Annotated in this window: 45 protein-coding genes and 3 tRNA genes (1 of these 48 running past the window's edge); 15 read left to right on the plus strand and 33 right to left on the minus strand. The window is 60.3% G+C overall.

Features of this window, described 5'->3' with window-relative positions; genetic code table 11:
* Nucleotides 1-2 precede the first annotated feature (2 nt).
* The 4 genes from NOM06_RS06415 to plsY form a co-directional block, all read right to left on the minus strand.
* A tRNA-Phe gene (locus tag NOM06_RS06415) sits at nucleotides 3-75 on the minus strand.
* Nucleotides 76-78: 3 nt separating this feature from the next.
* Nucleotides 79-154: transfer RNA gene (locus tag NOM06_RS06420), tRNA-Thr, on the minus strand.
* A 52-nt stretch (nucleotides 155-206) separates the two neighbouring features.
* Nucleotides 207-282: transfer RNA gene (locus NOM06_RS06425), tRNA-Phe, on the minus strand.
* 47 nt (nucleotides 283-329) lie between these two features.
* Nucleotides 330-992, minus strand: coding sequence for a glycerol-3-phosphate 1-O-acyltransferase PlsY (gene plsY, locus NOM06_RS06430; protein WP_042053596.1), 663 nt, complete (start codon nucleotides 990-992; stop codon nucleotides 330-332).
* A gap of 157 nt (nucleotides 993-1,149) precedes the next feature.
* On the opposite strand from plsY, the gene folB reads away from it, so the two are divergent.
* The 3 genes from folB (at nucleotide 1,150) to NOM06_RS06445 (ending at nucleotide 2,645) form a co-directional block, all read left to right on the plus strand.
* Complete coding sequence (gene folB, locus NOM06_RS06435; RefSeq protein WP_005356584.1) at nucleotides 1,150-1,521, plus strand: dihydroneopterin aldolase; 372 nt, start codon at nucleotides 1,150-1,152, stop codon at nucleotides 1,519-1,521.
* Nucleotides 1,521-2,030, plus strand: a complete 510-nt coding sequence (gene folK / locus NOM06_RS06440) for a 2-amino-4-hydroxy-6-hydroxymethyldihydropteridine diphosphokinase (protein WP_139463600.1) — start codon at nucleotides 1,521-1,523, stop codon at nucleotides 2,028-2,030. Before folB ends, folK begins: the two co-directional genes overlap by 1 nt.
* Nucleotides 2,031-2,156: 126 nt before the next feature.
* On the plus strand, nucleotides 2,157-2,645 hold the full coding sequence (locus tag NOM06_RS06445; protein ID WP_255910544.1) for a YbaK/EbsC family protein: 489 nt from the start codon (nucleotides 2,157-2,159) through the stop codon (nucleotides 2,643-2,645).
* On the opposite strand, the gene mdtD is transcribed toward NOM06_RS06445, so the two are convergent.
* The gene (gene mdtD, locus NOM06_RS06450; RefSeq protein ID WP_255910545.1) at nucleotides 2,617-4,032 is read right to left on the minus strand and encodes a multidrug transporter subunit MdtD; all 1,416 of its coding nucleotides are present in this window, start codon (nucleotides 4,030-4,032) and stop codon (nucleotides 2,617-2,619) included. The genes NOM06_RS06445 and mdtD overlap by 29 nt on opposite strands.
* A gap of 11 nt (nucleotides 4,033-4,043) precedes the next feature.
* The gene (locus NOM06_RS06455) at nucleotides 4,044-4,652 is read right to left on the minus strand and encodes a TetR/AcrR family transcriptional regulator (protein ID WP_005336110.1); all 609 of its coding nucleotides are present in this window, start codon (nucleotides 4,650-4,652) and stop codon (nucleotides 4,044-4,046) included.
* 90 nt (nucleotides 4,653-4,742) lie between these two features.
* Here NOM06_RS06455 and NOM06_RS06460 point away from each other — a divergent pair, with 90 nt between their 5' ends.
* Nucleotides 4,743-5,843 carry an efflux RND transporter periplasmic adaptor subunit gene (locus tag NOM06_RS06460; RefSeq protein WP_255910546.1) on the plus strand — a complete coding sequence of 367 codons (1,101 nt, stop codon included), beginning with the start codon at nucleotides 4,743-4,745 and terminating at the stop codon, nucleotides 5,841-5,843.
* Nucleotides 5,840-8,947 (plus strand): efflux RND transporter permease subunit, encoded by a 3,108-nt coding sequence (locus NOM06_RS06465; RefSeq protein WP_255910547.1) that lies wholly within the window; start codon nucleotides 5,840-5,842, stop codon nucleotides 8,945-8,947. The genes NOM06_RS06460 and NOM06_RS06465 overlap by 4 nt, the downstream gene beginning before the upstream one ends.
* Here the strand turns inward: NOM06_RS06465 and NOM06_RS06470 are convergent.
* From NOM06_RS06470 to NOM06_RS06490, 5 genes are all read right to left on the minus strand, one after another.
* Nucleotides 8,932-10,059, minus strand: coding sequence for a GTP-binding protein (locus NOM06_RS06470; protein ID WP_255910550.1), 1,128 nt, complete (start codon nucleotides 10,057-10,059; stop codon nucleotides 8,932-8,934). The genes NOM06_RS06465 and NOM06_RS06470 overlap by 16 nt on opposite strands.
* 9 nt (nucleotides 10,060-10,068) lie before the next feature.
* Nucleotides 10,069-11,463 (minus strand): D-arabinono-1,4-lactone oxidase, encoded by a 1,395-nt coding sequence (locus NOM06_RS06475; protein ID WP_255910553.1) that lies wholly within the window; start codon nucleotides 11,461-11,463, stop codon nucleotides 10,069-10,071.
* Between the two features lie 162 nt (nucleotides 11,464-11,625).
* Nucleotides 11,626-13,212: an EAL domain-containing protein gene (locus NOM06_RS06480; protein WP_088868335.1), complete on the minus strand. Its 1,587-nt coding sequence runs from the start codon at nucleotides 13,210-13,212 to the stop codon at nucleotides 11,626-11,628.
* Nucleotides 13,213-13,492: 280 nt separating this feature from the next.
* On the minus strand, nucleotides 13,493-16,090 hold the full coding sequence (gene acnB / locus NOM06_RS06485) for a bifunctional aconitate hydratase 2/2-methylisocitrate dehydratase (RefSeq protein WP_255910555.1): 2,598 nt from the start codon (nucleotides 16,088-16,090) through the stop codon (nucleotides 13,493-13,495).
* Nucleotides 16,091-16,319: 229 nt separating this feature from the next.
* Entirely contained in the window at nucleotides 16,320-18,581 is a 2,262-nt protein-coding gene (locus NOM06_RS06490; protein ID WP_255910792.1) for a patatin-like phospholipase family protein, read from the minus strand.
* 234 nt (nucleotides 18,582-18,815) lie between these two features.
* Here NOM06_RS06490 and NOM06_RS06495 point away from each other — a divergent pair, with 234 nt between their 5' ends.
* Complete coding sequence (locus NOM06_RS06495) at nucleotides 18,816-20,726, plus strand: methyl-accepting chemotaxis protein (protein WP_064335319.1); 1,911 nt, start codon at nucleotides 18,816-18,818, stop codon at nucleotides 20,724-20,726.
* 96 nt (nucleotides 20,727-20,822) lie between these two features.
* On the opposite strand, the gene NOM06_RS06500 is transcribed toward NOM06_RS06495, so the two are convergent.
* The 6 genes from NOM06_RS06500 to ampD all read right to left on the minus strand — a co-directional run bounded on the left by NOM06_RS06500 (nucleotide 20,823) and on the right by ampD (nucleotide 29,853).
* Nucleotides 20,823-21,785 carry a sensor domain-containing diguanylate cyclase gene (locus NOM06_RS06500; RefSeq protein ID WP_255910557.1) on the minus strand — a complete coding sequence of 321 codons (963 nt, stop codon included), beginning with the start codon at nucleotides 21,783-21,785 and terminating at the stop codon, nucleotides 20,823-20,825.
* Nucleotides 21,786-21,909: 124 nt separating this feature from the next.
* On the minus strand, nucleotides 21,910-23,337 hold the full coding sequence (gene lpdA / locus NOM06_RS06505; RefSeq protein ID WP_005336123.1) for a dihydrolipoyl dehydrogenase: 1,428 nt from the start codon (nucleotides 23,335-23,337) through the stop codon (nucleotides 21,910-21,912).
* Between the two features lie 148 nt (nucleotides 23,338-23,485).
* A complete protein-coding gene (gene aceF / locus NOM06_RS06510; RefSeq protein ID WP_255910561.1) occupies nucleotides 23,486-25,375 on the minus strand; it encodes a pyruvate dehydrogenase complex dihydrolipoyllysine-residue acetyltransferase in 1,890 nt (629 codons plus the stop codon).
* Between the two features lie 119 nt (nucleotides 25,376-25,494).
* On the minus strand, nucleotides 25,495-28,155 hold the full coding sequence (aceE, locus tag NOM06_RS06515; protein WP_005355086.1) for a pyruvate dehydrogenase (acetyl-transferring), homodimeric type: 2,661 nt from the start codon (nucleotides 28,153-28,155) through the stop codon (nucleotides 25,495-25,497).
* Between the two features lie 79 nt (nucleotides 28,156-28,234).
* Entirely contained in the window at nucleotides 28,235-28,999 is a 765-nt protein-coding gene (gene pdhR / locus NOM06_RS06520) for a pyruvate dehydrogenase complex transcriptional repressor PdhR (protein WP_255910563.1), read from the minus strand.
* 278 nt (nucleotides 29,000-29,277) lie between these two features.
* Nucleotides 29,278-29,853: a 1,6-anhydro-N-acetylmuramyl-L-alanine amidase AmpD gene (gene ampD, locus NOM06_RS06525; RefSeq protein WP_255910565.1), complete on the minus strand. Its 576-nt coding sequence runs from the start codon at nucleotides 29,851-29,853 to the stop codon at nucleotides 29,278-29,280.
* Between the two features lie 130 nt (nucleotides 29,854-29,983).
* Between ampD and NOM06_RS06530 the strand changes: the two genes are divergently transcribed.
* The 9 genes from NOM06_RS06530 to yacG all read left to right on the plus strand — a co-directional run bounded on the left by NOM06_RS06530 (nucleotide 29,984) and on the right by yacG (nucleotide 37,800).
* A complete protein-coding gene (locus NOM06_RS06530; protein ID WP_201905148.1) occupies nucleotides 29,984-30,454 on the plus strand; it encodes a TIGR02281 family clan AA aspartic protease in 471 nt (156 codons plus the stop codon).
* 3 nt (nucleotides 30,455-30,457) lie between these two features.
* Nucleotides 30,458-31,321 (plus strand): carboxylating nicotinate-nucleotide diphosphorylase, encoded by an 864-nt coding sequence (gene nadC, locus NOM06_RS06535; RefSeq protein ID WP_255910567.1) that lies wholly within the window; start codon nucleotides 30,458-30,460, stop codon nucleotides 31,319-31,321.
* A gap of 315 nt (nucleotides 31,322-31,636) precedes the next feature.
* Complete coding sequence (locus tag NOM06_RS06540; protein ID WP_305120747.1) at nucleotides 31,637-32,083, plus strand: prepilin-type N-terminal cleavage/methylation domain-containing protein; 447 nt, start codon at nucleotides 31,637-31,639, stop codon at nucleotides 32,081-32,083.
* A gap of 2 nt (nucleotides 32,084-32,085) precedes the next feature.
* Complete coding sequence (gene tapB, locus NOM06_RS06545) at nucleotides 32,086-33,792, plus strand: PilB family type IVa pilus assembly ATPase TapB (protein WP_005336134.1); 1,707 nt, start codon at nucleotides 32,086-32,088, stop codon at nucleotides 33,790-33,792.
* Between the two features lie 240 nt (nucleotides 33,793-34,032).
* Nucleotides 34,033-35,274, plus strand: coding sequence for a type II secretion system F family protein (locus NOM06_RS06550; RefSeq protein WP_005336136.1), 1,242 nt, complete (start codon nucleotides 34,033-34,035; stop codon nucleotides 35,272-35,274).
* Nucleotides 35,275-35,335: 61 nt separating this feature from the next.
* A complete protein-coding gene (locus tag NOM06_RS06555) occupies nucleotides 35,336-36,208 on the plus strand; it encodes an A24 family peptidase (protein WP_201943689.1) in 873 nt (290 codons plus the stop codon).
* Nucleotides 36,209-36,221: 13 nt separating this feature from the next.
* A complete protein-coding gene (gene coaE, locus NOM06_RS06560; protein WP_069554212.1) occupies nucleotides 36,222-36,836 on the plus strand; it encodes a dephospho-CoA kinase in 615 nt (204 codons plus the stop codon).
* A 37-nt stretch (nucleotides 36,837-36,873) separates the two neighbouring features.
* Nucleotides 36,874-37,596 (plus strand): cell division protein ZapD, encoded by a 723-nt coding sequence (gene zapD, locus NOM06_RS06565; RefSeq protein ID WP_005336141.1) that lies wholly within the window; start codon nucleotides 36,874-36,876, stop codon nucleotides 37,594-37,596.
* A 9-nt stretch (nucleotides 37,597-37,605) separates the two neighbouring features.
* The gene (gene yacG, locus NOM06_RS06570; RefSeq protein WP_255910570.1) at nucleotides 37,606-37,800 is read left to right on the plus strand and encodes a DNA gyrase inhibitor YacG; all 195 of its coding nucleotides are present in this window, start codon (nucleotides 37,606-37,608) and stop codon (nucleotides 37,798-37,800) included.
* A 76-nt stretch (nucleotides 37,801-37,876) separates the two neighbouring features.
* On the opposite strand, the gene mutT is transcribed toward yacG, so the two are convergent.
* The 16 genes from mutT to NOM06_RS06650 form a co-directional block, all read right to left on the minus strand.
* Nucleotides 37,877-38,281: an 8-oxo-dGTP diphosphatase MutT gene (gene mutT / locus NOM06_RS06575; RefSeq protein ID WP_042053534.1), complete on the minus strand. Its 405-nt coding sequence runs from the start codon at nucleotides 38,279-38,281 to the stop codon at nucleotides 37,877-37,879.
* Nucleotides 38,282-38,289: 8 nt separating this feature from the next.
* On the minus strand, nucleotides 38,290-39,474 hold the full coding sequence (locus NOM06_RS06580) for a tetratricopeptide repeat protein (RefSeq protein ID WP_255910572.1): 1,185 nt from the start codon (nucleotides 39,472-39,474) through the stop codon (nucleotides 38,290-38,292).
* Nucleotides 39,475-39,540: 66 nt separating this feature from the next.
* Nucleotides 39,541-42,261, minus strand: coding sequence for a preprotein translocase subunit SecA (gene secA, locus NOM06_RS06585; RefSeq protein ID WP_005356626.1), 2,721 nt, complete (start codon nucleotides 42,259-42,261; stop codon nucleotides 39,541-39,543).
* 59 nt (nucleotides 42,262-42,320) lie between these two features.
* Nucleotides 42,321-43,226 carry a M23 family metallopeptidase gene (locus NOM06_RS06590; protein WP_255910588.1) on the minus strand — a complete coding sequence of 302 codons (906 nt, stop codon included), beginning with the start codon at nucleotides 43,224-43,226 and terminating at the stop codon, nucleotides 42,321-42,323.
* Nucleotides 43,227-43,366: 140 nt separating this feature from the next.
* Nucleotides 43,367-44,290: a UDP-3-O-acyl-N-acetylglucosamine deacetylase gene (gene lpxC, locus NOM06_RS06595; protein WP_005336146.1), complete on the minus strand. Its 924-nt coding sequence runs from the start codon at nucleotides 44,288-44,290 to the stop codon at nucleotides 43,367-43,369.
* Nucleotides 44,291-44,389: 99 nt separating this feature from the next.
* Nucleotides 44,390-45,541, minus strand: coding sequence for a cell division protein FtsZ (ftsZ, locus tag NOM06_RS06600; protein WP_005336147.1), 1,152 nt, complete (start codon nucleotides 45,539-45,541; stop codon nucleotides 44,390-44,392).
* Nucleotides 45,542-45,580: 39 nt separating this feature from the next.
* Nucleotides 45,581-46,840 (minus strand): cell division protein FtsA, encoded by a 1,260-nt coding sequence (ftsA, locus tag NOM06_RS06605; RefSeq protein ID WP_005336148.1) that lies wholly within the window; start codon nucleotides 46,838-46,840, stop codon nucleotides 45,581-45,583.
* Nucleotides 46,821-47,573, minus strand: a complete 753-nt coding sequence (locus NOM06_RS06610) for a cell division protein FtsQ/DivIB (RefSeq protein WP_040068917.1) — start codon at nucleotides 47,571-47,573, stop codon at nucleotides 46,821-46,823. The genes ftsA and NOM06_RS06610 overlap by 20 nt, the downstream gene beginning before the upstream one ends.
* 97 nt (nucleotides 47,574-47,670) lie before the next feature.
* Nucleotides 47,671-49,125: a UDP-N-acetylmuramate--L-alanine ligase gene (gene murC / locus NOM06_RS06615; protein WP_005336150.1), complete on the minus strand. Its 1,455-nt coding sequence runs from the start codon at nucleotides 49,123-49,125 to the stop codon at nucleotides 47,671-47,673.
* Nucleotides 49,126-49,236: 111 nt separating this feature from the next.
* The gene (murG, locus tag NOM06_RS06620; protein WP_181497036.1) at nucleotides 49,237-50,319 is read right to left on the minus strand and encodes an undecaprenyldiphospho-muramoylpentapeptide beta-N-acetylglucosaminyltransferase; all 1,083 of its coding nucleotides are present in this window, start codon (nucleotides 50,317-50,319) and stop codon (nucleotides 49,237-49,239) included.
* A complete protein-coding gene (ftsW, locus tag NOM06_RS06625; RefSeq protein ID WP_005336154.1) occupies nucleotides 50,319-51,500 on the minus strand; it encodes a cell division protein FtsW in 1,182 nt (393 codons plus the stop codon). The genes murG and ftsW overlap by 1 nt, the downstream gene beginning before the upstream one ends.
* Entirely contained in the window at nucleotides 51,497-52,780 is a 1,284-nt protein-coding gene (murD, locus tag NOM06_RS06630) for a UDP-N-acetylmuramoyl-L-alanine--D-glutamate ligase (protein ID WP_255910592.1), read from the minus strand. Before murD ends, ftsW begins: the two co-directional genes overlap by 4 nt.
* A gap of 4 nt (nucleotides 52,781-52,784) precedes the next feature.
* On the minus strand, nucleotides 52,785-53,867 hold the full coding sequence (mraY, locus tag NOM06_RS06635) for a phospho-N-acetylmuramoyl-pentapeptide-transferase (RefSeq protein ID WP_005355120.1): 1,083 nt from the start codon (nucleotides 53,865-53,867) through the stop codon (nucleotides 52,785-52,787).
* Nucleotides 53,861-55,216: a UDP-N-acetylmuramoyl-tripeptide--D-alanyl-D-alanine ligase gene (gene murF, locus NOM06_RS06640; RefSeq protein ID WP_219264554.1), complete on the minus strand. Its 1,356-nt coding sequence runs from the start codon at nucleotides 55,214-55,216 to the stop codon at nucleotides 53,861-53,863. Before murF ends, mraY begins: the two co-directional genes overlap by 7 nt.
* Nucleotides 55,213-56,745, minus strand: coding sequence for a UDP-N-acetylmuramoyl-L-alanyl-D-glutamate--2,6-diaminopimelate ligase (gene murE, locus NOM06_RS06645; protein WP_201990591.1), 1,533 nt, complete (start codon nucleotides 56,743-56,745; stop codon nucleotides 55,213-55,215). Before murE ends, murF begins: the two co-directional genes overlap by 4 nt.
* Nucleotides 56,678-57,671: the 3' portion of a peptidoglycan glycosyltransferase FtsI gene (locus NOM06_RS06650; protein WP_005336163.1), read on the minus strand. Its footprint extends 761 nt past the window's final position; the window shows 994 of its 1,755 coding nt (coding positions 762-1,755); the start codon falls outside the window, past its right edge; it ends in the stop codon at nucleotides 56,678-56,680. The genes murE and NOM06_RS06650 overlap by 68 nt, the downstream gene beginning before the upstream one ends.

The raw sequence follows: 57,671 nt of genomic DNA on the forward strand, positions 1-57,671 counted from the left end.
GGTGCCCAGAGACGGAATCGAACCGCCGACACGGGGATTTTCAATCCCCTGCTCTACCGACTGAGCTATCTGGGCAAATGGTGCCGGCTACCGGAATCGAACTGGTGACCTACTGATTACAAGTCAGTTGCTCTACCTACTGAGCTAAGCCGGCACACTTTAAACCATTGTGCATGAACAAATTTTTTATTTCATGGCACCAAAATTGGTGCCCAGAGACGGAATCGAACCGCCGACACGGGGATTTTCAATCCCCTGCTCTACCGACTGAGCTATCTGGGCGTGGGCGCTATTAAACGGATTTTAAGGCGGATGGTCAACGGGAAATTTCACTTTTTGTCTCGTTCGTCTCTTTTTTGCGCAACATCGTCCATTTCTGCCACTTCTTCGGCACAGGCCGCGCCTTTTCGCCCCCAGACTCTGGGTTCCTCCCCCTTGAGCAGGCGGGAGATATTTTCGTGATGGCGGATCAGGATGAGGCAGGAGAGCAGCGAGACAGGGAGGGTATATTCGGGTTTGAGCAGGTAGGTAAAGAGCGGTGTCAGCAGCACGGTAATGATGGAGGCCAGCGAGGAGTAGCCGCTCACCAGCAGCACCAGCAGCCAGGTGCCAATCACGGCGCCCCCCATGGTAAAGCCGATGGGCATCATGGTCCCCAGCGCCGTCGCCACCCCTTTGCCACCACGAAAATGAAAGAAGATGGGGTACATATGGCCGAGGCAGGCAGCGACCCCGATAAAGCCGAGGTAGACGGGTTTGATCTGCAGATACCAGGCGAGATAGACGGGCACAGTGCCCTTGAGCACATCGAGCAACAGCACCACCAGCGCCGCCATCCGGCCACCGAGGCGCAGCACATTGGTTGCCCCCGGATTGTGGGAGCCATGATCCCGCGGGTCGGGCAGACCTGTGCAGCGGGAGACCAGCACAGCACTGGATAGTGAACCACCCAGGTAGGCCAGAATAATCATCAAAATCGTCAGGGCCGTCATCTTGGTCGTTTTTACCACGATATGAATGGGGTATGATGCGGGCCACATACGCTGGCATGGGCCCATGCCCACCCAGAGCGCCTCGGCAAGCCTGTTGCCCGGCCAGCATCCCTGCGCTGTCATCACAGCCCATCAAGAGTAAAGAAGAAGTACAGTCATGGACAAGGTGTTTATTCGCGGACTCGAAGTTTTGACCACCATCGGTGTATATGAGTGGGAGAAGGGCATTCGCCAAAAGCTCCGTTTTGACCTCGAGATGGGGTTCGACAACCGCCCCGCGGCAGCAACCGACGACATCAATCTGGCACTGGATTATGCCGACCTCTCCAACAAGATTTGCGAGCATGTCACCGGCAAAGTCGTCGAACTGGTCGAGACCATGGCCGAGCAGGTTGCCATGCTGGTGCTCGCCGACGAGCGGGTGCAGTGGGTCAAGGTGACCCTCACCAAGCCAGGCGCCGTGCCCAATGCCGCCGGGGTCGGCGTCGAGATCCTGCGCCATCGCACCCCGGCCGCGAGCAGCAACTGATGACCACCATCTATATCAGCTTGGGCTCCAACATCGAGCGGGATCGCCATATCCGTGCCGGGCTCGATGCCCTGCACGCCGAATTTGGCGAGCTGCGGGTCTCCCGGGTATTCGAGAGCGAAGCGGTCGGCTTCAACGGCCGCCCCTTCTACAATTTGGTGGCGGCTGCCGAGACCGATCTGCCGCTGGCCACCGTCTGCCAGCGACTGCGGGCCATGGAGTTCGCCCACGGCCGCGAGCCGGATGCCAAGAAGTTCGCCCCGCGCACCCTGGATCTCGACCTGCTGCTCTATGGCGATCTGGTCTGCAACACCCCGCTGGTGCTGCCGCGCGGTGAAGTGCTCACCAACGCCTTCGTGCTCTGGCCGCTGGCCGAGCTGGCCCCCAAACTGCGCCACCCCGTCGATGGCCGCACCATGGGCGAGCTGTGGCAAGCCTATGACAAGGCCTCCCAGCAGTTGTGCCCCATTCCCTTTCACTGGGAAGCGTGCGAATTGCAGCATCACTGATCCGCAAGGGCGCCTCACGGCGCCCTTGTTGTTTCCACGGACAGGGTTGCTTATCACGGATAAGAAAGTGTCATTGGGCCTGACCCTGCGAGGCTGGCAGGATAGCGCCCACTACAGGAGAACCCCATGCCACTCGATACCATTCACCATTTCAACTGCCAACTGCTGGCAGAACTGCCCCACCAGCGCTATGAGCACGAGCCCATCCTCGACTACGCCACCGATGAAAAGGTCAAGGCCCGCCTCGGCTGGCAGGCTGAGTTCAGCAAGACCCTGTTTCTCAAGTTCAAGGATGGCCGCTTCGCCCTGCTGCTGACCCACAGGGACGGACGGCTCGACAACAAGGCGGTCAAGGCCGCACTCGGTGCCAAGCCCTCCATCTGCACCGCCGAAGAGATGCAGGCGGAGATTGGCTGCCTGCCGGGAGCGGTCTGCCCCTTCCTGCCCCGTGCCGATATTCCACTACTGGTGGACCCGCAACTGCTCCACCACACCGCCTTCACCTGGACCCCGGGCCACCCGGAGCAGACCTTTCTGCTGGCGACCGAGCATCTGGCCGAAGTGCTGGCGCAGCTCCCCTGCGAGGTCAGCTATCTGCCCTCGCCGACGGCGTAGCCCCATCGCGCGCCAGCTGGGCGAAGATCAGCGCCGCCAGCATGGAGAGCAGCCCGACACAGAGGTAGGTAAGGTGGAACCCGGCCAGCCACTGACCCTCGGCCACTAAGGTGCCCGCTGAGGTACCCGCCGAGAAGAGCCCGAGCAGGCTGGCGGCAATCGCCACCCCCAAACTCATGGAGAGTTGCATCACTACCGAAAGCAGACCGTTGCCACTGCTGGCCAGGGTCGGGCTGAGATCTTGCAGCGTGAGAGTGTTCATGGCGGAGAACTGCAGCGAGTTGATGGCGCCGAAGATCGCCAGCCAGCCCAGCAAGACCCCGTAGGGGAGCTGGTTGTCGATAAAGTAGAAGCTGGCGATCATCGCCCCCAGTAGCAGGGTGTTGCCGATCAGGATGCGGCGATAGCCCACCTTCGGAATAAGCTTGTTCACCAGCGTCTTGGTCAGCATGGCGCCAATCACGGTGGGGATCATGGTCATCCCCGCCTTGCTCGGGGAGAAACCGAGCCCCAGCTGCAAAAACAGCGGGGTGAGGAAAGGCATGGCGCCGCTGCCGAGGCGGGCAAACAGGTTGCCCCAGATGCCGATGGCAAAGGTGGCGGTCTTGAACAGGTTCAGGCTAAAGAGCGGCTGCTGTGCATTGGCGGCATAGAGCCAGTAGCTCGCCATCGCCGCCAAGCCGAAGATCAGTGCAAACAGCGCCCAACCGGTGGAGATGCTGTGCTCCCCCAGCCCCTGCAAGCCGACCGACACCAGCACCATGCCGACGCTGAACATCACGAATCCCTGCCAGTCGAACCGAGCGGTCTGCTGCCGCAGCTCCGGCATAAAGTGCCAGCTGGCGATAAAGCCGAGCAGCCCCACCGGCAGGTTGATGAGAAATACCCAGTGCCAGCTCGCCACTTCCACCAGCCAGCCACCGAGTGCCGGCCCCATCAACGGGCCGAGCAGTCCAGGGATGGTGACAAACGACATCACCCGCAGCAGCTCATGCTTGTCATAGACCCGCAGCACCGCCAACCGTCCCACCGGCATCAGCAGCGCACCGCCAATCCCCTGAAGCACCCGGGCGGCCACCAGCATGGAGAGGGAATTGGAGGCGGCGCAGGCGAGCGAGCCGAGGGTAAAGAGCGAGATGGCAGCCAGATAGATGCGGCGGGTGCCGAATCTGTCAGCCAGCCAGCCGGAAGCCGGGATCAGCAACGCCACCGTCAACATGTAGGCAATGATCACCGACTGCATCTGCAGCGGGCTCTCTCCCAAAGTCTCGGCCATGCTGGGCAGGGCGGTGTTGAGAATGGTGCCATCCAGCGCCTGCATAAAGAAACCGACCGCCGCCAGCAGGGGCAGCCACTTGCGCTGGGCATCTGTCACTGTGTGGCTCATAGCCACCTCCATTATTTTTGCGGGGGAGCGGCGGCGGTCAGGAAGAGATCGACACAACTCAGGGTCCAGGCATCCTGCTCGGCAGCGCTCTGGGTCAACGGCAGACCCAGCTCACGGAGCATGCGCTCCTTGCCCTGCCACATCAGCAACAGCTGCAAGGCGGCCTGTTCGCTGTCTTGATGGCACAGCAGGCCTTGCTGCTTCTGCTGCTCCAGCCAGTTGGACAGCATCTTGGTCACATAGAGCGGGCCCGCCTCGAAAAAAAGGGTGGCCAGCTGGGCATCGTTGCAGCTGATGCAGGTGCGAAAGATATTGATGGCATCATCGCTCAGGATCAACTTGCGAAAGCTGCGACCAAAGGCAATCAGGCTCTCCCGTACGTTGTTGCCACGCAGCAACACCTCCGGCATCAGCTCACTGCTGACACACTTGCTGCCCACCGCTTCGGCAAACAGCGACTCCTTGTTGGCAAAATGGCTGTAGACCGTCTGCTTGGAGACGCCCGCTTCACTGGCCACCATGTCCATGCTGACCAGATGCAGACCGTGCTGACAGAAGAGCCGCCCGGCAGCATCAAGGATCGCAGCCCGCTTCTGCTGACTACGGGGTGAAATGTTCATTTTTCCTCCACAATCAAACTGGACAGTCTAGTTTCGAAAAACTAGACTCACCGGTGTGATTTGATGTTATGTCAACCAGAGGATGATGTCATGACACTTTGCTTAATCCTGCTGGCGCTGTTACTGAGTGGCTGCAGCCCGGTCACAGAGTCAGAAGAAACACCCGCCCTGACCCGGGTGATCGCCCAGCCGCTGCAAGCCAGCGATCACTACCCGGTGCTGCACCGCTTCAATGGCCGGGTGATCGCCCCCGAGCACAGCCAGATAGGCTTCGAGCTGGCAGGGCGGATCGCCACCCTGCACAAGGGACGCGGAGAGCCGGTCGCGGCTGGCGAACTGCTGGCCACACTGGACACCCGGCTGCTGACAGTGGAAGCCAAAGAGCTGGCTGCCCGAGCCGCCCAGAACGAGGCCGAGCTGACCCTTGCCCGGCAGACGCTCGACCGACTCACCGCCCTGCGCCAGCAGCAGTTCAGCTCCCGTCAGGCACTGGATGAACAGCAAAGCAAAGTCCGCATGCTGGAGGCAAGCGCCAACCAGCTGGCCGCCGCCCTCGAAGCCAACCGGGTCAAACAGGAGAAATCACAGCTGCGCGCCCCCTTCAACGGGATTGTGGTCAGCCGCGAGCAGGCATTGGGGGCCGTGGTGGCCGCAGGCCAGCCTCTCTTCTCCCTGACCCGCAGCGGCCAGTGGGAGGCCGATATCGGCGTGCCGGTGAAACAGGCCGAGACCCTGATCGTCGGCCAACACTACCCCCTGCAAAGCGGTGCGCAATCACTGGAGGGGCGCCTGCTTAATCTGGGGGTACAAGTGGACGGGCAGACCCACACCCGCACCGCCCGCTTCCAGCTGACCCGGGGCGGCGAACAACTGGCAGAGGGGCAACTGATCACCCTGTTGCATCAGACCCGCGAGCCCACCCGCGCTTACGAGGTGCCGCTCACCGCACTGACCCAGGGATTGCGCGGCAGCTGGACCCTCTATCTGCTCAATGACGAAACGCCACCCCGGGTGGTCAGTCGGGACGTCACCCTGCTGCAGCAAGATGGCGAGCGGGCCTGGATCAGTGGTGCCCTGAACGGACAGGAACAGCTGGTGACCGATGGCCTGCATAAACTGGTGCCGGGCCAGCAGGTCATCCTGACAACCAGCGTGGATCATCAGGCGGCGCATCCGGAGCCACAGTCATGATCCGCCCGTTTATCGAGAATGGCCGCCTGCTGCTGTTGACGGTCGCGCTGCTGCTGACGGCCGCCCTTGCGGCATTGCAGACTCTGCCCAGAACCGAAGATCCCCAGCTCACCAGCCGTTTTGCCAGCGTGGTTACCCACTTCCCCGGGGCCAGCGCCGAGCGGGTGGAGGCGCTGGTGAGCGAGCCCATCGAGAACCGGCTGCGGGCCCAGAGCGAGATCAAGCTGATCGAGTCGAGCTCTCGCCCCGGTCTCTCCATCATCAATCTGGAGCTCAAGGATGAAGTCAGCGATGTCGAGCCCGTCTGGTCCAGAGTCCGTGACCGGCTGGCAGATCTTGCCGCCGGACTGCCAGCCGGCGCCAGTGCCCCCAAGCTGGATGACGAGAAGGGCTACCCCTTCACCCGGCTGGTCAATGTGGTCTGGCGCGGGCCGGGCCAGCCGCAGCTGGATCGCCTCGCCCGTTACAGCGCCGAGCTGGAGCGCCGGGCTCGCCAGCTGCCGGGCACCGAATACGTCGAGCGGGTCGGGGCACCGCAGGAGGAGATCGAGGTACGGTTCGATCCCCTCGCCCTCAGTGCCAGCGGCATGAGTGGCGAACAGCTTGCCCAGGCGCTGAGCGGTGCCGATGCCAAAGTGGCCGCCGGGGAGTTGCAGGGCAGCCACAATCGCTTTCAGGTGGAGATCCGCGGCGCCTTCGATACTCTGGAGCGGATCCGCCAGATCCCGCTGCGTACCGGCGAGCAGGGCCAGACCCTGCGCCTTGGCGATCTGGCCGAGGTAAGACGTACCCTGCACCAGCCGGAGAGCCAGCTGGCCTTTGCCAATGGTGAGCGGGCCGTGGTGGTCGGTCTGCGCATGGCACAGGATCACCGCATCGACCTCTGGTCGGCACGGGTCGACTCCATGCTGACCCAGCTGCAACAGGACTTGCCGGATAATATCGGCCTCGTCACCAGCTTCGATCAGCAGCGTTATACCGATCAGCGGCTCGACACCCTGCTCATCAACATTGTGCAGGGCTTCCTCATCATAGTGGCCGTGCTGCTGGTGACCTTGGGAGTCAAGGCCGCCATTATCGTGGCCCTGTCGCTGCCGCTTACCGTGGCGTTCTCTTTCGCCTGCATGAACCTGATCAATCTGCCCATTCACCAGATGTCGGTCACCGGTCTGGTGGTGGCGCTCGGGATCATGGTGGACAACGCCATCGTCATGGCGGATCGGGTGCAGTATCAGCGTCGTCACGGCATGGCCATGAGTGCCGCCGCACTGGAAGCCATCGGCCACCTCTGGCTGCCACTGCTGGGCTCCACCCTCACCACCATGCTCGCCTTTATGCCGATCATTCTGATGCCGGGCCCGGCGGGCGAGTTTGTCGGCGGCATCGCCTGGGCGGTGATCTGCTCGCTGCTGGGATCCTACCTCATCGCCCACACCCTGGTGGCTGGCCTCGCAGCCCGCTGGATCGGCAGTGACCAGGGGGGGCTCTGGTATCAGGATGGCTTGCACCTGCCCCGGGTGAGCGCCCGTTTCCAGCAGAGCATCGCCATGGCGCTTGTTCACCCCTGGCGGACCCTGCTGTTGGTCAGTCTGCTGCCCCTGCTCGGTTTCTGGGTGGCGGGCCGCCTCACCGAACAGTTCTTTCCCCCTGCCGACCGGGACATGATCCACATCGAGGCCAGCCTCTCCCCACAGGCGAGCCTGGCGCGCACCCGCGAACTGGCACTGGGGATCTCCGCCGAGCTGGCCAGTCTACCCGAACTGGTTCGTCAGGATTGGGTGGTGGGCGACAACGCCCCCAGCTTCTACTACAACCTGGTGCCCAGAAAACAGGGGCGGGCCGATTACGCCCAGGGGATGATCACCCTGCAGGATGCCGATGCCGCCGAGCGGCTCATTCCACAACTGCAGCAGCGGCTCGATGCAAGATTTCCCGAAGCGCAGATCCTGGTGCGCAAGCTGGAACAGGGGCCGCCTTTCAATGCCCCGGTCGAGCTGCGGCTGTTTGGCCCCGACCTTGAACAACTACACCGTCTGGGAGAGGAGCTGCGCAGTCTGCTCGCCAATACCCCGGCCGTGGTGCAGACCCGCGCCACCTTGCAGGCAGGGGCCCCCAAACTCTGGTTGGAGGTCGATGAGGAGGCCGCACGACTGGCAGGCATGAGCCTGACCGATGTTGCCTCCCGGCTGGCGGGCGCACTGGATGGCAGGTTGGGCGGCACTGTGCTGGAAGGCACCGAGTCAATTTCGGTTCGGGTGCGGCTGGCCGAGCCCTTGCGTCAGGATCCGGATGCGCTGCTCAATGTGCCGCTGTCGCTCACCGGCACCGGCCAGCAAGGGGTAGCCAATCTCACCTTGCGGGCACTGGCCACTCCCGAGCTGCTGCCAAGCTGGGGGGAGATCAGCCGTCGGGATGGTGAGCGGGTCAATGTGCTGGAGGCCTATCTGGCGGTCGGCGTACTGCCGCAAACCGTGCTTGAGCAGGTCAAAGAGAGGCTGGCCGCCAAGGCGCTGGCATTGCCGCCGGGCTATCGACTGGAGTTTGGCGGGGAAGCCGCCAAGCGGGATGAATCGGTGGGCAATCTGATGGCCCATGTCAGCCTGGTCGCCGTGCTGCTGGTGGCCGTGCTGGTGCTCAGCTTCAACTCGTTCCGGCTGGCAGGCATCGTCACCCTGGTGGCGATCCAGTCGGCGGGGCTCGGGCTGCTGTGGGTCTGGCTGCTGGGGTACCCCTTCGGGTTTACGGTGATCATCGCCCTGCTGGGACTGATGGGGCTGGCCATCAACGCCGCCATCGTCATTCTGGCCGAGCTGAAGGCAGACCCGCTGGCACAACAGGGCAATCTGCCGCAGATCCGCGATCTGGTGGCCGGTTGCAGCCGCCACATCGTCTCGACCACCATCACCACTGTGGGCGGCTTCATCCCGCTATTGCTGGGGGGCGGCGGCTTCTGGCCCCCCTTTGCCATCGCCATCGCCGGTGGCACAGCGCTGGCGACCCTGCTCTCGTTCTACTTTGTGCCGGTGGCGTTCGTGTTGTTCAACCGCCGCCGTCCTGACCCGGTACAGGAGAGCTGCAACGCGCCAAATCAGTTGTCGGGCTGACCCAGCATGGCTTTGAGCCGCTCTTCGAGAGTGGGCTCGGGGGCCTTGAGGGTCGCCATAAAGAGCTGCTCGATACCGGCCTTGTCCTGACTTTTCACGATAAACACCAGTCGGGACTGGGCCTTGCCCTCCGGCCAGTCGCCCAGCGCCTGCAGCGGATAGAGCTGGCCGTGGACGCCGTGGATCACCACCGGCTGGCTCTCCCCTTCCAGCTGCAAGATCCCCTTGAGGCGCAGCAGGGCATCGCCATACTGCGCCTGCACCGCATCGATGGCGGCCAGCAGACGAGAGGGCTTGAGCGGCTCGCCGATACGCAGGGAGAAACTCTCGATGTTGCCGTGCTCGAAGTGGGTGGGCGCAGCTGTGCCCACCTTGGCGGCGAACGGTTGCATCTTCGGCTGCATCGGTGACGCCAGCCCCTGCTTGGGGGATTCGGTGCGCAGCCAGGCCAGCAGCTGGCGCACATCGCGCCCCGCCGCTTCGTTGTAGGCGCCGAGCTTCTCCAGCACTGCTGGCGACAGTTCGCCATTGGTCACCCGCTGGATGGGGGCCGCCGGATTGAGTGCCGCCAGCTGGGCTTCGACCCGCGCCAGCTGTTCGCCGTCCACCAGATCCCCCTTGCTCACCACCAGCAGATCCGCCAGCGCTACCTGTTTCACCGCTTCATACTGGACCGCCAACTGCTGCTCGATATGGCCGGCATCTACCACGGTGACGGTGCCATCGAAGCGGTAGCGCTGGGCGATAAAGCCCTCTTCGCGCAGGGTAAAGAGCACGGGTGCCGGATCAGCCAGACCGGTGGTCTCGATAATCAGCCGCTTGAACGGTTTGATCTTGCGCTGGATGGCCTTCATAAAGAGCCCCTGCAGCGCCTCCACCAGAGAGCCCTGCACCGAGCAGCAGATGCAGCCGGAGTCGAGCAGCATCACCTGCTCATCCACCTGTTGCACCAGATGGTGATCCAGCCCCACCGAGCCGAACTCGTTGATCAGCACGGCGCACTCGCCAAGCTCCGGCTGCTTGACCCAGTGGTTGAGCAGCGTTGTCTTGCCGCTACCGAGAAAGCCGGTCAGCAGGGTCACTGGGATACGGGTATCTTGCATATCGGTCATGTCAGATCCTTACCGGTTGGCAAACAGGTCGCTGAGCCAGCGGTTTTCAAAGCGGCCGTGGGGGTCGAGCTCGGCTTTCAACGCCACGAAGTCGTTCCAGCGCGGCAGCAGGGCCGGGAAGTCATAGAGATCCATCGCCAGATGCTTGCCGAAGTGGGGAATGCCGCCAAGGGGCGCCAGCAGTTGTTGCAGCTCGCGCATCTGCTCCATGGAGCCGTTGACGAAGGTGCCGTCCGCCGCCAGATAGACCAGAAACCCGATCCAGCAGACCGACTGGCCATAAGCGGCACTTAGCCAGGCCTCGGAAGGGCCGGTACAGCGCAGGATAAAGGGGTAGTGCAGCACGCCAGGGTTGGCCTGCTGCCAGTCCTGCAGGGTCTCCAGCGCCTCGTTCATCCGATGAAGCGGCACCGCCACCTCACAGTTGATCTGAGGTGCCGGGATCCCCTTGCAGAGAATTTGGTAGACGTTGCCCACCAGATCGGAGGCATCCTTGAAGCGGCGTACCGTCTCGAAGTGCTCACCAGCCAACGCCTCATCCTTGGTGTCTTTGGCCATCTTCTGCAAAGTGGCATCAATGGTGGCATTCATGCGGGCGTCGATATCGCCATCCAGCAGCAGCGGCTCGCTGCCACCGGCACGATAGCGGGCCACCTCCTCATCAGAGGCGGGATCCACCAGCCAGATGTGGCTCTCACCGGTCCAGGCAAACCACCAGCTCTTCACGAAGCCGTGCTCGCGGTTGAGCCGCTCGTTGTGCTCCAAGAGGAAGGGGTAATCGGTGGTGAACTTGGTGCAGCGCATAATGCGGTTGGGCACGGTGCGCAGGGTGACGTCGAGCAGGATGCCGAGCATCCCCATCCCCATCACGAAGGCGCCGAAGCGCGGATCGGTGCGATCCACCCGGATGATGTCGCCACTGGCCAGCATCACCGTCATCGCCTCCACCGCATCGCAGAGGGCAGACTGGTGCAGCCCCTGACCGTGGGTGCCGGTGCTGAGGGCTCCGCCCAGAGTCTGGATGCCGATGACACCGGGGGATGCGGGAAGCATCCGCTCCATGGCGATGAGATCGGCGTAGACGGTATCGAGCGGCGTCCCCGCCTGATAGGTCACGGTATCGGCCGTTTTCGCCAACTGGCCGCGCAGGTGGTGCAAGTCCACCAGCAGCGCCTGGCTACCCTCGGCATAGACGCTGTGGATGGGTTCGAAGGAGAGGCCGGAGCCGATAAGGCGCAGCTTGCGCTCGGGGTGTTCCCGCAGCAGCGCTTGCAGCTCGTCGCGGCTTTTCGGGCGCCACACCTGATCCAGCGCACCGAGGGGATTGGTTCTCGACCAGTTGAACAGCACCTCCCGATTACCTATCGCCTTGATGCTGTGAAATGCCTGGAACTGAACCGTCATACCGCGCCTCATCTTTTACTGACGTCAAAATGAGCGCTGATTCTACCGAAAAGCGAGCCGCAAGGCATGAAAAACAAGCCCCTGCACTCGAGGGGGGATAGGGAGAGAGCACTCCCCTACCCTGCCAGACGGGAGCTTGTCCGCCCGTCTGTCACCGATAAATCAGGTCGCATTCGGGATGCCTCGCACCCCATCTGGCTGGCGGGTTTGTGCCTCTTCCGGCAGCAGCTCCTCGCAGAACTGGCGCAGCGGCATGGGGCGGGCAAACAGGTACCCCTGCAGATAATCGACCCCTTTGGCCCTGAGGTAGTCAGCCTGACGCTCACTCTCCACCCCTTCCGCCACCAGCGCCAGACCGAGCCGGGTCGCCAGATCGATCACGTTATCCACGATATGCTCCGAGAGCGACTCGGTACCGATGCGGGCAATAAAGGATTTGTCGATCTTGAGGTAATCCACATGAAACTGCTGCAGGTAAGCCAGGCTGGAGTGGCCGGTGCCAAAGTCGTCGATGGCGAGTTTGACCCCCATCTCGTCCAGCTGGCGGAACAGGGAGAGGGTCTGGGGATCTGACATCAGCAGCTCCCGCTCGGTCAGTTCCAGCACCAGTACCACCTTGCCGGGAACAAAGTGACCGAGGAAGGCGCGACACTCGGCCAGCAGGGCAAAATCGTGGCAATGGGCGGCGCTGATGTTGAAGCTGATATGAAACCCATCGGGCAACTGCTCCTGAGAGCGGTTCAACCGTGTCGCCACCTGCTTCATGATATGGGTGGTCATGGGGACGATCAGTCCCGACTCCTCCGCTTGCGGAATAAAGAGATCGGGCCGGATCACCCCTTCATTGACATGCTCCCAGCGCATCAGCACCTCGGCGCCCATCATCTTGCCGTCGTGGCTGGCAATCAGCGGCTGCAGATAGGGAACAAACTCCCTGGCCCGCAGGGCTCGTCGCAACTCATCTGTTGGCGAGCCGGGCCGCCCCAGCACCCACCACACCAGCCAGGCTAGCAAAAGCGAGGAAACCGCCAGCCACGACAGCGCCACATGCCGCGCGGCCCACAGCGACTTCCAGTAGACCGGCATGGCATAACCGGCATGGATGGTGAAAGGATAATGGGATGAGGTAAGGGCCTGGCTGATCCCGCGATGGAGGGTGGGCGCCTCGCTTAGATAGCGGCCAGACTCATTGAGCCAGGCCGACCCCACCTGAAGATAGAGCGCACTGGATTTTCCGCTCATGGAGAGCATGAAGCTGAGCTGGGTACTGTCGATGGCACTCAAGGCGGCATCCTTGCCCTGCTCGGTGCGCACCACCAGCAGCGGGTGATTTTGCCGCACCCGGTTGCCACTCATCAGCAGCAGCTTGCGGCCGGTGTAGATGGAGCCGTCATCGGCATCATTGGCCTCACCAAACAGCGAGGTGCAATTGATGATGCCGTTTCGTACCAGATTGACCGAACGCAGGAAAGGCTCGATGGCGACCTTCTTGCGCAGCACCAGCAGGTTGTCGCGACAGGGAGCATTCACCAGAGGCAGCACAGAGCGATTGGCCTGCTCCGCATGATCCAGCATCGACTCCATCAGGGTTCTGGCCTTGTGGGCCGAGGCGCTGGATTCCGCTTTCAGCTCCTGCACATAATTGCTGTGGATGAGCCAAGCTCCCACCAGCAGCGGCAGGGTAAAGACCAGCAAGGCACCGCCGAAGCGTAACCCGGTTCGGGAAAGATCGATCCTGAACAGAAACATAAAGAACCACGCCGCAATTCGTCAGGCCTGCCAACGCAAGCGCCCAGTGAACAGATATCCACTTTCCCTCGATAACGATGCCTCATCATTACCGCACATAACCGAACAACATAACCCAAAGCGTTTATAAAACGAACCACCAAACAGGTGGTTGGATCTCTCTAGCAAGGATCGTGCAAACAATCTTCAAAAAAGACGGTGAATAACACACAAATAAATAATGCCACGTAAATACGCGGCATTATTGGCTTCTTATCGCGCAAATCGCGCAAGAACTCCGTTAAACGGCTTGCTGCAGGATCACCGCATCGGCCTTCTTGGTGTAGGAGGCGATCTCGTTGAAGTTGAGGTAGCGGTAAGTATCTGCCGCAGTGGCATCGAGCGCCTTGGCGTACTGCATGTACTCCGCCACGGTCGGGATCTTGCCGAGGATGGCGGCAACGGCGGCCAGCTCTGCTGAGGCCAGATAGACGTTGGCACCCTTGCCCAGACGGTTCGGGAAGTTACGGGTGGAGGTGGAAACCACGGAGGCCCCTTCCGCTACTCGCGCCTGGTTGCCCATGCAGAGGGAACAACCCGGGATCTCGATGCGGGCACCGACGCGACCAAAGATGCCGTAGTAGCCCTCTTCGGTCAGCTGATCCTTGTCCATCTTGGTGGGCGGCGCAATCCACATACGGGTCGGCAGCTCGCCCTGATACTTCTCGAGCAGTTTGCCGGCGGCACGGAAGTGACCGATGTTGGTCATGCAGGAACCGATGAACACTTCGTCGATCTTGTCGCCAGCCACGTCGCTCAGCAGACGGGCATCGTCCGGATCGTTCGGCGCACACAGGATCGGCTCCTTGATGGTGGCCAGATCGATCTCGATGATTTCGGCGTACTCGGCATCCTTGTCCGCTTCCATCAGGGTCGGGTTGGCCAGCCACTCTTCCATCCCCTTGATGCGACGGGTGATGGTGCGTACGTCGCCGTAGCCTTCGGAGAGCATCCATTTCAGCATCACGATGTTGGACTTCAGATACTCGATGATCGGCTCTTTATCCAGCTTGATGGTGCAACCGGCTGCGGAACGCTCGGCGCTGGCATCAGCCAGTTCGAACGCCTGCTCCACCTTCAGGGTCGGCAGACCTTCGATCTCGAGGATACGGCCGGAGAAGATGTTCTTCTTGCCCGCTTTTTCGACGGTCAGCAGCCCTTTCTGGATGGCGGCGTAGGGGATGGCATGAACCAGATCACGCAAGGTGATGCCAGGTTGCAGCTCGCCCTTGAAGCGCACCAGCACGGATTCCGGCATATCCAGCGGCATCACGCCGGTAGCGGCGGCGAAGGCCACCAGACCAGAGCCCGCCGGGAAGGAGATACCGATGGGGAAACGGGTGTGGGAGTCACCACCGGTACCCACGGTATCCGGCAGCAGCATGCGGTTCAGCCAGGAGTGGATGACGCCGTCACCCGGACGCAAGCTCACACCGCCGCGGTTCATGATGAAGTCCGGCAGGGTATGGTGGGTCTGCACGTCGATGGGCTTGGGATAGGCCGCGGTGTGGCAGAAGGACTGCATGGTCAGGTCGGCGGAGAAACCGAGGCAGGCCAGATCTTTGAGCTCGTCGCGGGTCATCGGGCCCGTGGTGTCCTGGGAGCCGACCGTGGTCATCTTGGGCTCGCAGTAAGTCCCCGGGCGAATGCCCTTCACACCACACGCCTTGCCCACCATCTTCTGGGCCAGGGTGAAGCCTTTACCGGTATCGGCCACCGGCTGCGGGCGACGGAATACGGTGGAGAACGGCAAACCCAGTGCTTCGCGGGCCTTGTCAGTGAGGCCGCGACCGATGATCAGCGGGATACGGCCACCGGCGCGCACTTCGTCGATCAGCACGTCGGTTTTCAGTTCAAACTGCGCCAGCACCTGTTCGGTGCCGTGTTTGCAGATCTTGCCGGCATAGGGGTAGATGTCGATCACATCGCCCATTTCCAGCTTGGAGACATCCACTTCGATAGGCAGTGCGCCGGCATCTTCCATGGTGTTGAAGAAGATCGGGGCAATCTTGCCACCCAGACAGACACCGCCAGCGCGCTTGTTCGGCACGAACGGAATGTCGTCACCCATAAACCAGAGCACCGAGTTGGTGGCGGATTTACGGGAAGAGCCGGTACCGACCACGTCACCCACGTAAGCCAGCGGGAAACCTTTCTCTTTCAGGGCATCGATGGTCTTGATGGGGCCGACGGCGCCATCCTTGTCCGGGGTAATGCCGGGACGGGCGTTTTTCAGCATCGCCAGCGCGTGCAGCGGAATGTCCGGGCGGGACCAGGCGTCCGGCGCCGGAGAAAGGTCGTCGGTGTTGGTTTCGCCGGTCACCTTGAACACGGTGACGGTGATCTTCTCGGCCAGCTCCGGGCGGGAGAGGAACCACTCGGCATCAGCCCAGGACTGCAGCACCTGTTTGGCGTGGACATTGCCCGCCTTGGCCTTCTCTTCTACGTCGTGGAAAGAGTCAAACATCAGCAGGGTGTGGGAAAGCCCCTTGGCGGCAAGCGGCGCCAGGGTGGCGTGATCCAGCAGGTCGATCAGCGGTTGAATGTTGTAACCACCCTGCATGGTGCCCAGCAGTTCAACGGCTTCGGCGGCAGTCAGGATGGGAGAGTGGGCTTCGCCCTTGGCGACGGCGGTGAGGAAACCGGCTTTGACATAGGCCGCTTCATCAACACCGGGGGGAATACGGGAGGACAACAGCTCTTTCAGAAAGTCTTCTTCGCCAGCGGGCGGATTCTTGAGCAGCTCAACCAGGGCGGCGACCTGCTCTGCATCCAGAGGTTTGGCAACCACGCCCTCGGCGGCACGTTCTGCGACGTGTTTACGGTATGTTTCAAGCACGACTAATTCCTCTTTGGTCTTTTTTTGGGGTTCGCCCACGCTCGCGGCGATCGTCCTTGCGGGACACCCCGTAGGGTGCTCCCCACTATATAAGTTTTAACGACTAATTAAAATCCAAACCCTGTTTACTTATTCGCCATAAAATCGTAACCAATTAAACAGGCTGGTATTTTTTGAAAATTAATTGAACGCCCTCAACCAGAGTTAACAAATTGGCATCATTTCAGCATTATTCGAACGTACTGCCCAATTGCAGATAGAATACGTCATTGCCCCCCTCCGCCATGCCGTAGCCGAGGAACACAGGGCCGAGGAAGCTCTCCACCCCGACATAAACCGACCCGGCGGTAAACGAGCTCTCCAGACTGATATCCTCACCCTTGTTCCAGACCCCGCCCTGCTCCAGAGATCCACCCAGATAGAGCGGCATCTTGAGGGCACCGAAGTCGTTGTCCGCCACCCGATAGATGTAGCGCAGGCCACCAAACAGGCTGTAGCGACCGCTCAGCTGGTAGCGCTGGAAACCGGAGAGGCGGAACAGCCCGCCCAGATCCTGAATATGCAGCGGCACCACCTCTTCACTGCCCGAACCACCCCCTTCGAGGATCAGGTTGAGGCTGTGCCTGTCCCATGACCAGGGCTTGATCATCGAGAGCTGATAATTCCAGCCTTCACTGCGGCCATCTGCTGACTCGAGTCCATCCACACTGACATGGGAGTGGCCCAGTTTCATGTCCCATTTCACCCCCTGATAGGGGAAATAGCGGCTATCCAGATTGTCGTGTTCAAAGCGGACATAGGGGCCCCACGCCGTGGCATCCATCTCCAGCCCCTTGAAGTTCTTCACATCAATCGTGCCCAGTTGTCCCTCCAGCCCCATCGACAACCGGCTCCAGGGCTGGCGGTTCCAGCCCACCGCCAGATCACCGCTGAAGAAGGAGTAATCGGAGTCGAGATAGCTTATCGAAACCGCCTCGGGATCCGGATTGGGGAAAAACAGACGGCGCAGGGTCTGGTCATAGGCCAGACTCGCCTCACCATAGAAGGTCTGGGAGGGTTCGAGCGGGGTATAGAAGTCGGTCTTGATATGTTTGGCCGTGCCCAGCGACGCCTCGGTTAGCCACTCCGCCCCCCAGTCATTGACGTTGGTGAGGGTATAGGACATGCCAACGTTGTAATTGGAGGTGTTCTCGAAGTCATCGGTGAAACCGAACTGGAAGTTGAGGTAGCCCGGCCCCCAGTTCTTCTCGCTGGCATCCACCAGCAGCACGTTCTCCCCGTCACGCTCCTCCACCTCGTAGGTGATGCGGTCAAACGACTCAAGGGCATAGAGGCGGCGAATGCCCGCTTCCAGACTCTCGTTGGTCTGGATCTTGTCAGGCCGCACTTTGAGCATGGCGCGCACCGTCTCGTCGGAGAGGCGAGACTTGTTGATGATCTCCACCTTGTCGATGAAGTAGGCGGGCTGACCGCTACGCTCGGCACGGCGGCTCAGCTTCTGGTTGCGATAGGCGTTGTACTGCGCCTTGGTGAGCGACAGCTTATCGAGTTGCAGCGACACCTTGTCAGCCGCCGTCTCACCAATCTTGATCCCCTCCGGCATCCGGGCAAAGTCGGCGATCCCCATATCGCCAAACTCGGGGGCGATCAGAATATCCTTCGGTCCCATCAGCGCCTTCTGCTTGTCGGTGCCCACTTGGGTCATGTAGGTGGTGAGCTGGTCGATCATCGCCAACCCTGACTTGAGGGATTCACGGGTACGCAGCTTGGCACCGATATCCACCGCGATCACCACGTCGGCCCCCATCGCCTTGGCGACATCCACCGGCATGTTGTTGACGCTGCCGCCGTCCGCCAGGATGTGCCCCTCCCACTCCACCGGCTTGAGGGCACCGGGAATGGACATGGAGGCCTGCATCGCCTTGGCCAGGCTGCCGTGATCCAGCACAAAGGGGGTGACCGTCTCCATGTCGGTCGCCATGGCGCGGTAGGGAATGGGGAGATCATCGAAGCTCGCCTGCACCGGCAGGTTGGAGGTTGCCCCCCGCAGCAGGCTGGCCATGGATTGGCCCTGGAAGAAACCGTCCGGCAGCTGGGTGGTGTCGCCATTCACCCCTATGTCGGTGCGCAGCTGATACTGCTCGTTCTGCTGCTTTTTGCGCAGCGACAGCTCGTCGCGGCCCACCTTGTCCTGATACCCCTTGTTCCAGTCGATGGCCAAAGTGGTGCGCTCCACCTCCTCGGCACTGAGCCCCATGGCATACATCCCCGCCACATAAGAGCCCATGCTGGTACCGACTATGATATCGACCGGAATCCGTTTCTGCTCCAGTACCTTGAGGATGCCGATATGGGCAGAACCCTTGGCGCCGCCGCCGCTGAGCACCACCGCAATTTTCGGGCGCTCCCCCTGTGCCGCCACAGCCAGCAGCGGGCAGGCCGCCAGCATGACCAAAAGCAGACGGGTCCATCCCGCACCTAAGCTGCGCATCATATTTTCCATATTATTCAGAGGGTCAGTCACCAAGGATGGCCTCTACTATAAGGGGCCCGGCAGTTAGCGCAACCGTCAATCCGCATCCCGCCTGTGCAGCATGCCGACGGGGCGAGCCGCCGCCCCTGTGAGCGCAAACGTAATCCGCAAATAAAGGGCTGCAAGCCTCATGGGTAGCGCCGCGCTGCCGCTAATATGAGCGTCGTCAATCTCAACCTTTTGAGCACCTTTATGCTGGCAACCCTCACTCTTAAACAGAAAATACTGGCCACGGTTACCCTGGCCGTGGTCGTCTCCTGCCTGCTGGTAGGCTACTTCAGCCAACGCTCGGCCCAGCAACTGATCGAAAACCGGATGTTCGAGCAGGAGCTCCCCAACCTGACCCAGCGGATCAGCAAGGAGATTGAACAGGATCTCCACGGCATCGCCCAGGCCGCCCGTCAATTGGCCACCGACCGCTTTATCCTCGACTGGGTGGATCGGGGCATGCCCAAAGAGCAGGAGCCGATCCTCATCAACCAGCTCAAGGATGTGGCCAACCAGTATGGTCTGGTGACGGCCTCCTTCGCCGATCGCCAGAGTGCCGCCTACTACAACCAGGATGGCTTTCTGCGCAACCTGACACCCACGCAAGACGCCTGGTTCTATGACTACACCAAGAGCCAGAAGGAGATGACCCTCAGCATCTTCCGCGAGAGCAACGGCGAGGTGAAGCTGTTCGTCAACTTCCAGCAGCTCAACGGGCGCGGGCTGGCCGGCTTTGCCAAATCCCTCGACACCATGGTGACCATGGTCTCCAACTTCCGGCTGGAAGAGAGCGGCATCGTCTTTATGGTCGATGGCAGCGGCAAGGTGAAGCTCCACCCCGAGGCCAACCGCATCGAGCGTGACACCCTTGGCAACATTGCCAGCGGTGATACCGGCAGCCTGCTGGCCAAACGCCCCTTTGCCGTTATCAACGCCGAAGTCAATGGCGAGCCCATGGTACTGGCCAGCAGCTATATCCCGCTGCTCGACTGGTATCTGGTGGCCCAGGTGCCAGAAGCCGAGATCTATGCCGAGCTGGATCAGACCCGCAACGAGATCCTGATGATCTCGCTGGTGATTGCGCTGGCCATGGGGCTGATGGGGATGCTGTTGGCAGGCTCGGTCAGCCGCCCGCTCAACGAGCTGGCCCGCCTGTTCAAGGAGCTGGGCAGCGGCGATGGGGATCTCACCCAGCGCCTGAAAGTGGAGGGGCGTGACGAACTGAGTCAGGTCGCCACCGGCTTCAACAACTTCGTCGCCAAGATCCACGGCTCCATCGAGCAGGTGGCGGAGAACTCCCGCCAGCTCGCGGCCACCGCCAACGAGGTGGCCAACAAGGCGCAGCTGACCCAGCACAACTGTACTGCTCAGCGTGACCGCACCGTGCAGGTGGCCACCGCCATCCACGAAATGGGGGCCACGGTGAGCGAGATCGCCGGTAACGCTTCGCTGGCAGCCGAAGTAGCCAGACAGGCCAACGATCAGGCCGATGCGGGTGCGGTAGTGGTGGCGCAGGCGCGCCACGGCATCGTCGACCTCTCAGGCGAGATCGAACAGGTGGCAGGGGTTATCGAGTCGCTGGCCAGCCAGACCGACTCCATCGGCAGCATCCTCGAAACCATCCGCAGCATCTCGGAGCAGACCAACCTGCTGGCACTGAACGCCGCCATAGAGGCCGCTCGCGCCGGTGAACAGGGTCGCGGTTTCGCCGTGGTGGCAGATGAGGTGCGCAATCTGGCCAACCGCTCCGCCGCCTCGACCGCCGAGATCCAGGGGATGATCAACCGCTTGCAGGAGCAGAGTGCCCGCGCGGTCAGCGCCATGGCGCAGGGGCGCAACCAGAGTCTGGAGGTGGTGAGCCAGGCCGATGAGGCCAACGCAGCCCTCGGCCAGATCACCGCCCACATCACCCAGATCAACGACATGAATATTCAGGTCGCCACCGCCACCGAGGAGCAGTCCAGCGTGGTCGGCGAGATCAACCGCAACGTGGAAGATATCAACCAGCTCACCATGGAGACCGCCGATATCGCCCACCAGCTGACCGAGTCGAGCCGCAGCCTGCAACAGCTCTCCGGTCAGCTGGACAAGCTGGTTGGCAACTTCCGGCTCTGACCCCGACCTTGGCCTTGACCTTGACCGAAGCCATCAACAACAGAGAGCGCCGTGGCGCTCTCTGTTGTTTTGGTGGCGGCTAATCCGGCATAGCAGTCAGCCCTTGCCATCCCGTTTACGCTGATACATCAGCTCATCCGCGCGAGTGAGCAGCTCGGCCAGAGAGACACATCCGCGCCCATCGTAGCAGACAATCCCGGTGCTGCAGGTCAGCGCATAACCGCAACCACTGTGCTGATTGTGCTCGGCCAAGATGGCATTGAAACGCTCATAGGCTAGTTGTGCCTGCGCCTCTACCACATTGGGCAACAGGACGGCGAACTCATCGCCGCCCATGCGGGCAAACACGTCGGCGCCACGAAAAGCCTGCTTGAGCAGAGTGGCAAAGGCGATCAGGGCCCGATCCCCTTCCGCATGTCCCCACCGATCGTTGATCCCCTTGAAGCCATTGAGATCCAGATAGAGCAGTGCCAGTGGCATCTGCAAGCGACTGGCCAGCGAGAGGCTCTTCTCTGCCAGCATCACGAACCCGCGCCGATTGGAGATCAGGGTCAACTCATCAATGGTGGCCAGCTGCACCGCTTCGAGCTCCCGCACCACCATCGCCGCCAGATCCTTGAGCAGCCCCACATCCTCATCGCTCAATTCCCGTGGCACCGTATCTATGATGCAGAGCGTCCCCAGTTTGCAGCCGTTGGCGATCCTCAGTGGCTGTCCGGCATAGAAGCGGATACCGGGCCCGCCCACCACCAGCGGATTGTCGGCAAAGCGGGGATCCTGCGAAGCATCCGGCACGATGAAGGTCTCATTGCCCATGATGGCGTGGCCACAGAACGAAATGTCACGTGCGGTCTCACTGACCTCCAGTCCGATACAGGATTTGAACCACTGGCGATCTTCATCCACCAGACTCACCAGCGCGATGGGGACATTGAACACCCGTCTGGCCATGCGGGTCAGCCGGTCAAACCGCTCCTCAGCCTCGGAATCGAGCAAAGAGAGCCGCCGCAGGGTCTCCAGCCGCAATGCCTCATCGGGTGGAATGGGTGCTTCTAGCATCGTGCCTCTCTCGTCAGTGCCAAAACCTATCTTTAGCATATTGGGCTTTGTCGAAGTAGGGGCTGCAAGGAGAAAACAAAAAGCCGCTCATTCGAGCGGCTTTTTAGACAAGCGGGGAAGAAAATCACTTTTTCTTCTTGGCCTTGGCGTTCGGCAGGTCGGTGATGGAGCCTTCGAACACTTCGGCAGCCAGACCCACGGACTCGTGCAGAGTCGGGTGAGCGTGGATGGTCAGCGCGATATCTTCGGCGTCCGCACCCATCTCGATGGCCAGACCGATTTCACCCAGCAGTTCACCACCGTTGGTACCCACGATGGCACCACCGATGACGCGGCCGCTCTCCTTGTCGAAGATCAGCTTGGTCATACCGTCGGAGCAGTCGGACGCAATGGCGCGGCCGGAAGCAGCCCACGGGAAGGTGGCGACTTCGAAGTTCAGGCCCTGTTGCTTGGCTTCCTTCTCGGTCAGACCCACCCATGCCATCTCTGGCTCGGTGTAAGCGATGGACGGGATCACTTTCGGGTCGAAGTAGTGCTTCTTGCCGGCGATAACTTCGGCAGCAACGTGACCTTCGTGAACACCTTTGTGGGCCAGCATCGGCTGACCCACGATGTCACCGATGGCGTGGATGTGCGCCACGTTGGTACGCAGCTGCTTGTCCACCTCGATGAAACCACGCTCGGTCACGGCAACGCCAGCTTTCTCGGCATCCAGCATCTTGCCGTTCGGCACACGACCTACGGCAACCAGCACGTTGTCATAACGAACCGGCTCGGCAGGAGCGTGCTTGCCTTCATAGGAGACGTACAGGCCGTCTTCGCGCGCTTCAACTGCGGTGACCTTGGTCTCCAGCATGATGTTGAATTTCTTGGCGACGCGCTTGGTGTAGATCTTGACGATGTCTTTGTCGGCAGCCGGAACCAGCTGGTCGGCAAATTCCACCACGTCGATCTCGGAACCCAGAGAGGAGTAAACGGTACCCATCTCCAGACCGATGATGCCGCCACCGATAACCAGCAGTTTGCCGGGAACGGTTTTAAGCTCCAGCGCATCGGTAGAGTCCCATACGCGCGGGTCATCGTGGGGGATGAACGGCAGTTTCACCGGACGGGAACCGGCCGCGATGATGGCGTTGTCGAAGGTCACGGTCGTCTTGCCGTCTGCACCTTCCACTTCAAGGGTGTTCGGGCCGGTAAATTTACCCAAGCCGTTAACAACCTGAACTTTACGCATCTTGGCCATGCCAGCCAGACCGCCGGTCAGCTGGTTGATAACCTTCTCTTTCCACAGACGGATCTTGTCGATGTCGGTCTGCGGTGCACCGAAGACGATGCCGTGCTCGGCCAGCGCCTTGGCTTCTTCAATCACTTTGGCAACGTGCAGCAGCGCCTTGGAGGGGATGCAGCCCACGTTCAGGCAGACGCCACCCAGGGTGGAGTAACGCTCGACGATAATAGTATCCAGACCCAGATCGGCTGCACGGAAAGCAGCGGAATAACCGGCAGGGCCAGCACCCAGTACTACGACCTGGGTTTTGATTTCTTTACTCATCATGACCTCTTTGTCGTTCTTATATCCCCGGACAGCGCAGTCTTATACCGAAACGGGTGGCTGCAGCCGTGAAAAAAACGGGGCAAGTTTACGATCATGTTAATGAAATGAGAAGTAAAAAGGGCAGGCTCTGGGCCCGCCCTCTCACTTACAGGACCAGTCGACGAATGTCGGACAGCACACCGTTCATGGTGGTGATGAAGCGAGCCCCATCGGCACCATCGATGACGCGGTGGTCGTAGCTCAGAGCCAGCGGCAACATCAGGCGCGGCGCGAACTCTTTACCGTTCCACTTCGGCTTCATCTCGGACTTGGAAACACCGAGGATGGCCACTTCCGGCGCGTTGACGATCGGGGTAAAGCTGGTACCGCCGATGCCACCCAGGCTGGAGATGGTGAAGCAACCGCCCTGCATGTCGGCAGCGGTCAGCTTGCCGGCACGGGCTTTCTTGGAGATCTCGGCCAGATCGCGAGACAGCTCCATGATGCCCTTCTTGTTAACATCGCGCACCACGGGCACAACCAGACCGTTGGGGGTATCTACCGCCACACCGATGTGGATGTACTTCTTCATGATCAGCTTGCTGCCATCTTCGGACAGGGAGCTGCAGAAGCGCGGGTGAGCTTCCAGCGCCTTGGCGGCGGCTTTCAGGATGAACACCAGCGGGGTGATCTTCACGTCGGCCTTCTGCTTCTCGAGCATCGCATTCTGCTCTTTGCGGAACGCTTCCAGCTCGGTGGTATCGGCTTCGTCGAACTGGGTGACATGAGGGATCATGACCCAGTTGCGGTGCAGGTTTGGACCGGAGATCTTCTGGATTCGGGTCAGCTCGACCTCTTCCACATCACCGAACTTGCTGAAGTCTACTTTCGGCCACGGCAGTACGCCCAGACCGTTGCCACCGGCTACGCCGGCAGAGGCAGGTGCGGACTCGGCACGCTTGATGGCATCCTTCACGTAGGCTTGCACGTCTTCTTTGACGATACGACCCTTGCGACCGGAAGCTTTCACCTTGGCCAGGTTGACGCCAAACTCGCGCGCCAGACGACGTACCGCCGGAGAGGCGTGCACGTAAGCGTCGTTGGCAACGAAATCGGTCGCAGCGGCAGCAGCCTGGGCAACCGGAGCCGGAGCAGCGGCAACAGGGGCTGCAGCGACCGGAGCGGTAGCTTGAGCAACCGGCGCGGCGGCAGGAGCAGCGCCAGCCACTTCGAAGACCATGATCAGGGAACCGGTGGAGACCTTGTCACCCGCCTTCACCTTGATCTCTTTGACCACACCGGCGAACGGCGCAGGCACTTCCATGGAGGCCTTGTCACCTTCCACGGCGATCAGGGACTGGTCGGCTTCAACCTTGTCACCCACCGCAACCATGATCTCGGTGACTTCCACTTCGTCGCCACCGATATCCGGTACGTTGACCTCTTTGGCAGCGGCGGCAACCGGGGCCGCAGCCACGGGCGCGGCAGCTTGAGCCGGAGCAGCAACGGCAGCAGGCGCAGCGCCAGCCACTTCAAATACCATCACCAGAGAACCGGTAGAGACCTTGGCACCAGCGGCAACCTTGATCTCGACCACGCGACCTGCGAACGGTGCCGGTACTTCCATGGAGGCCTTGTCACCTTCCACGGCGATGATGGACTGTTCGGCTTCTACCATGTCGCCCACGGCAACCATGATTTCAGTCACGTCCACTTCGTCGTCACCGATGTCCGGTACATGCACATCTTTGCGCACGGCTGCGGCAGGTGCGGCGGCCGGAGCAGCTGCAACAGGAGCGGCCACTTCTGCAGGAGCAGCAGCGCCTTCGGCTTCGAAGATCATGATCTGGGAACCGGTGGCAACCTTGTCGCCTACCTTGATCAGGATCTCTTTGACGATACCAGCAGACGGGGCCGGTACTTCCATGGAGGCCTTGTCGCCTTCTACCGCGATGATGGACTGGTCCAGCTCGACCTTGTCACCTACGGCCACCATGATCTCGGTGACTTCAACTTCATCGGCGCCGATATCCGGCACCATAATCTGTTTGGACATTGTGCTTTATCCTCTTGCGTCGATCCGCGTGACTGGCTGAGGCCGCCACGCACATCTCGCGTTAACCGTTTTAAATCCTGGCAGGGTCGCGCCGTCATACGGCGCGACCCTTGATCCACTTACGCGTACAGCGGGTTGACCTTGTCGGCATCGATGCCGTACTTGGCGATGGCGTCGGCCACAACCTGCTTGTCTACCTCGCCGCGCTTGGCCAGTTCGGTCAGAGCCGCAACCACCACGTAGAACTCGTTCACTTCGAAGTGACGACGCAGGTTGGCACGGCTGTCGGAACGGCCGTAACCGTCGGTACCCAGCACGCGGTAGTTCTCGGTCGGAACGAAGGCGCGAACCTGATCGGCGAAGGACTTCATATAGTCGGTCGCAGCGATGGTGGCTTCGGAACCCAGTACCTGAGCGATGTACGGTACGCGAGCTTCGGCAGTCGGGTGCAGCATGTTCCAGCGATCCGCGTCCTGACCGTCACGGGCCAGCTCGTTGAAGGAGGTGACGCTGAACACATCGGAACCGATGCCGTACTCGCTGGCCAGGATCTGGGCAGCCTTGCGCACGTGACCCAGGATGGAACCACAACCCAGCAGCTGAACTTTCGCCTTGGCACCGGCGACGGATTCCAGCTTGTAGATACCCTTGCGGATGCCTTCCTCGGCGCCTTCCGGCATGGCCGGCATGGCGTAGTTCTCGTTCAGGGTGGTGATGTAGTAGAACACGTTCTCCGGGTTCTCACCGTACATGCGGCGCAGGCCGTCCTGTACGATCACCGCCACTTCATAGGCGTAGGACGGATCGTAGGAGATGCAGTTCGGGATGGTGTTCGCCAGGATGTGGCTGTGACCATCTTCGTGCTGCAGGCCTTCACCGTTCAGGGTAGTACGACCGGAGGTTGCACCCAGCAGGAAGCCACGGGCTTGCTGGTCACCGGCTGCCCACGCCATGTCGCCGATCCGCTGGAAGCCGAACATGGAGTAGTAGATGTAGAACGGGATCATCGGGCAGTCGTTGGTGCTGTAAGAGGTCGCAGCAGCCAGCCAGGAGGACATGGCGCCCAGCTCGTTGATACCGTCTTGCAGAACCTGACCCTGCTTGTCTTCCTTGTAGTAGGAGACGATGTCGCGGTCTTGCGGGGTGTACTGCTGACCGTGCGGGCTGTAGATACCGATCTGGCGGAACAGACCTTCCATACCGAAGGTACGGGCTTCGTCAGCGAGGATCGGAACGATGCGCTTGCCGATGGACTTGTCTTTCAGCATCACGTTCAGGGAACGCACGAACGCCATGGTGGTGGAGATTTCGCGCGCCTGCTCACCCAGCAGCGGGCCGAAGGCATCCAGTGCCGGGATTTCCAGCTTGGTGGTGCTTTCGCGCAGACGGGTCGGCACATAGCCTTTCAGGGCGGTGCGACGGTCGTGCAGGTATTTGTGCTCGGCAGAACCGGCTTCGATCTTCAGGTACGGCAGATCGGCCAGCTGCTCGTCGGCTACTGGCAGGTTGAAGCGGTCACGCAGGTGACGCACGGAGTCCAGCTCCATCTTCTTGACCTGGTGAGCGATGTTCTTGCCTTCAGCCGCTTCACCCATGCCGTAACCCTTGATGGTCTTGGCCAGAATAACGGTCGGCTTGCCCTTGGTCTGGGTTGCCTTGTTGAATGCAGCGAACAGTTTGCGAGGATCGTGACCACCGCGGTTCAGAGCGAAGATCTCCTCGTCGGTCATATCTTTGACCAGCGCGGCAGTTTCCGGATAACGGTTGAAGAAGTGTTCGCGGATGTAGCCACCGTCGCGGGACTTCATGGTCTGGTAGTCACCGTCCACGGTCTCGTTCATCAGCTGGATCAGCTTGCCGGAAGTGTCTTTCTTCAGCAGCTCATCCCACTTGCGACCCCAGATAACCTTGGTGACATCCCAACCGGCGCCAGCGAACAGGCCTTCCAGCTCGTTGATGACCTTGCCGTTACCGACAACCGGACCATCCAGACGCTGCAGGTTGCAGTTGACCACGAACACCAGGTTGTCGAGCTTTTCACGCACGGCAACGGTCAGGGCGCCCTTGGCTTCCGGCTCGTCCATCTCGCCGTCACCCAGGAAGGCGTAAACGGTCTGCTCGGAGCAATCCTTGATGCCACGGTCGGTCAGGTACTTCAGGAAGCGAGCCTGATAGATGGCGGCGATGGGGCCCAGACCCATGGAGACGGTCGGGAACTGCCAGAAGTCCGGCATCAGTTTCGGGTGCGGATAGGAAGGGATACCCTTGCCATCCACTTCCTGACGGAAGTTGTCCAGCTGCTCTTCGGTCAGACGACCTTCAGCAAAGGCGCGAGCATAGATGCCCGGGGAGATATGACCCTGGAAGTAAACCAGATCGCCACCATCCTTCTCGTTGCGAGCACGGAAGAAGTGGTTGAAGCAGACATCATAGATGGTCGCAGAAGAAGCGAAGGAAGACATGTGACCACCCAGGTCCAGGTCTTTCTTGGACGCGCGCAGCACGATCATCATGGCGTTCCAGCGGATGATGGCGCGAATGCGGCGTTCCATCTCCAGGTCACCCGGGTAGTCCGGCTCATCGCTGGACGGGATGGTGTTGATGTAATCGCGATTTGCCTTGGCAGCCACGTCCACACCGCTTACGCGGGCTTTCTCGGCCAACTGTTCAAGGATGAACTGAGCGCGTTGCGGACCCTCTTCACGCAGCAGGGATTCCAGAGAGGCAAGCCACTCCAGCGTTTCTATCGGGTCCACATCGTTCTTCAGGATATCAGACATGGCTGGTTCCTATGTTGTTGTGATTGCACGGCATTGCACGGCGAAGGGCGCAAGCATTCGACAATAGAGCCTTGTGGGATTAGTTTTCCTGCTGACGGATCCGACGCATGGATCGCTGGATCCGGCTGTCTTCCCTCTGCATATCCAACAAGGTGTCCTCGATAAAGGCCAGATGCTCATGACAAGCTGTTCTGGCCCGCTCCGGAGCCCCCGAAAGAATAGCCTCGATCAGATTCGCGCGATGGCGACGTATCTTGGCTACCACTCCCGGGCGGCGATTCAAAATCTCGTTATTCTGCAGAATGTTCTGTTCGAGCATCGGGCCCATCGCCCGCAGCAGGTGCAGCAGCACCACGTTGTGGGACGCCTCGGCCACCGCCAGATAGAACTGGGTCACGGCTGCCGACTCGGCCACCAGCGAGCCCAACTGGCCCGCCTCTTCGATGGTGGTTTGCACCTGACGAATGCGCTCGAAATCAGACCCGGTTCCCCGCAAGGCCGCGTAGTAGGCACAGATGCCTTCCAGCGCGTGGCGAAACTCCAGCAGATCATACTGGGCTTCCGGGTGGGTACTGAGCAGTTCGAACAGAGGATCGGCGATCCCCTTGCTCAGGGCATTCTGCACATAAGTGCCGCCGCCCTGACGGCGATAAAGCAATCCGCGCGCTTCCAGTCGCTGGATGGCTTCGCGCAAGGAGGGGCGCGATACCTGAAACTGGATGGCGAGTTCCCGCTCGGGAGGCAATTTCTGCCCCGGCTGCAGGCTGCCTTCCAGAATCATCTGTTCCAGCTCGGCGACAATGGAGTCGGCCAACTTGGGTTGCGTAATCTTGCGATAGGGCATGAGGCTACTTTGTTAAATTGGTATTACCAATTTTATGGATGGGGCGAAAATTAGCAGAGGCCTTTTGAAAAGTCCACTCAAAAGATGATCTGAGTCAAGAATCAGCCCCACCACTTAAGAGGTAAAGCAGGGGAAACATGATTTAGCTCATAGAAAATGGTCTGACCAATATTCTTGACCGCGCTCACAAATAACATTTGCGCAACCAGAGACAAAAATGGCCTGCCAGATAGGCAAGCCATTGATTTTAAAACCCTAACTAAATTTGAATATTTACTTTAGCTGTTTAGTAGTTGCCGGTAGTAATCCCACTGGAAACTGGCTCCGGGATCCGTCTTGCGCCCTGGCGCGATATCGCAATGGCCGACAATTTTTTCGTGGGTAATCGCCGGATAGCGCTCCGAGATGGCTCGGGTGAGCCCCACCAGCGCCCGGTATTGAGCCTCGGTATAGGGGGTTTCGTCAGTCCCTTCCAGCTCGATGCCGATGGAGAAGTCATTGCATGCCTCCCTTCCCAGCCAGCTCGATACTCCCGCATGCCAGGCACGCTCGCCGAACGGCACATACTGCACCAGCTCGCCATCACGGCGGATCAGGCAATGAGCCGAGACTCGCAGCTGATGGATACCGGCAAAATAGGGGTGAGCCTCAGGGTCGAGTCGCCCCATAAAGAGATCGTCGATAAAGGGGCCACCAAACTCCCCCGGCGGCAGGCTGATGCCATGCACCACCAGCAGGGAAATATCATCCGGCGCTGCCCGTTCGTTGTGATGGGGAGAAGGCACCCGGCGCGCCTGCTGGCACCAGCCTGCGGCATCGATAGAGAAACAAGGTTGCGAAGCGAGTTGAGTCATCGGCTACTCGAGTTGGCTGATAAATGGCGAGAAAACGAAGATACCTGATAGGCAATCCGGCACCAACTCACTGAATCCAAGGGAAATGGTATGTTAGGCTGAGTCATCTTCCGCTCGATATGGATGGGGTATGCAGCACACGGCACGCTGGATGTGGTTACTGGCCTGGCTCTCTTTGATGGGTCTGCTGACCCTCTATTTTCACTCCCGCAACCAACCAAGCGTCACCGCCAGCGGCGAGCTGTTGCTGCGGGCCGACCAGAGCGGCCACTATCGTCTGGAGGGTGCCATCAACGGCCAGCCGGTGCAACTGCTGCTCGATACCGGCGCCACCCGTATCACCATCCCGCAGCAGGTTGCCGAGCGGCTCGGCCTGACCGCTTATGGCAGCAGCCAGGTCAATACCGCCGCGGGGCAGATCCGGGTCGGCAACGGCACCATCGAAACGCTGGCGATGGGGCCATTGACCTTGTACGATCTGGCCATCTTTATCAATCCGGTGGCAGACGGTGACGAAGTGCTGGTTGGCATGAACGCCCTCGGTCGGCTGGAGCTGGTTCAAAAGGAGCGGCAACTGCTGCTCAGACCCTTGCAGGAATAAGGCATGTTTCAACAGGATGTCAGCCGCGCCGTGCGCGCCGCACTACTCGAAGATCTGGGCGATGCCCTCACCACGCTGGACCAACCGGACGCCAGCGCCGATATCACCGCCCAACTGATCCCGGCCGACCGGATGGCCAGCGCCCGGGTGATCACCCGTGAAGCAGGCGTATTCTGCGGCCAGCCATGGGTGGATGAAGTGTTCGTACAACTCGGCGGCGAGGTGAAGGTGGAGTGGCTGGTGCAGGATGGGGAAGTGCTCTCCCCCAATCAGGAGCTGTTCCGCCTCCATGGCCCCGCCCGCCTGCTGCTGACCGGCGAGCGCAATGCCCTCAATTTTGTCCAGACCCTCTCCGGCGTTGCTACCCTCACCGCCCGCTATGTGGCAGAGCTGGAGGGCACTGACTGCCGCCTGCTCGACACCCGCAAGACCATACCGGGGCTTCGCACCGCCCAGAAGTACGCGGTCACCTGTGGCGGCGGCAAGAATCACCGCATCGGCCTCTATGACGCCTATCTCATCAAGGAAAACCACATTCTCGCCTGTGGCGGCATTGCCGAGGCGATTAATGAGGCTCGTCATCTCAATCCGGGCAAACCGGTGGAAGTGGAAGTGGAATCACTGGCAGAACTGGAGCAGGCACTGGCGGCAAAGGCCGATATCGTAATGCTGGACAACTTCGACGTGACCATGATGCGGGAAGCCGTCGCCATCAATCAGGGCCGCGCCAAGCTGGAAGTCTCCGGCAATGTGACGCTGGATACCCTGGCCGAGTTTGCCGCCACCGGCGTCGATTTTATCTCTGTCGGGGCGCTCACCAAGCATGTACGGGCGCTCGATCTCTCCATGCGCTTTATCCAGCAGTGAGATTCACCCCGCAGGCCTGAGCAAATACTCGACCTAACCGGATAAACAACTTGCAAAAGGCGCCATGGGCGCCTTTTCTTTATGCAGGATCCCTCAGCAAAGGAGTGTAATGACGGACCCGCTTTCACCCGTAACAAAGAGTCATAAGAAGCCACTTATTTTATGACTCGCATCAAGTTTTTGGTAAATGACATGAAAGTGGTTAACAAAGGCAGCAATCTCTGTTGCCACCCCTGACAGCTCGGATAAGATACTGACGTTCGGATGGTTTTCTACCGACACTTCCCAGGAACCAAGGATAAAAGGATATTTTCAATGAACAGCGAAATGAAGAAACAATCGGGTTTTACCCTTATTGAACTGATGATCGTGGTCGCGATCGTCGCGATTCTGGCGGCAGTAGCACTGCCGGCGTATCAGAACTACACCAAGAAAGCCAAAATGACAGAATTAGTTGCAGCCACTGGAGCAATAAAAACTCAAGTGGAAGTATGCATGCAGTCTTATGGCACAACCGAATGCAATAACAATGATAATGGCATGCCAAGTGGCGCAGTTACTTCTGGGAACGTCGAAGTAACATATACAGGGACAGATACTGATGGAGCAGCCATAACCATTTCCGCAGCGCCGTCAGGAACAGATTTATCTCCATTAACAACAGATGATGTATTTACCCTAACAGCCTCTGCAAGCGTGCCGCTGGTTTGGAAAAAATCATGCGCAAACGCTGATGGAGCTCAAACTGATTACTGCCCGTAATCATGACCTCTAGCCCTAATAGCGGCCTGGCGTTAAGCCTGGCCGCCTCTTCACTGATCAGTGAAGAGGACTCCCAGCGCTATCTGAGCCAGGCCAAGGCCCAGCGCAAGCCCTTTGTGACATTTCTGATAGAGAACGAGATCCTCGACAGCAAAGCGCTCGCTGATTTTTGCGAGCTGGAGTATGGGGTACCTCTGCTGGATCTTGCCGCCTTCGATTTGGCAGAGATCCCGCAGAAGTACCTCAATCAGAAGCTGATTGAGAAACACCATGTGCTGCCCATCTACACCCAGGGCCACACCCTCTATATCGCCATGTCGGATCCGACCAATGTCTCGGCGTTGGAGGACTTTGGCTTCAGCTTCGGCCTTCATACCGAAGCGCTGCTGGTGGAGGAGAACAAGCTCACCGCCGCCATCGGCAAGCTGCTGGAGAGCGAAAATGACGCCCTCGGCATGGAGGATATCGACGAATCCGAGATTTCGGATCTCGAGGTCTCCGACGAAAACAGCCGACTGGACGAGAGCGTCAATACTGCCGATGACGATGCTCCCATCGTCAAGTACATCAACAAGATCCTGATGGATGCCATCAAGCGCGGTGCCTCCGACCTGCACTTCGAGCCCTATGAGTTCAAGTATCGGGTGCGCTTTCGCATAGATGGCATTCTGCACGAAATCGCTACGCCGCCGGTCAACCTCTCCAACCGTTTCTCTGCCCGCCTCAAGGTCATGGCGCGGCTCGATATCGCCGAGCGGCGGCTGCCACAGGATGGCCGCATCAAACTGAAGCTGTCACGCAACAAATCGATGGATATGCGGGTCAACACCCTGCCCACCATGTGGGGGGAGAAGATCGTTATCCGTCTGCTCGACTCCTCGGCGGCACGCCTCAATATCGAGCAGCTTGGCTTCGACGACCGCCAGAAGGCACAGTACCTGCGCGCCCTCTCCAAGCCACAAGGAATGATCCTGGTGACCGGCCCCACCGGCTCGGGGAAAACGGTCTCGCTCTATACCGGCCTCAATATTCTCAACACCACCGAGGTAAATATCTCTACCGCCGAAGATCCGGTGGAGATCAACCTGCCCGGCGTCAATCAGGTGCAGGTCAACCCCAAGGCGGGGCTCACCTTTGCCAGCGCCTTGCGCTCCTTCTTGCGGCAAGATCCGGATGTGGTGATGGTGGGTGAAATTCGCGATCTTGAAACCGCAGAGATTGCCATCAAGGCGGCACAGACCGGCCACTTGGTGCTCTCCACCCTGCATACCAACTCCGCCGCCGAGACCCTGACCCGGATGATGAACATGGGGGTTCCGGCCTTCAACATCGCCTCCTCGGTCACCCTGATCATGGCCCAGCGGTTGGCCCGTAAACTGTGCGACCACTGCAAAGCGCCGGAAGTGGTGCCGGAAGCCGAACTGCTGGAGCTGGGCTTTACGCCGCAGCAGCTGGCTGCCGGACTGCGACTGTTCAAACCGGTCGGTTGCAAGGAGTGTTCCGGCGGCTACAAGGGGCGGGTCGGCATCTACGAAATCATGTTGATGTCGGAGAACATCGCCAAATTGATCATGCAGGGGGCAAACTCCCTGCAAATCGCCGCTATCGCGCAGAAGGAGGGGATGCGCACCCTGCGCACCTCGGGGCTGGAGAAGGCCCGGCTCGGGGTCACCAGTCTGGCCGAGGTCAACCGGGTCACCACCAACTGATCCGTGTGACGTAACGACCCGCCGGTTTGGTTAGCAGAACGAATTCGTCGTTCACGAACACGGAACGGATGATAGTCCGAACGACAGAGTAATCAGATATTCAAGTGACCGGGCTGGCGCCAAGAAGGTACCACACACCCTATCAGTACCCCGCAGGCATCAAGCCAGTCGGGCACCTTGACCAGGTTGGTGACGCGCAGAGCCAGGCTCTGACAACTAACCCCATTGCAGGATGCAAAGATGGCAACCCTAACGAAAAAGAACAATGCCCCCAAGAAAGTCTTCGCCTTCCGCTGGCACGGGGTAAACCGCAAGGGGCAGAAGGTCTCCGGCGAGCTGCAGGCCGACAGCATCAACACCGTCAAGACCGAACTGCGCAAGCAGGGGGTCAACGTCACCAAGGTAGCCAAGAAATCCCAGGGGCTCTTCTCCAAGGGCGGCGCCAAGATCAAGCCGATGGATATCGCCATCGTCTCCCGTCAGATCACCACCATGCTCTCCGCTGGCGTACCACTGGTGCAGAGCCTGCAGATCATCGCCCGCAGCCACGAGAAAGCCTCGATGCGCGAGCTGATGGGGCAGATTGCCGCCGATGTGGAGACTGGTACCCCCATGTCGGAGGCTCTGCGCCGCCATCCCCTCTACTTTGACGATCTCTACTGCGATCTGGTGGAAGCCGGTGAGCAATCCGGTGCGCTGGAAACCATCTACGACCGTATCGCCACCTATCGGGAAAAGTCGGAAGCACTCAAGTCGAAGATCAAGAAGGCGATGTTCTACCCCACCATGGTCATTCTGGTCGCCATCGTGGTCACCTCCATCCTGCTGCTGTTTGTCATTCCGCAGTTCGAGGATATCTTCAAGAGCTTCGGTGCCGAGCTGCCGGTGTTCACCCAGTTTGTTATCGGCATCTCCCGCTTTATGCAGAACTGGTGGTATGTCTTCTTTGGTGGCACCGCCCTTGGCATCTTCCTCTATGTGCGGGCCTGGCGGGCCTCCCAGAAGGTGAAAGACAATACCGACAAGTTCGTCCTCACCATTCCGGTGGTCGGAATGATCCTGCACAAGGCGGCGATGGCTCGCTTTGCCCGCACCCTGTCGACCACCTTCTCCGCCGGTATTCCGCTGGTGGATGCGCTGATTTCGGCGGCTGGGGCCTCCGGCAATTATGTCTATCGCACCGCGGTCATGGCCATCCGCAACGAAGTGGTGGCAGGCATGCAGATCAACGTGGCGATGCGCACCGTCGATCTCTTCCCCGACATGGTGATTCAGATGGTGATGATCGGTGAGGAGTCCGGTGCCATCGATGATATGCTCTCCAAGGTCGCCACCATCTTCGAACAGGAGGTGGATGATCTGGTCGATGGCCTCACCAGCCTGCTGGAACCCCTCATCATGGTGGTGCTCGGGGTGCTGGTCGGCGGCATGGTTATCGCCATGTACCTGCCCATCTTCAAGCTTGGCGACGTGGTAGGTTGATTCATCAGGGCATGACACCACAACCATGCCCTCCCCCTCATTCAATAACTGACGGTTGGTTATGACACTTCTTCTCGAGCTGGCTCACAGCTTGCCCTGGCTCTACTTCTCGCTGGTTTTTCTCTTCTCCCTGATGATCGGCAGCTTCCTCAACGTAGTGATCCACCGCCTGCCCATCATGCTGGAGCGGGAATGGCAGGCCGAGTATCGCGGCTACTTTTCCCCCGATGAGGAGGCAACTGCGCCAGAGCGCTACAACCTGATGGTACCGCGCTCCGCATGCCCTCACTGTGGCCACGCCATCACTGCGCTTGAGAACATCCCGCTGCTGAGCTGGCTCTGGCTCAAAGGGCGTTGCCGCGACTGCCAGGCCCCCATCTCGGCCCGCTATCCGCTGGTAGAGCTGCTGACAGCCCTGCTCTCGGTGGCCGTTGCCATGGTCATAACACCGGGCTGGGGGACGCTGGCCGCCCTGTTGCTGACCTGGGTGCTGGTCGCCCTTACCTTCATCGATCTCGACAAGATGTTGCTGCCCGACCAGCTCACCCTGCCACTGCTGTGGGGCGGGCTGCTGTTCAATCTGGCAAGTGGCTTCGTCCCCTTGGCTGATGCAGTGAGCGGCGCCATGGCGGGCTATCTGGTGCTCTGGAGCCTCTACTGGGCTTTCAAGCTGCTAACCGGCAAGGAGGGGATGGGCTATGGCGACTTCAAGCTGCTGGCGGCGCTGGGCGCATGGCTCGGCTGGCAGGCGCTGCCCATAATTCTGCTGCTCTCATCCCTGGTCGGCGCCGTGATCGGCATCAGTCTGATCGCCTTGCACAAACACCATCAGGGCAAGCCCATTCCCTTCGGCCCCTACCTCGCCATCGCGGGCTGGATCGCCCTGCTGTGGGGCGATACCATCACCCGCTGGTATCTCTCTACCCTGCTTTGAGCAAGAGGCCCCCATGTATGTAGTTGCTATCACAGGTGGTATCGGCAGCGGCAAGACCACTATCGCCAATCAGTTTGCCGCGCTGGGTATCGAGGTGGTGGATGCCGATGTGATCGCCCGCGAAGTGGTCGAGCCGGGCACCCCGGCCCTTGCCGCCATCGCCGACCATTTTGGCCCGAATGTGATTGATTCGAACGGTCAACTCGACCGTCGCGCCCTGCGCGACCGGGTCTTCAGCGACCCGCAGGCCAAGGGGTGGCTCAATGCCCTGCTCCACCCGCTGATTCGCAGCGAAATGCTGCGCCAGTGTGCCGCTGCCAGTTCACCTTACTGCCTGCTGGTGGTGCCACTGCTGGTGGAGAACAAACTCACCGGCCTCGCCAACCGGGTGCTGGTGATCGATGTAGACGAAGCCACCCAGGTTGAGCGCACCTGCCGCCGGGATGGTGTATCGGCCGAGCAGGCCCGAGCCATCATCGCCGCTCAGGCGAGCCGGTCGGAACGTCTCGCTGCGGCGGATGATGTCATCGAAAACCACAATGGTAGCGAAATGGCGATTAAAACGCGGATTTTGGCGCTGCACGAGACATATCTGGCAATTGCCTCTCAACAAGCCCGCCAAGTGTGAGTACACTAGGCCGGTTTATGGCTGGCCAGGATTAGGCATGATTTACGATTTCCCCCTCAATGAAAAAAGCCGGACCTATCTTCGTCTGGAGTCCCTGTTTTCCCAGATCCGCGACAATCTGGAGAGTGAACAATCCTGGGCACATATCGCCTTCTTCAAAGGGCTGTTCGATCTGCAGGAGTTGCTGGAGCGTGGTGACCTGCGCGCCGACCTCATCAAGGATCTGGAGCGTCTCGGCCAGCGTCTGAGTCACTGGGCCAGCCTGCCCGATGTCGATCTGGAGCAGATCAAACTGATGCAGCAAGAGAGCAGCCAGCTCTCCCGCAACCTGCTCAACTCGCCACGCCCGGGTGCCCGCCTGAAAGAGGATCGTCTGCTCGGCTCCATCCGCCAGCGCTTCTCCATCCCGGGTGGTCTGTGTGCCTTCGATGTGCCACAGCTGCACCACTGGCTCGGCACCCCGGCCATCACCCGTCACCAGCAGATGCAGGGCTGGCTGAGCGATATCAATCTACTGATGAATGCCATCACCCTGCTGCTGCGCCTGTGGCGTGAATCAGGCAGCTTCAGCGAGCAGGTTGCCAGCAACGGTTTCTTCCAGGACACCGCCGAGAGCGCCGAGCTGATCCGCATCAAGCTGCCGGGCAATCTGTTCTGCTACCCAACCCTGAGCGGCCACAAGAACCGCTTCGCCCTGCGCTTTCTGCCCACCGCAGAACAGCCGATTGGCGACGTGCCATTCCAGCTCGCCTGCTGCTAAGGAGGGCTTATGGTCACCAAGGTAAAGTGTCCGACCTGTCAGAGCCAAGTGGAGTGGGGCCCGCAGAGTCCGTTCCGCCCCTTCTGCAGCAAGCGCTGCCAGCTGATCGATCTTGGCGAGTGGGCCGATGAAGAGAAGCGGATCCCGGGGGAGATCAACCCGGATCTGCTGCCGGAGCCGGAAGAGGGCGATCAGTGGCTGTAAGCCCTTGGTCACTCATCTCTGCAATATGAAAAAGGGCCGATTGGCCCTTTTTTCATGCTTGTTGATTGCTACCGGCTCACGCCAGCAGACCCTGTAGCCGCGCTACAATCGGGCCATTGGCATCGGGGAAGTGGTAGTTGTTCAGCTCGGCCACCGGCACCCACAGGCACTCCTGCCCCTCTTTGCCGAACGGCTCACCGCTGAAACGAGTCACCTTCCAGATATCCAGCAATACCTGCTTCTCCGGGTAGTCGTGTTGCAGTTCCATGAAGGGAGCACAATCCAATACCCGGATGCCGATCTCTTCCCACAGCTCCCGATCCAGCGCGGTGAGCAGATCCTCGCCCGACTCCACCTTGCCACCGGGAAACTCCCAGCGATCCCCCTGATGGCGATCGGAGGAGCGTCTGGCGATGAAGATATCGCCCCGTTCATTCTCGATGACGCCAACCGCCACCCAGATCCGTTTTTTCTGTTCCATCATTGTCCTCAGCGTAAACACGGCAAACGGGCGATCCAAGGGGCCAGCCGAATAGCCTGCTGCTCCCCCCGCGCCCTGAAGAGATCCTGCCCGACATGCTCATTGCCCGGCGGCGCAACCTGCGGCCAAGGCACCGCACCAGGCGGAGTGAAACAACGATCGTGTACCCGCGCGCTCTGGCGCAAATAGCGCCATAAACAGTCTCGCAAGAACCACTGGTCGATGTTCGGGGTTTCCATGGTACTGGGTTGATAGCTCGCCATCAGCGGCGCAAGGGGAGGCAGCACACCGGCCACACCGCCCCACATGCCGGCCAGCACCAGATCGGTGTGGCTCCACCAGTCACGCATGATATGGAACCAGCGCCCCGATGCAAGCCAGTCATCGACCGCCCGCCGCTCCCGCAGATTCAGCACGGAGTCAGCATCGCGTACAAGAAAACGCCCCACTCCGGGATCATTGGTGACCTGGAAGCGCCAGCAGAGGCGCTGACGCTGGGATTGGCCATCGGGCTGTACCTTTATCTCGGCGCCATGTTCCTGCAGGCAGGCCAGAAACCCCTGAGGGACGCTGCCATCCACATAGAAGCGCACCCGCCAGCCGGGATAGAGGTAGGCTGCTGCCAGCACATTGTCGAGCGCCCCCCGCAAATAGCGGGGCTGTGCTCCCCACAGGGAGAATGCGATGACTGCCTGCTTCTTCCCCTGCTCCGCGAGCCAGGCATCCGGCCCCTCTGCCGGCAGCGCCCACCCCGCGACGGGCTGCGAGACAGCCTCATCCTTGAGAGTCAGGGCACGGGTCCCTGCTTTCGCCGCTTCTTCATGACGCCCTAGCTTGGCAAGGGAGGTGCAAAGCCCGTCATGAACCAGATAATCATCCGGCTCGCGCCGCACCAGTTCGACCAGGTGCGTCACGGCCCGCTCATGTTGATCGGAGCGCGAGAGGCAGACACAGAGATTGCGCAGCACCTCAATGTTATCGGGCGTGGCCCGGTACGCCAGCGTCAGCACTTGGGCCGCCGAGGCGGGATCGCCGGACAAAAAGAGGTAATAGGCAAACTGCAGTTGCAAGGGAACGGATTTGTTCGTCTCTGCGTTCAGCCTGTTCAGCACACACCGGATAGCCTCCTGGCGTCTCTCCTGCAGCCAGTGTCCATGTGCCTCCCCATCCCATCCCGTCGGCAATCTGCTCATCGTCCCCTCCTTGGTCCGAAAATGAATACACCGCCCGGAGGGCGGTGTATTCATCATGGCAGGGTATCAGGTCAACTGACCGTGGCAGTGCTTGTATTTCTTGCCGGAACCGCACGGGCAGGGATCGTTGCGGCCGATCTTCTGCTCGTCACGTACAAAGGTGGTGTGGCCCTCTTCGCCTGCGGCCTGTTCATCGGCCAGCTGGCTCTCGGCAGCGGCGTGGGTATAGGTGCGGGGAGCGGCTTCCGCCTGCTGGCGCTGCTGCTCTTCCATCGCTTCCACATCGCGCTCCTGCACCTGAACACGGCTCAGGATGCTGACCACGTCGCGCTTGAGGGTTTCCAGCATCTGGGTGAACAGATCGAAGGATTCGCGCTTGTACTCCTGCTTGGGGTTCTTCTGGGCATAACCGCGCAGATGGATGCCCTGACGCAGGTGATCCATGGCCGCCAGATGCTCTTTCCAGAGACCATCCAGAGTTTGCAGCATCACCGCCTTCTCGAAGTTGCGCAGCACCTCTTTGCCAACCAGCTCTTCCTTGTGGGCATAGAGCTTGGTGGCTTCGTCCAGAATGCGCTCGCGTAGCTTCTCTTCATACAGCTTGTCATCTTCCGCCAGCCACTGTTGCAGCGGCAGATCCAGCGCGAAGTCGGCCTTCAGGCGTGCTTCCAGACCCGGCACGTCCCACATCTCTTCCAGAGACTGGGGCGGAATGTACTCGTCGATCACCGCGCCGTAGACGTCGTCACGGATAACGTGAATGGTCTCGGAGATGTCGTTGGTATCCAGCAGCTCATTGCGCTGCTCGTAGACCACCTTGCGCTGGTCGTTGGCGACGTCATCAAACTCCAGCAAGCTCTTGCGGATGTCGAAGTTGCGACCTTCCACCTTGCGCTGGGCGTTTTCGATCGCCTTGGTGACCCACGGGTGCTCGATGGCTTCGCCCTCTTCCATGCCGAGCTTCTTCATCATGCCGGTCACGCGGTCGGAGGCGAAGATCCGCATCAGGGTATCTTCCATGGAGAGGTAGAAACGGGAGGAGCCCGGGTCACCCTGACGACCGGAACGGCCGCGCAGCTGATTGTCGATACGACGGGATTCGTGACGCTCGGTACCGATAATGTGCAGACCACCGGCGGCCAGCACCGCATCGTGACGCACCTGCCAGGCGGCTTTCAGCTCGGCAATCTGCTCGCTGGTCGGGTTCTCCAGCTTGGCAATCTCTGCCTGCCAGTTGCCACCCAACACGATGTCGGTACCACGACCGGCCATGTTGGTGGCGATGGTGACTGCACCAGTCTGACCGGCCTGGGCGACGATCTCAGCTTCCATGGCGTGGAACTTGGCGTTCAGCACCTTGTGCGGGATCTTTTCCTTGGTCAGGATGCCGGAGAGCAGCTCGGAGTTCTCGATAGAGACAGTACCGACCAGTACAGGCTGGCCCTTGGCCACGCACTGACGGATATCTTCGATGATAGCGGCATACTTCTCGTTGGCGGTCAGGTAGACCAGATCGCCCATGTCTTTACGCACCATCGGCTTGTTGGTCGGGATAACCACAGTATCCAGGCCATAAATCTGCTGGAATTCAAAGGCTTCGGTATCTGCAGTACCTGTCATCCCCGCCAGCTTGTTGTAGAGACGGAAGTAATTCTGGAAGGTGATGGATGCCAGCGTCTGGTTCTCGTTCTGGATCTTCACCCCTTCCTTCGCTTCAACGGCCTGATGCAGACCATCTGACCAGCGACGACCCGGCATGGTACGACCGGTGTGCTCGTCAACGATGACGATTTCGTCTTTCTGGACGATGTAGTCCACGTTGCGCTCGAACAGGGTGTGAGCACGCAGACCGGCATTGACGTGGTGCAACAGGCTGATGTTGGAGGCGGAGAACAGGGAGTCGTTCTCGTCCAGCAGCCCCTCTTTCTTGAGCAGCTCTTCCACGAAGATCTGACCGTTTTCGGTCAGCAGGGCCTGACGGTTCTTCTCGTCCACCGTGTAGTGACCGTCGCCGGTGTACTCTTCGGTGTCTTCCTTGTCCTGCTTGACCAGCAGCGGGATCAGCTTGTTGACGCGAATATAGAGCTCTGAGCTGTCTTCGGCCGGACCGGAGATGATGAGCGGAGTCCGGGCTTCATCGATAAGCACCGAGTCCACCTCATCCACCAGCGCGTAGTTGAGCGGACGCTGTACGCGCTGCTCGGGCGAGAACGCCATGTTGTCGCGCAGGTAGTCAAAACCGAATTCGTTGTTGGTACCGTAGGTGATGTCGGCGGCGTAGGCGTCACGCTTCTGGGACGCATCCATACCGGGCACGTTGCAATCGACGGTCATGCCGAGGAAGGCAAACAGCGGGCGGTTTGCCTCAGCGTCACGTTTGGCCAGATAGTCGTTCACCGTCACCACGTGCACACCGCGGCCACTCAGGGCGTTCAGGTAAGCTGGCAGAGTCGCAGTAAGAGTCTTACCTTCACCGGTTTTCATTTCCGCGATGCGGTTGGAGTTCAGCACCATGCCGCCGATCAGCTGCACGTCGAAGTGACGCATGCCGAACACCCGCTTGGAGGCTTCACGCACGGTAGCGAACGCTTCCGGCAGCAACTGCTCCAGGGTCTCACCCTGCTCGATACGCTGACGATACTCGGCCGTTTTGGCCTGCAACTCGGCATCGGACAGAGCCTCGAACTGCGGCTCCATGGCATTGATCTGTTTTACAATTTTGCGCAAAGCCTTGAGCGTTCTGTCGTTCCGGCTGCCGATAATCTTGGTAAGCAGTGTGCTAATCATGGGTACCAACTATTTCTGGTTATAAAAGCGTTCCGTCACTGGAACCTGAAGAAAAAAACCTAACCCCGTCTGGCACTGAGAAAGCGTGCGGGGTTGACCTGACGACCATCTTTCAACACTTCGTAATGCAGATGGACCCCGGTCGCGCGACCGGTGCGTCCCATCAAGGCAATCTTCTGACCCTGATCAACCAGGGTGCCCACCTCGACCAGCAACTTGGAGTTGTGGGCATAGCGGGTGACCAGGCCATTGCCGTGATTAATCTCCACCATATTGCCAAATTCCGGATGACGGCCCGCCCAGCTGACAATGCCGGGCCCGGTGGCCAGAATCGGGGTTCCGGGTTTGCCACGGAAATCGACCCCTTTGTGCATCTTGGCACGCCCGTTGAACGGATCGACCCGTCCACCAAACCCGGACGAGACCCAAACTCGCTCCTGTTTGACTGGCGTGCCGGAAATAAAACCGGCATCGGTGATATGGTGATTCATGATGAAAGATTCAAGTACCGACAGCTGCTCTTCACGGCTGCTGAGCTGCTGGCTGAGGTGTTTCATCGAGGCTTGCAGCTCGTTGAGGCTCACCTCCAGCTCTTCATCATAAGAAGGGCCGCCCATGGGGGGCGGCTCTTTGAAATTGAACTCGTCGGGATCGAGATCGGCCTGCTCGGTCAATCGTTCGCCGAGGGCATTGAGACGGCCAAGCTGGCCTTGCATGGTGCCCACCTGAGCAGCCAGCATCGCCAACTGTTCACGGGCTTCGTCGCCACTCTGGTCGACGGACTGTTGCTCGGCAACGGCAAGCGCCACTTCCAGCGCCTCCATTTTCTGGTGCCAGCTCTGCCAGAGCCAACCACCACCAAGGGCCAACAGGGAGAAGAGAATACCGCCGACCCAGGCCAGACGTTGTTTGGGCAGGTGCAACTTGCGTCGCTGCTTGCCGTGGAGGATCAGGGTAATGCTCATAGAAATCAGTCTGCTCGGTCAGGTGCGGCCAGGAGCCTGCACGGGAAATAAAACCGGGAGATAATCGGTATTAAAGGATGGAGTAAACAAATGACGGAACGTCGGTGCGGAGAGAGGACCGACGTTCCGTTGCACAGCTATCAGGCCAGAACCAGACCGTTATCGTAGTAAGCGATAGGCGCTTTGTCGCCCTCACCCTCGAAGGTCACCAGTTCCCAAGCCTCCTGCTCGGCCAGCAAGGCACGCAGCAGCTTGTTGTTCAGGGCATGTCCGGTCTTGTAGGCACGGAACTCACCGATGATGCTGCGGTTACACATATAGAGGTCACCGATCGCGTCCAGCATCTTATGCTTGACGAACTCGTCCTCATAACGCAAACCGTCTTCGTTCAGCACCCGATAGTCGTCCAGTACCACGGCGTTTTCCAGGCTTCCGCCCAGCGCCAGGTTCTGGGAACGCAGGTACTCGATATCGCGCATGAACCCGAAGGTACGGGCACGGCTGATCTCTTTCACGAAGGAGGCACCGGAGAAATCCAGTACGCAACGCTGATTGCGCCCTTCAAAGACCGGATGCTGGAAATCGATCTCGAGATCCATCTTGAAGCCGTTGCGATAAGGGTGGAATTCCGCCCACTTGTCGCCGTCTTCAACCCGGATGCTCTTCTTGATCCGCACAAACTGCTTGGCAGCATTCTGCTCACGGATCCCGACTTCCTGAAGCAGGTAGATAAAGGGATGCGCACTGCCGTCCATCACCGGGATCTCGGGCGCGTCAACCTCAACGTAGAGGTTGTCGATCCCCATCCCGGCCAACGCTGCAGAGAGGTGCTCAATGGTAGAGACACGGACACCGGCTTCGTTGACCAGAGCGGTACAGAGCACGGTATCGCGCACCTGATCGGCATTGGCTGGCAGCTCCACCACAGGATTCAGGTCGGTACGCAAGTAAACGATCCCTGTGTTCACAGGCGCCGGACGGAACGTCATAGTGACTTTCCGGCCCGAATGCAGGCCGACACCAGTCGCCTGTACACTCGTTTTCAAGGTTCTTTGTCTAATCATGGGTGTACCCTAAACAGCTTAAAATCCGGACCAGATGGTCGTTGGCAGGCCATCTTAGCACATTCCTTGAACAACAAACAAACAAGAGCCATAAGAGGCTTAGTCAGCTTGCTTGCGCAGGAACGCCGGAATATCCAGGTAATCCGGTTCACGACGAGCTTGCGGCTCGGCGTTGACCACCTTGGCCGGGGCTTCGTCCATCACGCGGCCTTGCATCATGTCGCTAACCAGCGGCTGACGCACCGGGCGCTCTTGCACCTGGCTGCTCTTGACCAGAGTGATGTCCGGCTTGCGCTCGGCACCGATACCGGTAGCAACCACAGTCACACGCAGTTCGTCGTGCATTTCCGGATCGATTACGGTACCCACTACTACAGTGGCGTTCTCGGAAGCGAAGGCCTTGACCGCGTTACCCACGGTTTCGAACTCTTCGATGGTCATGTCCATACCGGCGGTGATGTTGACCAGGATGCCACGGGCACCAGCCAGATCCACGTCTTCCAGCAGCGGGCTGGAGATGGCTTTCTCGGCCGCTTCTTCGGCACGGTCATCACCGGAGGCGGAACCGGTACCCATCATGGCGGTACCCATTTCACGCATCACGGTACGCACGTCCGCGAAGTCGACGTTGATCAAGCCCGGACGGGTGATCAGCTCGGCAATGCCCTGTACCGCGCCAAGCAGTACATCGTTGGCCGCCTTGAAGGCATCCAGCAGGGAGATACCGCGACCCAGCACCTTCAGCAACTTGTCGTTGGGGATGGTGATCAGGGAGTCGACGTTTTTGGAGAGCTCTTCGATACCGTGGGCGGCGAAACCCATCCGCTTCTTCCCTTCAAAGGAGAACGGCTTGGTGACCACAGCAACGGTCAGGATGCCCATCTCGCGTGCCACTTCGGCCACGATCGGCGCAGCACCGGTACCGGTACCACCGCCCATACCGGCGGCGATGAACACCATGTCGGAACCGGTCAGCAGCTCACGCAGCGCTTCGCGATCTTCCATGGCCGCATCACGACCCACTTCCGGATTGGCTCCGGCACCCAGACCCTTGGTGATGCCACCGCCGATCTGCAGGGTAGTGTTGGCGCTGGAGTTACGCAGTGCCTGGGCGTCGGTGTTGACGGTAATGAACTCAACACCCTCAATATTTTGACGAACCATGTGCTCGACAGCGTTACCGCCGCCGCCACCTACACCGATCACTTTAATGACGGCTTCGTCAGTGTGGCTATCCATAAATTCAAACATGTTGTCTCTCCGCTTTATTTGCCTGACTCAGCAAAATTCTTAGAACTCGCCACGCAGCCAGTTGCTAACCCGTTTGACCAGGCCACCGACGCTTGCCTTGGCGGCATATTCTTTGTTGCTACCTGTGGCTTGATGGGTACGGCCATATTGCAGCAACCCGACCGCAGTCGAGTACACCGGTGCCTGCACGTAATCACTCAAACCACGTATGTTCATGGGCTCTCCCACCCGGACCTGGCTCTGGAAGATCTGCTCTGCACACTCCACAATGCCTTCAATCTGGGCAGCGCCGCCGGTCAAGACCACACCGGCTGCCAGCTGATGCTTGACCCCCTGCGCTTTCAACTCGCTTTGTACCCGCACCAGCTCATCATTCACCATGGAGAGCAACTCGGTGTAACGGGGCTCAATCACTTCAGCCAGTGTCTGCCGTTGCAGGCTGCGCGCCGGACGACCGCCGACACTGGGTACTTCAATATTGTCTTCCTTGCTGACCAGACGACCGAGGGCACAGCCGTAGCGCACCTTGATCGCTTCCGCGTCGAGCGGCGGCGTGCCGAAGGCGTAGGCGATGTCGCTGGTCACAGTGCTGCCAGCGTACGGGATCACCTTGGTGTGGCGCAGGGCTCCGCCGGTAAACAGCGACATATCCATGGTGCCGCCACCGATGTCCACCACGCAGACACCCAGCTCTTTCTCGTCTTCGGTCAACACCGCATAGCTGGAGGCCAGCGCGGAGAAGATCAGTTGATCCACACGCAAACCGACCTTCTCCACACATTTCTCAATGTTGCGGGCCATATCGTTATGGCAGGTGATCAGGTGAACCTTGGCTGCCATCCGCACACCGGAGAGGCCAACCGGATTCTTGATCCCTTCCTGATAATCGATGGCAAACTCCTGAGGCAGGACATGCAGCACGCGCAGCTCATCGGAGAGGCGAACCGACTTGGCGGTGTGGATCACGTTGTCCACATCCTCCTGGGTCACCTCTTCATCGGAGATGGGCACCATACCGGTCTCGTTGCGGCAGTCGATATGCTTGCCGGACAACCCCAGATAGACCGAGCTGATCTGGCAGTCTGCCATCATCTCTGCCTCTTCCACCGCGCGGCGCAGTGACTTGACCACGGAGTCGAGGTCATTGACCCCGCCCTTCTCCATTCCGCGAGAAGCGTGACTGCCCATACCGATGACGTTCAGTTCACCGTCCGGCAATACTTCCCCGACCAGAACCGCCACCTTGGTTGTGCCGATATCCAGTCCGACAATCAAATTCCTATCTGCGGTGTTGGTCATGCACTTTCTCTTCGCTCTTCTTCCAGCCAACTGCCATTCCGGTGTCGTATCGAAGATCCACGTAAGCGACTTGCGCACGGGGTTCGATAACCGGGAAGGCATCGATAAACCGCTGCAGCCGGAGCGCAATGTCATTGCGTCCCAGGAACAGCTTGATATTGCCATCCAGGGTCAGTTCCCAGGCATGGCGGGGGGTCAGATTCACCCCCAGCAACTTGTATCCCTTGGCAGCCAGTTGCGACTCGTACTGCCGACTCTCTTTCAACACCCGGGCGGCCTGGTCATCCGGCCCTGACAGCTGCAACAGCGGCGTCTTGACCCGATCCGGGGCACTGAATACCTTGCCCTGGGTGTTAACGAAGCGGTTGCCATTCCAGCGCGCCGCCACATCTTGTTCCGTGAGGTAGATCTTGATCTTGTTCGGCCACTTCTTTCGTACCGAGACCGAGGCCACCCATGGCAAGGCATTGAGCCTTGCCTGCAATTCGTTAACATCCAATTCGAAGAAGTTGCGCAGCTCGGCGCCATCCAGCACGGCCATCCGCAGCTCTTCGGTTTGCAAATACTGGTGTTGCCCCTGCAGCAACAGCTCGCTCATGGGCAACCGGTTGGCATCTGTCAGCCAACCTTTAACATCCAGCGCCGTCCGGTAGCAGCCCCATATCACCAGCAGGAAAAATGCTACCCCTGCGATGAAGCCACCCTTGGTGCGCCCCTGTGCCCTTGCCTCCACCCGATCGATCCCCGTGTAACGCGCTAAACCGGCCTTTGACAGACCGGTTCGCCATTATATAGGCCCCGGCTTGGCGGTCAAAATACTCATTGGGCCCTCAGGCGCCAGATTTCATGCTATCTATGCTCAATTTCATCTCTCCGAGGCGACGGGCCAGCGCCCCGACGTTCCCGGCGCCTTGAGTCAGCACCAAATCCCCCTCGCCGATCAGGTCGGCCAGCACGGCTGGCACGTCATCCGGTGTAGCGACGAAGATAGGTTCCAAGTTGCCGCGCGAGCGAATGGAGCGGCACAGTGCCCGTCCATCAGCGCCCGGGATCGGCTCCTCACCGGCAGCATAAACCTCCAGCATCACCAGCACGTCTACCTTGGAGAGCACATCGGCGAAGTCCTCGTAGAGGTCGCGGGTGCGGGTATAACGGTGCGGCTGGAACACCATCACCAGGCGCTTCTCGGGCCAACCGGCACGGGCGGCGTTGATGGTGACCTTCACTTCGCTCGGGTGGTGACCGTAATCGTCCACCAGCATCGCCTTGCCGCGACCGGTTTCAAACTCGCCATACTGCTGGAAGCGACGACCAACCCCTTCAAATTTGGCCAGAGCAGAGATGATGGCCTCATCGCTGACACCGTCCTCTGTCGCGACAGCTATCGCCGCTGCGGCGTTCAATGCGTTGTGAATACCCGGCAAATTGAGGGTCACCTGCAGCTCACCGGCCTCTTTGCGGCGAACACGGAAGCAGCTGTGGTTGGTGGTCTGGACAAAATCCAGCACCTGCACGTCGGCATCATCAGAGAGACCGTAGGTCAGGGTCGGGCGGGCAATCTCGGGCAACATGCCACGGATCACCGGATCATCGATGCAGACCACCGCCAGTCCGTAGAAGGGCAGGTTGTGCAGAAACTCGATGAAGGTGGCCTTCAGCTTGGAGAAATCACCGCCGTAGGTATCCATGTGATCCGCTTCGATGTTGGTCACGATAGAGACCATCGGCTGCAGATGCAGGAAAGAGGCGTCGCTCTCGTCCGCCTCAGCGATCAGGTAGCGGCTGCTGCCCAGGCGGGCATTGGTACCGGCACTGTTGAGCAGGCCACCGATGACGAAGGTCGGGTCGCGGTCGGCTTCGGCATAGATGCTCGCCACCAAACTGGTGGTGGTGGTCTTGCCGTGGGTACCGGCAATGGCGATGCCGTGACGGAAACGCATCAGCTCAGCCAGCATCTCGGCGCGGCGCACCACCGGGATCCGCAGTTCGCGGGCAGCCAGCAGCTCCGGGTTGTCCTGCTTGATGGCGGTAGAGACCACCACCACGCTGGCACCCTCAACGTGTTCGGCACTGTGGCCGACAAAGATGTGAGCACCCAGTCCGGCCAACCGCTCGGTTACGGCGTTGCGAGCCAGATCAGAACCCGTTACCTGATACCCTTCGTTGGCAAGCACTTCGGCGATCCCGCCCATACCGGCACCACCGATGCCGATAAAGTGGATGCGACGCACGCGGCGCATTTCGGGGATCACAGTACGCAGTTTTGCCAGTTCAACCTTGGTCATAATCGTCTCTTTAGTCTGCCGCAGGCCGTGTGCCGTCAAAGCGCGGCTGCACGGCGGCGTCAATACATACAGGTACAAGGCTGCCCGGTGTCACCGCTGCAACCTTGCTCATCAATCTTTACCACGCTGCCCGGTTGCAAGCTGTTTGCACTCATCCGCAACCCGCTCGGCCGCATCGGTAATGGCGACGCGACGAGCCGCTTTCGCCATGTTAAACAGGGTCTCCCGGCGACCAGCCAGCCAGGTCAGGCGTGCCGCCAGTGAAGCGGTATTCAGCTCGGACTGGGGCAGAAACTCGGCCGCACCGCCGTCGACCAGGGTCAGGGCGTTACGGGTCTGGTGATCATCCACCGCATGGGGCAGCGGCACGAAAATGGCGGCCACACCGGCGGCAGCCACTTCGGAAACAGTCAGCGCACCGGCACGGCAGACCACCAGGTCGGCCCAGGCGTAGGCGCTGGCCATATCCTTGATAAATTCGCTCACCTCGGCATTGATGCCGTGCTGGGCATAGGCAGCAGAGACAGTCTCGGCATTGCCCTTGCCACACTGGTGACGCACTTCAATGGGCACGCCGGATGCCGCCACCGCAGCAGGTACCTGCTCGTTGAGCACCCGCGCCCCCAGACTTCCGCCCACTATCAGAAGGTGCAACGGCTCGGCTCCGCTGCGCAGTTGTGGATCCGGCAGGGCGACCACTTCGGGACGCACCGGATTGCCCACCACGGCGGTACGACGGCTCGGCGCGAAGGCGCCCGGAAATGCCATCAAGACCCGCCTGGCGATACGGGCCAGCAGCTTGTTGGTCATGCCGGCAGCAGCATTCTGCTCATGGAGCAGCAGCGGGATGCCGGAGAACCAGGCCGCCACGCCACCCGGGCCGGAGGCAAAACCGCCCATGCCGAGCACCACATCAGGACGAACGGTCTTGAGCACCTGACGCGCCTGCAGGATCGATTTGACGATGCGATAGGGCGCCACCAGCAGTCGTTTGATGCCGTTGCCACGTACTCCCTGAATATCGATGAAGGAGATGGGATAACCGTGGGCGGGTACCAGTTCCGCCTCCATCCGGTCGGCAGTGCCGAGCCAGTGGACAGTCCAGCCCTGGGCCTTCAGGCGATCGGCCACGGCCAGACCGGGGAACACATGCCCACCGGTACCACCTGCCATCACCAACAGAGTCTTGCTCACTAAACCTCCCGCACGCGCGCCTGGGCTGTCGCCTGACGCAACTCAAAATCGATTCGAATCAACATGCTCACCGCCACCGACATGATGATGAGACTGGAACCACCGTAACTGACCAGCGGCAGGGTCAAGCCCTTGGTCGGCATCATACCGCTGGCCGCGCCAACGTTGACGAAGGTCTGGAAGCTGAACCAGATGCCAATGCCGATGGCCAGATAACCGTCATAGAGCCGCTCGGCCACCAGCGCGCGATGCCCCAGCTTGAGCGCCTTGACCGCCAACGCAAAAATCAGGAACAGGGCGCCCAGCACCCCGACGTAACCCAGCTCTTCACCGAGGATCGCAAACACGAAGTCGGTGTGCGCTTCCGGCAGGTACTCCATCTTCTGGATGGAGTTGCCAAGCCCTTCGCCAAACCAGCTGCCACGGCCAAACGCCATCAGCGACTGGGTCAACTGGTAGCCGCTGCCGAACGGATCGGCCCAGGGATCCATAAAGGAGGTCACCCGCCGCATCCGGTAGGGCTCGACGATGATCAGCATCACCACAGAGCCGAGGCCCGCGCCGATCAGGGTCAAAAACTGCCCCAGTCGGGCACCGGCCAGAAACAGCATGCCAAACGAGGTAACGAACATAACCACGGTGGAACCCAGGTCCGGCTGCAACAGCAGCAAGACCGCCAGTACCCCGAACACCGCCAGCGGTTTCAGGAAACCGATCCAGGCTTCACGCACTTCGCTCTGGCGCCGCACCAGATAGCCGGCCAGATAGACAAACAGCGCCAGCTTGCCAAACTCGGCAGGCTGCAGGTTGAACGGGCCGAGCGGCAACCAGCGCACCGCACCGTTGACGTTGCGGCCCACCAGCAGCACCAGCACCAGCATCAAGATCGCCAGCAGCAACATGGGGCCGTTGTGCTGTTGCCAGCGCGCCATCGGCACCTGCAACACAAACCAGGAGATACCGAGCGCCATCACCAGAAACAGGGCGTGACGCTTCACAAACATGAAGGGGTCATCCCCCAGCGCAATCCCCTCGGGGATCGACGCCGAGGCCACGATGACCACCCCGACCGCCATCAGGGAGAGCGCCAGCAGTACCAGCTGCCGATCGTAGAGACCGGCAGGACGCGCCGGTAACAACCAGCGCTGGAACAGACCTGCTGCTGCGCGAAGGGCGTTCATAGCGCCAGCACCATTTCGGTGAAGCGATCGCCACGCACCTCGAACGACTTGAACTGATCGAGGCTGGCACAGGCTGGCGCCAGCAGCACCCAGTCACCGGGCTTGGCATCGGCCGCCGCTTTGGCAACCGCAGCGGCCAGGTCGGCCACCCGTTCGGTCTGCTCGCCCAGTGCCAGCAGCACCTCGGCATCCTGACCGAAGCAGTACATGTGATCGATCTGGTTGCCCAACAGCGCCTGGATCGGGCCAAAATCCTGCCCCTTACCCTGACCACCGGCCAGCAGCAGCAGGCGCCCCTTGACCGACTCGCGCACACCGGCAACGGCAGCCAGCGTGGCTCCCACGTTGGTGGCCTTGGAGTCGTTGATCCAGCGCACCCCGTTCACCTCGCGCACGAAGCGGGCACGATGGGGCAAGCCCTCGAAACGACGCAGCACGGTAAGCTGAGCCGCACGAGGAATACCGACCGCATCGCACAGCGCCATGGCCGCAAGGGCGTTGGCCTGATTGTGGGCACCGACGATCTTCATCTCGTCCACCGCCAGCAGCGGTTCGCCGTGCAGGGTCAACCAGTAGCGACCATCCAGCAGGCAACGGCCATAGCCATTGCAATCAAGACCAAAGCTCTGCCACACCTGACCCACATCGGGCAGGGTCTGGGCATCGTCGCGATTGACCAGAATGTGTTTGGAGTGCTGATGGATCTCCATCTTGGCGGCGCGATAGTCGGCCATGCCCTGATAGCGATCCATGTGATCTTCTGAGAGGTTCAGCACCACGGAGGCGGCAGCACGCAAACTGTGAGTAGTTTCCAGCTGGAAGCTGGAGAGCTCCAGCACGCAGAGATCCATCGGCTGCTTGAGCAGCTCCAGTGCAGGCGTGCCGATATTGCCACCCACGCCGACATTGAGGCCGGCTTTGGCAATCATCTCACCCACCAGGGTGGTAACGGTGCTCTTGCCGTTGGAGCCGGTAATGGCGATGACCGGGGTCTGGGTCTCGCGAACAAACAGCTCGATGTCACCGACGATCTGCACACCACACTCGGCAGCCGCTTTCAGTTCGGGGGTCGCCAGCGCGATACCCGGGCTCGCGACGATCATGTGCGCCTGCTTGAGCAGTACCTCGTCGAGCCCGTGAATGAGCTCAACCTCCGGCGGCAGTTGATCCTTGCCGGGCGGGTTGGCACGGGTATCCATCACCAGTGGCGTCACGCCACGGCCGAGGAAGTAATCGACACAGGAGAGTCCGGTTTTGCCCAATCCGATGATGATGACCATGGCCTTACCTCACCTTCAGGGTGGCAAGACCCAGCAGCACCAGCACGAGGGTGATGATCCAGAAGCGCACGATGACGCGCGGCTCCGGCCAGCCCTTCTTCTCGTAGTGGTGATGGATCGGCGCCATGCGGAAGATCCGCACGCCGCGCAGCTTGTATGAACCCACCTGCAGGATCACCGAGACGGTCTCCATCACAAAGACACCGCCCATGATCACCAGCAGGAACTCCTGACGGACCAACACGGCGATGGTGCCGAGCGCGCCGCCCAGCGCCAGGGAACCAACGTCCCCCATGAATACTTGCGCCGGATAGGTGTTGAACCAGAGGAACCCCAGACCCGCCCCGACGATGGCGGTACAGACGATCACCAGCTCGGAGGTATAGGGCACGTAGGGAATGTGCAGGTAGTTGGCAAAGTTGACGTTACCGGTGGCCCAGGCGATCAGGGCAAAGCCCCCCGCCACCATCACGGTCGGCATGATGGCCAGGCCATCGAGACCGTCGGTCAGGTTGACCGCATTGGAAGTGCCGACGATGACAAAGTAGGTCAGCACGATAAACATCAGGCCAAGCTGCGGCATCACATCCTTGAGGAAAGGCACCACCAGCTGGGTCTGTCCCTCATGGGTTGCAGTCGCATAGAGGAACACCGCCACCGCCAGCGCTACCGCGGATTGCCAGAAATACTTCCAGCGCGCGATCAGGCCGTCGGTATTCTTGCGCACCACCTTGAGGTAGTCGTCGGCAAAGCCGATGGCGCCGTAGGCACCCAGCACAAACAGCACCAGCCAGACATAAGGGTTGTCGAGGCGGCACCAGAGCAGCACAGACGTGAAAATCGCAGCAATGATCATCAGGCCACCCATAGTCGGGGTGCCCCGCTTGCTGAGGTGGGACTCGGGACCATCGTTGCGGATCACCTGACCGAATTTCAGGATCTGCAGGCGACGTATCAGCCGCGGCCCCATCCAGAGGGCAACCCCCAGTCCGGTGATGATCGACAGGATGGCGCGAAACGTCAGGTAGGAGAAGACGTTGAAGAAGGTGAAGTGCGGGGTGAGCAGTTCGGCCAGCCAGACTAGCATGTGGCTGACTCCCGATGGCCTTTGACCATCTCGACGATATCTTCCATGCGGGAGCCACGGGCCCCCTTGACCAGAATCGAAATTTCCTGATGTGTATTTATCATTTGCGCAAGCACTTCAAACAACGACGCCTTGTTATCGAAATGTCGGCCAACCGCGGCATCTGCGGTGTGGCGACTCTCTTCCCCCACTGTCAGCACGGCATCCAGACCGCGCTCGCGGGCATGACGGCCAACCCGGGCGTGTTGCTCGGCAGACTCCTCACCCAGTTCCCGCATATCACCGAACACCAGCACCTTGAAGCCGCCCATGGCGGTCAGGGCATCGATGCCCGCCAGCACGGATTCCACGCTGGCATTGTAGGTATCATCCACCAGGGTCAGACCGCCCCAGCGCTGCACGCAGAAGCGCCCCTTGACCGGAGCCATCTGTTCCAGCCCCGCCTTGACACAGGCGAGGGATGCGCCGAGGGCCAGACAGCCCGCGGCAGCAGCCAACGCATTGGCCACGTTGTGGCGACCCGGGATCGCCAGAGTCAGGCTCAGCTCGCCTTGCGGGGTCACCATCACGAACTCGGCGCAGCCTCGTTCGTTGAGCACAAGGTTGCGCGCGTGGAACGGCTGGCTCTGATCGTCGATGGAGAAGGCGCACTGAATGCCGCGTTCCCGCCACTTCGGCCAGAATTCGTTGTCGGCATTGACGATGGCGGTGCCACCCTCGCTCAAGCCCTCAAAGATTTCGCTCTTGGCGTGAAACACCCCTTCCAGCGAGCCGAAGCCCTCCAGATGGGCCGCCGCCACATTGTTGATGATGGCGGCATCGGGTTTGGCCAGTGAAGTGGTCCAGGCGATCTCGCCCGGATGGTTGGCGCCCAGCTCCATCACCGCAAACTTGTGTTGCGGCTCGAGGCGCAGCAGGGTGAGCGGCACGCCCACCTCGTTGTTGAAGTTGCCAGCGGTGGCCAGCACTTCCCCTTCGTTGCGCAGGATGGCGGTTGCCATCTCCTTCACCGTGGTCTTGCCGCAGCTGCCGGTAATGGCCAGCACTTTCGGGTTGATACGCTCGCGCACCAGTTTACCGAGTCGGCCCAGTCCTTTCAGACTGTCGGCTACCACCAGCTGGGGGATGGCCAGCGGCAGTTCACGCTCAACCAGCAGGGCAGAGGCCCCTGCCTGAACGGCCTGCTCGCAAAAATCGTGGGCATCGAAGCGCTCGCCGCGCAGAGCAACGAACAGGGCACCCGCGCCCAGAGTGCGGGTATCGGTACTGACAACGGTGATCTCGCCATCGTTACCAATCAGACGGGCATCGAGTACCTGCGCCAGCTCGGCAAGCCTGAGGGTCATCATTTGAATGACTCCAATAATGTGTGCAAGGCGGCCGCGACGGTTTCCCGGTCGCTGTAGTGCCGCTTGTCGGTTCCAATGATCTGATAATCCTCGTGACCCTTACCGGCCACCAGGATGATGTCCTGTTTGCTCGCCTGACCGATGGCCAGCGCAATCGCCTTGACCCGGTCGTGCTCCACCTGCACCGCAGCAGGATCGCGAAGACCCGCCACCATGTCGGCCATGATCCGGGCCGGCTCCTCGGTACGGGGATTGTCGTCGGTCAGGATCACGCGATCCGCATAGTGCTCGGCCATGGCGGCCATCATGGGGCGCTTGCCGCGATCGCGGTCGCCACCACAACCGACCAGACACCAGAGCTGGCCTGTGCAGTGCACCCGCAGGGCCTGCAATGCCTTCTCCAGTGCATCCGGGGTGTGGGCGTAATCGACCACCGCCAGCGGCGTATCGCCACCGCCAAAACACTCCATGCGGCCTGTCACCGGCTGCAATTGAGGCGCTGTCGCCAGCAGCTCATGGAAGTCGTAACCGATCACCAGCATCACACCCATCGCGGCAAGCACATTGCTGACGTTGAAGCGCCCGAGCAAGGGGGCGGATAATACACCATTCCCCCAGCTGGAGTTAATCTGCGCGCGAAAACCTTGCTGGTGAAAATCGAGTTGCTGCGCCGTTAACTGACGGCCGTGATGGTTTTCAATCGGACCATTAACGCTGAACGCCACCGCTGCCGGGTATTTTTCAATCCACTTGGAACCCAGCTCGTCATCGCGGTTGATCACCGCATTCGACTCATCGACCAGTTGCAGCAGTTGCTCTTTGGCCGCGCCATAGGCTTCCATGGTGCCGTGATAGTCGAGGTGATCCCGGCTCAGGTTGGTGAAGACAGCGGCGGCAAACGGCAGTGCGGCAACACGATGCTGCACCAGACCATGGCTGGAGACCTCCATCGCCACCAGATCCGCGCCCTGTTCTTGCAGCGCAGCCAGATTGGCTTGCACCTGCACGGCGCTGCCGGTGGTGTTTTCCGCTTCGATCAGATGGCCAAACAGGCCGTTGCCGATGGTGCCCATCACTCCGGCCTTGCCACCCAGCAGGGTGCGCCAGTTAGCGACCAGCAGCGCCGTGGTGCTCTTGCCATTGGTGCCGGTGATCCCCACCAGTTGCAGCTTGTTCGCTGGCTGGTCGTAGAAGGTACCTGCGAGTGCTGAGAGGTGAGCGGGCAGATCCCGCATCCCGATACAGGGAACCGGAGTCGATGGTGGGATAAATTCACCATCCTCCTCAAACACAACAGCGGTCGCTCCCTGAGCCACCGCCTGTTCGATAAACCGTCTGCCATCCACCTGATGACCACGAATGGCCACGAAGAGCGAGCCGGGGCCAACCCGCCGACTATCCAGCTGGATATCGGTCAGGTTTAGCGCCGGCGCCTGGATACCGAAGGGGCGCAGTAATGCATCAAGTGCGCGGGACAAGAGAAGCCTCCGTACGGGCAAGTTTGGTGGGCACCGCTGGCGGCACCGCATCGGGACGAATATTGAAGAGCTGCAGCACCCCGCCCATGGCCTCTGCAAACGGTGGGGTCGCTACGGCGCCGCCATAGTAGGCGCTGCCTTTTGGCTCGTTGATCACCACCACCATGACGAAACGGGGATCACTGGCGGGTGCGAAACCGGCAAACCAGGCCATGTAATCCTTGCCATAGCCACCGGCGACGGCGACCTTGGCGGTACCACTTTTGCCGCCGACCCGATAGCCCGGGATCTTGGCTTTTGGAATGGCGTTGTCGACCACATACTCCAGCGCCTGCAACATGGCAGCGGCGTTGTTGTGATCAATAACTTGCTCACCCTTGGGCGGCGTAGTCACCTTGACGATGGAGAGCGGCACCCGTTTGCCCTTGTTGGCCAGGGTGGCATAGGCGGAAGCCAGCTGCAGCGGGGTGACTCGCAGACCATAACCGAACGAGAGGGTTGCCCGCTCGATATCGGACCAGCGACGACGCTGGGGCAACATGCCGCTACTCTCGCCCATCAGCCCGCTGCCGGTATCCATGCCGAAACCGAACATGCTGAGGGTGTTGATCATCTCTTGCGCCGGCATCCGCAGCGCGATGCGCGACATACCAATGTTGGAGGAGTAACGCAGGATATCGTAGAGGTTGGTCGCCTTGTGGATACTGACGTCCTTGATCTGCTTGGCACCGATAAAGAGCGGACCACCGGGAATGAAATCTTTCCAGCTGGTGACACCTGCCTGCAAGGCACTGAGCAAAATCAATGGCTTGACGGTCGAACCCGGCTCGTAGGTATCAGTCACCACCCGGTTGCGTACCCGGAAGCTCTGATACTGGCCGCGGTTGTTCGGGTTATAGGAGGGGGTGTTGACCATGGCGAGCACTTCACCGGTCTTGATATCCAGCATCACCATGGAGCCGGAGGTCGCCTTGTTC

It is taken from the genome of Aeromonas sp. JL9, from assembly GCF_024436075.1.
Classification (GTDB): domain Bacteria; phylum Pseudomonadota; class Gammaproteobacteria; order Enterobacterales; family Aeromonadaceae; genus Aeromonas; species Aeromonas veronii.

What these genes read in the sequence shown, in the direction of transcription:
- NOM06_RS06590 (WP_255910588.1), bottom strand. Translation starts at nt 43,226, where the DNA reads ATGAGCATTACCCTGATCCTCCACGGCAAGCAGCGACGCAAGTTGCAC.
- murC (WP_005336150.1), bottom strand. Translation starts at nt 49,125, where the DNA reads ATGACCAAGGTTGAACTGGCAAAACTGCGTACTGTGATCCCCGAAATG.
- NOM06_RS06490 (WP_255910792.1), bottom strand. Translation starts at nt 18,581, where the DNA reads ATGCGCAGCTTAGGTGCGGGATGGACCCGTCTGCTTTTGGTCATGCTG.
- ftsW (WP_005336154.1), bottom strand. Translation starts at nt 51,500, where the DNA reads ATGAACGCCCTTCGCGCAGCAGCAGGTCTGTTCCAGCGCTGGTTGTTA.
- ftsA (WP_005336148.1), bottom strand. Translation starts at nt 46,840, where the DNA reads ATGACCAACACCGCAGATAGGAATTTGATTGTCGGACTGGATATCGGC.
- NOM06_RS06540 (WP_305120747.1), top strand. Translation starts at nt 31,637, where the DNA reads ATGAACAGCGAAATGAAGAAACAATCGGGTTTTACCCTTATTGAACTG.
- murD (WP_255910592.1), bottom strand. Translation starts at nt 52,780, where the DNA reads ATGGTCATCATCATCGGATTGGGCAAAACCGGACTCTCCTGTGTCGAT.
- ampD (WP_255910565.1), bottom strand. Translation starts at nt 29,853, where the DNA reads ATGACTCAACTCGCTTCGCAACCTTGTTTCTCTATCGATGCCGCAGGC.
- NOM06_RS06470 (WP_255910550.1), bottom strand. Translation starts at nt 10,059, where the DNA reads ATGACCGATATGCAAGATACCCGTATCCCAGTGACCCTGCTGACCGGC.
- lpxC (WP_005336146.1), bottom strand. Translation starts at nt 44,290, where the DNA reads ATGATTAGACAAAGAACCTTGAAAACGAGTGTACAGGCGACTGGTGTC.
- NOM06_RS06460 (WP_255910546.1), top strand. Translation starts at nt 4,743, where the DNA reads ATGACACTTTGCTTAATCCTGCTGGCGCTGTTACTGAGTGGCTGCAGC.
- pdhR (WP_255910563.1), bottom strand. Translation starts at nt 28,999, where the DNA reads ATGCCCTATCGCAAGATTACGCAACCCAAGTTGGCCGACTCCATTGTC.
- NOM06_RS06455 (WP_005336110.1), bottom strand. Translation starts at nt 4,652, where the DNA reads ATGAACATTTCACCCCGTAGTCAGCAGAAGCGGGCTGCGATCCTTGAT.
- tapB (WP_005336134.1), top strand. Translation starts at nt 32,086, where the DNA reads ATGACCTCTAGCCCTAATAGCGGCCTGGCGTTAAGCCTGGCCGCCTCT.
- NOM06_RS06445 (WP_255910544.1), top strand. Translation starts at nt 2,157, where the DNA reads ATGCCACTCGATACCATTCACCATTTCAACTGCCAACTGCTGGCAGAA.
- yacG (WP_255910570.1), top strand. Translation starts at nt 37,606, where the DNA reads ATGGTCACCAAGGTAAAGTGTCCGACCTGTCAGAGCCAAGTGGAGTGG.
- folB (WP_005356584.1), top strand. Translation starts at nt 1,150, where the DNA reads ATGGACAAGGTGTTTATTCGCGGACTCGAAGTTTTGACCACCATCGGT.
- NOM06_RS06580 (WP_255910572.1), bottom strand. Translation starts at nt 39,474, where the DNA reads ATGAGCAGATTGCCGACGGGATGGGATGGGGAGGCACATGGACACTGG.
- folK (WP_139463600.1), top strand. Translation starts at nt 1,521, where the DNA reads ATGACCACCATCTATATCAGCTTGGGCTCCAACATCGAGCGGGATCGC.
- NOM06_RS06500 (WP_255910557.1), bottom strand. Translation starts at nt 21,785, where the DNA reads ATGCTAGAAGCACCCATTCCACCCGATGAGGCATTGCGGCTGGAGACC.
- murE (WP_201990591.1), bottom strand. Translation starts at nt 56,745, where the DNA reads ATGCGGTGCCGCCAGCGGTGCCCACCAAACTTGCCCGTACGGAGGCTT.
- mdtD (WP_255910545.1), bottom strand. Translation starts at nt 4,032, where the DNA reads ATGAGCCACACAGTGACAGATGCCCAGCGCAAGTGGCTGCCCCTGCTG.
- NOM06_RS06555 (WP_201943689.1), top strand. Translation starts at nt 35,336, where the DNA reads ATGACACTTCTTCTCGAGCTGGCTCACAGCTTGCCCTGGCTCTACTTC.
- NOM06_RS06480 (WP_088868335.1), bottom strand. Translation starts at nt 13,212, where the DNA reads ATGTTTCTGTTCAGGATCGATCTTTCCCGAACCGGGTTACGCTTCGGC.
- NOM06_RS06475 (WP_255910553.1), bottom strand. Translation starts at nt 11,463, where the DNA reads ATGACGGTTCAGTTCCAGGCATTTCACAGCATCAAGGCGATAGGTAAT.
- ftsZ (WP_005336147.1), bottom strand. Translation starts at nt 45,541, where the DNA reads ATGTTTGAATTTATGGATAGCCACACTGACGAAGCCGTCATTAAAGTG.
- mraY (WP_005355120.1), bottom strand. Translation starts at nt 53,867, where the DNA reads ATGCTAGTCTGGCTGGCCGAACTGCTCACCCCGCACTTCACCTTCTTC.
- NOM06_RS06550 (WP_005336136.1), top strand. Translation starts at nt 34,033, where the DNA reads ATGGCAACCCTAACGAAAAAGAACAATGCCCCCAAGAAAGTCTTCGCC.
- murF (WP_219264554.1), bottom strand. Translation starts at nt 55,216, where the DNA reads ATGATGACCCTCAGGCTTGCCGAGCTGGCGCAGGTACTCGATGCCCGT.
- secA (WP_005356626.1), bottom strand. Translation starts at nt 42,261, where the DNA reads ATGATTAGCACACTGCTTACCAAGATTATCGGCAGCCGGAACGACAGA.
- nadC (WP_255910567.1), top strand. Translation starts at nt 30,458, where the DNA reads ATGTTTCAACAGGATGTCAGCCGCGCCGTGCGCGCCGCACTACTCGAA.
- aceE (WP_005355086.1), bottom strand. Translation starts at nt 28,155, where the DNA reads ATGTCTGATATCCTGAAGAACGATGTGGACCCGATAGAAACGCTGGAG.
- coaE (WP_069554212.1), top strand. Translation starts at nt 36,222, where the DNA reads ATGTATGTAGTTGCTATCACAGGTGGTATCGGCAGCGGCAAGACCACT.
- lpdA (WP_005336123.1), bottom strand. Translation starts at nt 23,337, where the DNA reads ATGAGTAAAGAAATCAAAACCCAGGTCGTAGTACTGGGTGCTGGCCCT.
- aceF (WP_255910561.1), bottom strand. Translation starts at nt 25,375, where the DNA reads ATGTCCAAACAGATTATGGTGCCGGATATCGGCGCCGATGAAGTTGAA.
- mutT (WP_042053534.1), bottom strand. Translation starts at nt 38,281, where the DNA reads ATGGAACAGAAAAAACGGATCTGGGTGGCGGTTGGCGTCATCGAGAAT.
- plsY (WP_042053596.1), bottom strand. Translation starts at nt 992, where the DNA reads ATGACGGCCCTGACGATTTTGATGATTATTCTGGCCTACCTGGGTGGT.
- NOM06_RS06530 (WP_201905148.1), top strand. Translation starts at nt 29,984, where the DNA reads ATGCAGCACACGGCACGCTGGATGTGGTTACTGGCCTGGCTCTCTTTG.
- zapD (WP_005336141.1), top strand. Translation starts at nt 36,874, where the DNA reads ATGATTTACGATTTCCCCCTCAATGAAAAAAGCCGGACCTATCTTCGT.
- NOM06_RS06465 (WP_255910547.1), top strand. Translation starts at nt 5,840, where the DNA reads ATGATCCGCCCGTTTATCGAGAATGGCCGCCTGCTGCTGTTGACGGTC.
- NOM06_RS06495 (WP_064335319.1), top strand. Translation starts at nt 18,816, where the DNA reads ATGCTGGCAACCCTCACTCTTAAACAGAAAATACTGGCCACGGTTACC.